Consider the following 55,240-nt stretch of genomic DNA (forward strand, 5'->3'; position numbering starts at 1 on the left):
TGGGCGGTCCCGAGAGCGGGGAGGGTGGGCGCAACGGAGTCGGGGCGGTGCCGGTGGCACCCGACTGCACCTGTGGACCTGCCACACCGGGCCCAACCAGAAATGGACCCTGCCCTGAACCTTGAGGAATTTCACATTTCGGGGCATCGCATCGGCCCCTGCGGTCAGACGTATACGTATGGCAGTGGATTCCGAACGTAACCAGGATGTGCTGATCGGCACCAAGCCCCGGGCCCAGGTCGAGGCGGCGTACCAGCGGCTGGAGCACAAGGCGGCGGCGCCCGGTCTCCGGACGCCGTTCTCGCTGGGCGCCGTGGCCGCCTTCGAGTGGGCGCTCGGGCGGGCCGCCGAAGCCCCGGTGACGGGGGCCGCGGGCACCGGTCGCATACCGTCCAGTCACCTGCTCACGGCGGAGCTGGACGCGGCCGTCGTGCAGCTGGGGGACCCCACCGAGGACGCCGAGCGTGCGGCCCAGGTCCGAGGTGTGCACGACGCGCTGGCCTGGGTGTGCGGGCTCGTCGACGAGCAACCGTGAGTCGACGAGCAGCCGTGAGCCACGGCGGCCGGCCGGGAGGCGTCAGCGGCTACCCGCCCCCGCTCATATCGATGCCGGGGGCGGGAAGCCCATGCCCGGGTAGCCCGGTGAGCGGCCCACGGCACCGAAGTCCAGCGCCCGGGTCAGCTGCCTGAGCGTCTCCTCGGCCACGCGGCGGACGTCGGCGGGAACGTCGCCGCGCTCCTCGATGAGGCTGTCGTAGATCGGCGCGTCGCCTCGCACGGCGGAGTCCATGTCGAAATACCTTTCCGAAGACGTCTGTTGATCCCTCACCGCCGCTGCGGGCAGCGGTGGACGAGTGTACGGGGCATGATCCCACCCGGTGCGCGCAGCCCGCCCTGGGCACCGTCCCCCGATCGCGCCCGCCCGGGCTCCGCCCGGCCGCTGCCACCCAGCGGGAGCCGTCGGCCTGCGCAATCCCCTCCGGCTCCGCCCGGCGCCGCGGGGACTGTGGTGCGCCCTGCCCTCCCCGGCGGTGTCCCGGCCGCCCTACGGTGCGGGGACCCCCTGACCCCCGAGCAGCCCGCCCCTGCCCGCCTCGTTCGACGCCTTCCCCGGCCGGCTCCGGCCGCTGGTGCCGTGCCACCGCTCGGCGTTCACCGCCCTGGAGGACTGGCTCGGGCGGGGCCACCGTCCGCCTGTCGGCCGGACCGCCGGTCCGGCGGAGCTGCCGACCGGCTGCCGGCTCTGACGCCCCAGCGCCGTCTCAGCGCCGCGTGGTCTCCCGCGTCCAGTGCCGTTCCCCGGCGGTGGGCGCGGCGAGCGCGAGCCTGCGGTGGGTGCGGCGGAGCATCAGCCGGGCCATGTACGGGTGCACGTGGCGTACGACGCCGAAGTAGAGCCGGCCGAGCGCGTTGTGGGTCTTGACGACCGTGCTGAGGGTGACGCCCTGGTCGTCGACGAGGAGGGAGGCACGGAAGTCGAGGTGGCGCGCGTCCTCGCCGAGGAGGAGTTCGCCGCCCTCGACCGCCTTGACCGTGAAGGGCAGGACACCGCGCCAGGCGCGCGGGTCGCGGGCCATGCCGGGGGCGAGGGGGAGGCGCCAGGCGTCGGTGAAGTCGGGCCGGTCGAACGCGCTGCGGGCGAGCCGTGCCGAGGCGGGTATCGGGGCGGCGACGGGCCGGGCGTACCCCAGGCGGTGCAGCAGCCGGACCCGGGGCGTCCTGGTGGCCGGGCGGGCGGCGGTGCGGCCGGTGGCTGCGCGTTCGGCGTTGTCGAGGAGCTCCTCGACCACCGTGTCGTGGACGGGACGCACGAGCAGGGCCCAGACCAGCGCCTGGCCCGGGCCCTGCCGCTGCTCCAGGGTGTGGACCATCCGGCAGCGGCCGGGGCCCAGGGGCTCGACGTACAGCCGGTGGTGGCCGTCGTCGGGTGGCGCGAAGTCGAACCGGAGGCTGCGGCCCGGGGTGTACTCGGTGACCCGGTACCGGACCGGTCCGTGACCGCCGTCGGCGCCGACGCCGAGGGGCCGGTCGAACCGGATCGGCGGCCAGGCGGGGACGGGGAAGAGCGGGTCGTCGTCGGCGGCGATCCGGTCGAGCAGGGCGCCCACCCGCTCGGCGGGGGCCTCGATGACGCGGGCGTGGGCGTTCCGTACCGTGCGCATGCCGCACCTCCATACGGGAGCGTATGTTTTTCCGTACGCTACCGTACGGTCATGACGCGCGAACGACCGGCCGGTGCCCGCCGGAGGCTCACCGTCCAGGACTGGGCCGACGCCGCCCTCGCGGCCATGGCGGAGGGCGGCGGCCTGGCGGCCGTTGCGGTCGAGCCCCTGGCCGCCCGGCTGGGCACCACGAAGGGCAGCTTCTACTGGCACTTCACCGGCCGTGACGCGCTGATCGAGGCGGCGCTGGAGCGGTGGGAGGAGACCTCCACGGAGCGGATCATCGAGGCCACGGAGCGCCGGCCCGACCCCGAGACCCGGCTGCGCACGCTGTTCCGGACGGTCATGACGGAAGCGGTGAACGACCCCCTGGAGGTCTCGCTCCTGGCCGACGCGGGCCACCCCCATGTGGCGGCCGCCCTGCGCCGGGTGACGGAGCGCCGGATCGGATACGTCGCCCGCCTCTTCGAGGACCTGGGCTTCCCCCCACCGACGGCGGCCCGGCGCGGGCTGCTGGCGTACACGTCCTACCTGGGCCACACCCAGCTGGCCCACGCGGTCCCGGAAACCCTCCCCTCTGATCCGACGTACCTCGACTCCGTCCTGGAGACGCTGCTGCGCCGTCCCTGACGTCAGCCGGCTGCGGGAAGCGTGACCTCCCAGGTGTCCACGGCGTAGTGCAGCCGCATGCCGTGGGCCTCGTAGAGCCGCAGGGCGCCGCTCTCGTTGAGGGTGTCGACCCCGAGCCCGAGCGTGTCGCGACCGAGGGCGGCGTAGACGCCGAAGGCGTGGCGCAGCAGGTGGCCGCCCAGCCCCCGGCCGCGCGCGGCCCTGACGACGCCGAGGTTGCGGACCCAGCCCATGCCGGAGCGGTCGTTGCGGGAGAGCAGCACGGCGGCGTCGCCAATGCCTTCGACGGAGGCGATCCAGACGAGCGACCAGTCCAGGTGGGCGGCGTCGAGATCGTCGAGCCACTGCTCGTAGGTGCGCGGCTGGTGGTCGAAGTGGTCGGCGAAGGTCTCCTCGACCAGTGCGTGGGCGCGCCGCCGGTCGGTCTCGTCGATGCAGGCGCGCAGGGTCACCCCGGACGGCGGTTCCGGGAGCGGGTCCTGGTGTGGCGTCAGGTCGCGGACCATGACCTGGTAGCGGCGTACGGTGCGCCAGCCGCGCCGGGTGAGGATGGCGGTGTCGGTGGTCGGCCGCTGGTTGAGGTGGAGGTGGACCACGGCCTGCGCGGCGCCGTTTCCGCGCGCCTTGGCGCGGGACCGTTCCTCGGCCGCCGCCAGCAGGCGTTCGCCGGCCGCCTGGTGGTCGGGCAGAACGTAGTGGTCGATGTCGACGCGTTCTGCGCCCGAGTCGTCCCACAGGAGGGCGTACGCGACGAGCCGGCCGCCTTCGAAGGCCAGCCACGAGTCCTGTTCGAGGTCCACCTCCGGGTGGACGAGGTCGGCCTCGACGGTGTGCGGATCGGTTTCGGGGGCGCCGATCTCGATCGTGTCGATGGCGTTGAGCAGCTCGCAGATCTGCGGCGCGTCCTCGGTCCGGGCGGCCCGGACGGTCACTATGGGTCCCGTCTGCATCGGGCCACTGTCCGGGGCCGCCCGTCTGCCACGCAAGCGGATTTCGCCCGGCCCGTCTGCTGCGCAGGCGGATTTCGCCCGGCCCGTCTCCCCGCGCACCAAATGGCTACCGGCCAGTAGATGGAACGCTTCATTCCGTCCATCATTGGGCGCGAGCATGCCAAAGCCTTCACCGATCCCTACCCCCACAGGAGTTGAAGCCCCATGCATGCAGCTCGATGGAGAATACGGGTGGCGCTCACCATGGCCACGCTCGCCGTCACCACGGCCACCACCACTGCGGCCACTGCCGCCTCACCGGCCACTCCCGCCTCCGCCCCCGTCGCCCGTGCCGCGGCCGGCGCCACCGGCGCCCAGCTCGCCGGCGTCGACTACGCCACCTGGCAGCGCGACGTGGCCGCCGCCCTCGCCCAGGCCCGCCCCTACATCGAGCAGCGCACCGCGTCCTCCTCCGGCCGGAAGCTCGCGCTGGTCCTCGACATCGACAACACCTCCCTGGAGACGGACTTCCACTACGTCTGGGAGTACCCGACGCCCGCCGTCCGGCCCGTTCTCGACCTGGTCCGGTACGCGGACTCCCGTGGCGTGGACGTCTTCTTCGTCACCGCTCGGCCGGGCATCCTCCACGCCCCCACCACCTACAACCTCAAGGCGGCCGGCTACCCCGTCGACGGCCTGTACGTACGCGACCTGCCCGACCTGTTCGACGAGGTGAGCGCGTACAAGACGGCCAAGCGCGGCGAGATCGAGGCGAAGGGATACACGATCATCGCCAACATCGGCAACCGGCCCACGGACCTCGTCGGCGGTCACGCCGAGAGGACGTTCAAGCTGCCCGACTACGACGGCAAGCTGTCGTAGCGACGCCCCACCCGGGGACGCGGGCGGAGGCGTCCATTCGGGGTCTCCCCCGCGCCCACCCGTACCCCGCACGCCCCTGCCGGGTATGCGAGGTGCATGTCCGAGAAGTCTCCCGGGGCCGAGGGCGGGGCCCGCGCATGGTGGTTCGGGCGGCTGCACGGCGCCTTCCACCGCTCGGCCGCCGGGCGCGGCTGGCGGACCGGTACCGACCTGGAGCTGATGCACCGCTCGATGGGGTTCGCCGCCCTCGGGCTGCTCACGCTCGTACCGCTGCTGATCGTGATCGCGGCCGCCGACCCGGCGGGCGGGACCGGGTTCGCCCAGTGGCTCTCGGACGGCCTCGGGGTCGCGGAGGGCTCGACGGACGAAGTGGAGCGGCTGTTCGCGCCTCCGGGTGCGGCGCTGGAGTCGACCACCGGGTTCGGTATCGCCGCACTCGCCGTGTTCGGTATGACGTTCGGCGGTGTGGTGCAGACGGGCTACGAGAAGGTGTGGGAGCTGCCCGCGGCCCGCTGGCACACGATGTGGCGCCACGCCGTCTGGCTCGCCCTGCTCGTCGGCTACCTCCTGCTGTCGGCCGACGTGTTGTCCCGCCCCGCCACCGGCGGTGACCTCGCCTGGCGGGTGACGCTCGCCTTCGCCAGCGCGGTGCTGTTCTTCTGGTGGTCGCAGCGGCTGCTGCTCGGCGGGCGGCTGCCCTGGCGCGCCCTGCTGCCCGGGGCCGTGTGCACCGTGATCGGGCTGGCCGGGCTGCGGGTCTTCTCCCGGCTGGTCTTCTCCACGCTGATCGCCTCCAACGCGGTGGCGTACGGACCGGTGGGCACGTTCCTGGTCGTCCAGTCCTGGCTCGTCGGCGTCGGCTTCGTGGTCTTCGGCGGCGCGCTGGTCGGCCGGCTGCTGTACGAGGAGCGCTGGCACCTGGCCCGTGGGGTGCGGCGCTCGCGCGCCCGCCTGCGGCTGCCGCGGCGGCGCGGCTGAGCCACGGCCGGGAGAGAAGGGCCATCCCCCACAAAGAGTGCAAGGATGGACACCGGGCAGAGGCAGAAGAGAGAGCAGGGACACCTGCGGCACATCCGCACCACTGGTGACACCGGGACGGTTTTGCACATGAACAGGAAGCCGACAGCCACCACGGCGTCAGGGGTGACGTCCAGCAGCTCCGTGTTCGGTGCACCCTGCTGGGTCAGCCTGATGACCCGCGATCTGCGCGCCGCCCAGGACTTCTACGGCGCGGTCCTGGGCTGGGAATTCCGTCCGGCGCGGCTCGGCAAGGAGTTCAGCGTCGCCCTCGAGGACGGCAACCCCGTCGCCGGGATAGGAGCACTGGCCTCCGCCCTCCAGGTGGCCGTCGCCTGGACCCCGTACTTCGCCGTCCAGGACGCCGACCAGACCACGTCCCGCATCAGGGAGCGCAGCGGCACGGTGGCCGTCGGGCCGGTCGGGTTCGTCGTCGGACGGGGAGCGCTCGCCGCCGACCGGGACGGCGCGGTCTTCGGCATCTGGGAGGGCCAGCTGCTCTCGGGATGGGAGACCTGGCGCGCCGAGGCGCCCGCGTGGCTGCGGCTGCAGACCCGGGACGCCTTCGAGGCCGCGATCTTCTACGGTGAGGTCTTCGACTGGGCGTGTGGCCGGCCCGGCTGCTGCGACGTCGAGTACGAGGGGGACGAGGTCGTGCTGCGCAGCGCCGGCCACGTGGTCGCCCGGCTCAGCTCCGGCGCGCTGGAGGCCGCGCCCGACCCCACCGTCCGGCCCCGCTGGGAGGTCCACTTCCCGGTACGCGACGTGGACGCCCGCGTGGCGGCCGCACAGCGGCACGGCGGCACCGTGGTCCACCACGAGCCGGGTGCCCACGCGACTCTGCGTGACCCGGACGGGGGTTTGTTCACGCTCACCGCGCGCACTACTGCTTAATGACCTTTTCCGATCTGGTGTACGCCGGCCTGGGCGTCGGTGCGCTCGCGGCCGCCGTCCTGCCACGGGTGGTCTTCAGCCGCCCGTTCTCGATGCCCATGGTGTTCCTGGCCGCCGGTGCCGCCGTCCAGCTGCTGCCGCTGCCGGTTCCCGTGGTCGACCCGGTGGGTGACCGGATCTGGGTGGAGCACATCACCGAGGTCTGCGTGATCGTGTCGCTGATGGGCGCGGGACTGGCCATCAACCGGCCGCCCGGACTTCGCGCGTGGGCGGGCAGCTGGCGGTTGCTGGGCGTCACGATGCCGCTGACGATCGTGGTGACCTCCGTGCTCGCGTGGGCGCTGCTGGACTGGCCGCCCGCCGTGGCGCTGCTGCTGGGTGCGGTGCTGGCGCCCACCGATCCGGTGCTGGCGGCGGAGGTGCGGGTGGGCGAGCCGACCGACGCGGAGGAGGACGAGGACGAGGTGCGCTTCACGCTCACCAGTGAGGCGGGCCTCAACGACGGGCTCGCCTTCCCGTTCGTCCTGGCGGCCGTCGCGCTGGCGGCCTCGGCGGGGAGCGGCTGGTCGGCCGGGTGGATCGGCGGCTGGGCGCTCTCCGACCTCCTCGGCAAGGTGGCGATCGGGGTGGCCGCGGGGATGGCGGTGGGCCGGCTGCTCGGGTGGATGTTCTTCCGCGCCAAGGCGTCGGCGCTGCGCCTGTCGGAACACATGGAGGGTTTCGTCGCCCTGGGGGCCACGTTCCTGTCGTACGGGGTGGCGGAGCTGCTGCACGGCTACGGCTTCCTGGCGGTCTTCGTCGCCGCCTGCACGCTGCGTGCCGCCGAGCGCAGTCACGGCTACCACAAGGTGCTGCACGAGTTCACCGAGCAGATAGAGCGGCTGCTCACCGCGTTCCTGCTGTTCCTGCTCGGCGGGTACGTCGCCGGGGGCGGGCTCGCGGCCCTGACCTGGCAGGCGGCGGCCGTCGCGATGCTGCTGGTGCTGGTGGTCCGTCCGGTCACGGGCTGGCTGGCGCAGTCCGGCTCGGCGGCCGGGCCGCGCGAGCGGATCGTGACGGCGGTGTTCGGGCTGCGGGGCATCGGATCGCTCTACTACCTCGCGTACGCGCTGGGACAGGACGACTTCGGCGGGCCGGCCCAGCAGCTGTGGGCGGTGGTGGCCTTCACCGTGCTGGCCTCGGTCGTCCTGCACGGGGTGACCGCGACCCCGGTGATCAGCCGTCTCGACCGGCTGCGCGGGACGACGGCGCCGGGCGATCCGCCGCCCTGAGGCCGCGCTACGCCGGGAAGCGTTCGAGGAGGGCGCGCCGCTGCGCCTCCTCCCGCTCCAGGACGTCGGCCAGGATCTCGGTGTCGCGGCTGCCGCTGATCGCGTCCCGCACCAGTGCGGCCAGCGCGTCGGGCGGCAGCGCCTCGGCCTGGGTGGTGGACGTACCGGGGAAGGAGCGCCGGTCGCTGGCCTTCACCGGGGCCGTGGGCAGGCGGAACCGGGCGATCTGGTGCTCGGTGACGGCCAGCCGGTCGAAGCGCATCGTCACATCGGGGGCGTCCAGCGCGGCGAACGCCGTGACGTCCTCGGCGAGCGCCGTGAACTGGTGCAGACCGGTGGGGTCCCAGTCGCCGACCACCAGGATCCGTACGGAGGTGTGGCCGCCCGCGGCCGCCCGCTGGGCGGCGGCCCGTTTGCCGGACAGCCCGGTCGCCGACGTGTACACGGGCACGCCCCAGGGATCGGTCACCGTGGCCAGTTGCGGCACCAGGCCGGCCGTGTCGCACCAGACCTCCAGGCGGGCCTCCTGGCCGGCCTGGCGGTCCAGCCGGAAGCCGCGGGCGGCGTCCAGCTGTGCCTGGCGGAACCCGTCGGGGCCGTCGTACGCGACGGGTTCCACGGCGGCGTCCGTGCCGTCGCCGATGGCCAGCCAGGAGATACGGCCGGAGCGGCGGGCCATGCCGAGGAGGTCGACGAGACGCTTGTACGTCCGCTCCTGCCTCACGAGGACCCCGTCGGACACGGCCGCGTACCAGATCTGACGTATGGTCAGCGGTAACTGCGCCGCGTACCGGCCGAGGATGAGCTCGACGGCGGCCAGCAGGTCCTGGGTCGCGGGGCGCGGTTGCCAGTCGGGCTGATAACCACGAGGACGCCTGTCCGGCACCGTTGCCCCCTTCACCGGCCGAGTGGGTGTGCGCGTCGGGACGCCGGGGCGTCCCGACCTCTCCTGTCGGTCTGCCCACTCGGGGCGCCGCCGTCACCTGTGGGCGACGCCCGGTCCCGCGCGTCAGCTCGCCTTGCGGCCCGCGAGGGGGGCGGTGTCCATGCCGGCGCCGTGGCGCATGCCCTCCAGCATCTCCTCGATGGCCTCCAGGGAGGAGCGCAGGGGCCGCCAGCCCAGTTCGTCGTGGGCACGGGTGCAGTCCATGAGGGGCAGGCGCAGCACGGCGTCGAAGAGCTGCGGGGAGGCGGGGATCAGACGCATGCCCCACCCGGCCGCGAGTGCGGCGCGGATGGCCGGACGGGGAAGGCGGACGACCCGGGCGTCGAGGAGACCGGCCAGCTCCCGTGCGTCCAGGACCGGCTCGGCGGCCAGGTTGAAGGCGCCGCTCACGTCCTTGGTGACCGCGAGGCGGTAGGCCTGCGCGGCGTCGTCGGTGTGCAGGGCCTGGAAGCGCAGGCCCGGGATGTCGGGCACGACCGGGATGGTCTTCGGCCCGGCGAGCTGGCCCGGCATGAACCGGCCGGCGAAGATCCGCCGCTGTTCGCTCCCCGACTCCTCCTTGAACAGGAAGGCCGGCCGCATCCGGACGACCCGCACCCCGGGGTTGCGCGCCTCGAAGGCGTCCAGGACCCGTTCGAGGTAGGCCTTCTCCCGGCAGTACGCGGCCTCCGGCCAGCCGTGGGTGGGCCATGACTCGTCGACCGCGCGGTCCTTCGGCCCGGGCGAGTACGCGCCGACCGACGAGGCGTGGACGAGCGCGGGCACGCCGGCGGAGGAGACGTCCCGGTACACCTGGAGGCTGCCGAGGACGTTGGTGCGCCAGGTGGCCACCGGGTCGTGCGTGGGCTGGAACGCCCAGGCCAGGTGGACGACGGCGTCGGCGCCTTCGAAGTGCCTGACCAGGTCGGTCTCCTCCCGGAGGTCCACCTCGGCCCAGTCGGTCTTCGGCGGTGACCAGCCGGGCAGCCGGCGGGCCAGGCCCAGTACGGACGAGATCTGCGGGTCATCGGCGAGGGCCGCCACCACACTGGTGCCGACATTTCCGGTGGCTCCAGTGACGACGACCCGCTTGCCGGCGTTCATATTCACGGCTCCGCCCTCCGACGGCGACGACTCTGTCCGGGTCCCGGCCCGGGGCCCGGCCACGGGCGGTCCGGGTACCCCCTGCGCGGCGGTCCACGTCAGCCTCGTACCGGGCATGAGGACGGGGGCGGAAGGGCACCATCGGACGCGGGGGACGGCACGCGAGAAGGGAAACCGGGCGGATGCATGTGAACCTCACGGGCAGGACGGCGCTGGTCACCGGCTCGACGCAGGGCATCGGCGCGGCGATCGCCACCGCCCTGGCGCGCTCGGGGGCGACGGTGGCGGTCAACGGGCGCACCTCGGAGGGTGTCACGGCGGCCGTGAAGCGGCTGCGGGCGGAGGTCCCCGACGCCGAGGTGGTCCCGGTGGCCGCGGACATCGCCACCGAGGAGGGCGCCGAGCTGGCCGTGGAGCTCTTGCCGGAGGTGGACATCCTCGTCAACAACCTGGGCATCTTCGAGCCGCGGCCGGCGCTGGACATCACGGACGAGGAGTGGCGGCGGTACTTCGAGGTGAACGTGCTCGCGGCGGTGCGGCTGACCCGCGCGTATCTGCCGGGTATGGCGGGGCGCGGCTGGGGACGCGTGCAGTACATCGCCAGCGACTCGGCCGTGGTGATCCCGGCCGAGATGATCCACTACGGCATGTCGAAGACGGCGCTGCTGGCGGTGAGCCGGGGTTTCGCCAAGGAGGCCGCCGGGACGGGCGTCACCGTCAACGCGGTCATCGCGGGCCCCACTCGTACGGGTGGTGTCGAGGACTTCGTGTACGAGCTGGTGGACCAGGATCTGGCCTGGGAGGAGGCGCAGCGCGTGTTCATGCGCAAGCACCGTCCGCAGTCCCTGTTGCAGCGGCTGATCGAGCCGGAGGAGATCGCGCACATGGTGGTCTACCTCAGTTCCCCCCAGGCGTCGGCGACGACCGGCGGGGCGGTGCGGGTCGACGGCGGCTACGTGGACTCGATCCTGCCGTGACCCACCGGTGTCCCCGCACGGGCCCGCGCCGGGGGTACGGTGGCCCTCCGGCCCGGACGGCCGGTTCCCACCGGGCCTTTGGCATATGCCACAAGCGCCACCGTATCGAGTGTTGCCAAACCACTTACAGGCAGTCTCCGCCTGTGCAACAGTCGTAACCGGTCCTTAGTTTCAGACCCTGGCCGCGCCGCGCCCGTATCGGAGTACGACATGCCGTCCCATCTGTTCGCGGACCGTCCCGCCCCACAGCCGCCGGAGCGCGGCACGCTGGACGCCCTGATCTCGCAGACCCGTCGGCTGCGCGGAGACGTCGACGCCGTGCGCCGGGACGCCGTGGCGGACGAGGACGACCCCCAGGGCCGCTGGCAGCGCGCGTTGTGCGACCTCGCCGTCCACCAACTCGACGATCTGGGCGCACAGTTGGGCCAGCTCAAGGAAGGCGTCCCGGACGGCCTCGCGGAGTCGGCCGAGCCGGACGGGGGCCCGGGCACCGACGACGCGCCGGCGGACCCGCCGCCCACCGGGTCACTGCTCAGCCGGGTCGGCAGCGCGGAGTGGAATCTCCTCACCGACGAGGTGAGCTGGTCCGACGAGTTGTACGTCATCTTCGGCCGCTCCCCCGAAGCCGGCCCGATGACCCTGGACGAGCTGCCCTCCATGGTGTTCGCCGAGGACCAGGCCCTGCTGACGGCGATGGTGACGGGCTGTCTGATCGACGGCAAGCCCATCGACGGCGAGTTCCGGATCGTCCGTGCCGACGGCCGGGTGCGCACGCTGCACATGATGGGCGAGCCCGTCCTCGACGTCGACGGATGCACCGCGTCGATGTGGGCCGTTTTACGGGACGTCAGCGAGCTGCGCCGCAGCGAGCGGGCCGTGCGCGAATCACGGGACTCGCTGCAGCGCCGCCAGCACATCGAACAGACCGAGCACCGCGTGGCCGTGGAGTTGCAGGAGGCGGTCCTGCCGCCCTGGCGCGGCTCCTCCGGCCTCCCGCACGGCGGCCCCGCCGGGCTGGACCTGGCCGGGCAGTACCTGCCGTCCGGGTCCAGCGCGACGATCGGCGGTGACTGGTACGACGCGCTCGAACTGCCCGACGGGGACGCCCTGCTGACCGCGGGCGACCTCACCGGGCACGGGGTGTCCGCGACGTCCACGATGACGATGCTGCTGGGCGCCCTGCGCGGTATGGCGGTCGCCGGAATCCGCCCCGGCGCCCTGATGGGTTACCTCAACCAGGTGCTGGACTCCTCCTCGCAGCCCGCCCTGGGCAGCGCGGTGTGCTGCCGCTACGACCCGCGGACCCGGACGCTCACCTGGGCACAGGCGGGCCACCCCGCCCCGCTGCTGTTCCGCGGCGGGACGGGGCACGCGCTGACCCGCCCGGAGGGCGCCCTGCTGGGGGCGACGTCCGGGGCGACGTACGAGCAGGCCGAAGTCCGACTGCTGCCCGGGGACCTGCTGGTACTGCACACGGACGGGCTGACCCGTGGTCCCGGCCGGGACAGGCTGCTGGAGCTGGCACCGCGGTTCGCCCGGGCGCGCGACGCCCAGGAGTGTGTGCGGTCGGTGGTGGAGGAGTTCGGCCGTTCGCCTCGTGAGGGCGACGCCTGTGTGATGGTCGCCAGGGTCGGCGGCCGCTCGTGAGGTCCGGCCCGGGCGTCATGGTGCGTACGGTCGTGATGCTCGGGCCTGCCGCGACGCAGGGCGTCGGCGTCGGCATGGGGTGATGGTTCCGGCCGGCGTCCGTGGCTGAGCGCCCGCCGGGCGGGATGGGCAGGATGGATGGGTCGTGGCCGGGCCGGAGTGTCCGGCCGCTCCGTTCGTCCGGGTAGGTCTGGTCCGGATGCGTCTCGTTCGCGCAGTCAGTGTTCGGGGGGTTCAGCGGCCGGGCCGGTTCAGCGGCCGGTCGTGCCGTCAGGAGCGGCGCCGTCAGGCCTGGCCGCGCCGGGGCCTCTTCGCCGCGCTCTTCGGCATGGCCAGCTGGATCTCCTCACGGAGGTCCTCGATCTTCGAGTAGCCCGCGTAGTGCCCGGTGAGCCGGTACATCTCCCGCAGCCGGTCCCAGGTGCGGTGGGAGGACGTCTCCCCCATCGACATCAGCGCGAGCCTGGCGTACCGGTCGGCCTGCTCGGGGTCGTCCGCGATGAAGCACGCCGACGCCATGGAGAGGTAGTCGAAGATCTTCGACCGCTGTGTGGCCTCGGTTCGCAGGGCGAGCGCCTTCTGGGCGAAGTACTGGGCCTGCCGGGCGGCCGCCGGTTCGTGCTCCGCGAGAGTGCGGTAGGCGAGGGCCTGCATGCCGTACAGGTCCTCTTTCCTGAAGGTCTGCATCCAACTCGGCAGGGGCACGTCGGACTTGTCCGAGACGAACAGCTCCTCCGCCTCGCCCAGGGTGCGGCGCATCGCCTGGCCGCGGCCCATGGACGCCTGCGCCCAGGCCTCGATGGTGTGCAGCATGGCCTGCGTACGCGGCAGGATCTCCTCGCCCGAGCCCGACCGTGCGAGCTTCATCAGGTCGAGGGCCTCGTCGGGACGGCCCAGGTGGACCATCTGGCGGGCGGCGCGGGAGAGGGCCTCACCCGCGCGGGGCCGGTCGCCGCCCTCGCGGGCCGCGTGGGCGGCGATGACGAAGTACTTCTGGGCGGTGGGTTCCAGGCCCACGTCGTGGGACATCCAGCCGGCGAGGACCGCCAGGTTTGCGGCGACACCCCAGAGCCGGCGCTGGAGGTGGTCGGGGTGACGGTAGGCGAGCATGCCGCCCACTTCGTTGAGCTGGCCGACGACGGCCTTCCGCTGGAGCCCGCCGCCACGGGCGGCGTCCCAGGCGCGGAACACTTCGACCGAGCGTTCCAGCGCCTCGATCTCCTGCGACCCGATGGGGGCGGCCTCGTAGCGGTCGAACCCGGCGGGATCGGCGTGCAGGGGATCGTCGAGGCGGGGGGCTTCGGCGGCGAGAGCGGGGTCGGTGTGGAGCCAGTCGTGCATGGCGCTGGTGAGTGCGGAGCCTGCGGCGAGCGCGGCGCCCGCGCCCACCAAGCCGCGTCGGTTGAGCATGAGGTCCATTCCCGTGAATTCGGTGAGGACCGCAGCCGTACGCTCGGGCGCCCAGGGCAGCCCGTCAGGGTTGTCGGTGTTCCTGACGTCCCGCCGTTTCCCGGCGCGCCCGTGTCGTACGAACCCGAGGTCCTCGATGGTCACGACACGGCCGAGTCGCTCGGTGAACAGAGCTGCCAGCACCCGGGGTACGGGATCGCGCGGGGTCTCCCCCATGTCGATCCAGCGCCGGACCCGCGAGGTGTCGGTCGCCAGCTGGGGGTGGCCCATGGCCGCCGCCTGCCGGTTCACGAGTCTTGCGAGTTCCCCTTTGGACCAGCCGGCGAGGCCGAACAGGTCTGCTAGGCGGGTGTTGGGTTCTCCGGTCACGTCAAGCCCCCAGGTTCTCGGCTGAGTTGACACTAACCCGCTGTCATAGGGCTGGCGACTATTCGCCAGGGTTCGCCAGGGTCCGCCAGATGGTGTGCCACCCGCGCCCGGGTGTCAGGTAGGAAAGCGCCACCCCGCCCCGGCAACCGGCCCTCATTCCCCAGGGTGTCGGCCGGTTGCCGGGACGGGGCAGCGTACGTAAATCGCCGGCACACGAAGGGATCTGTCTCGCCCATGTACACAGCATCGTCCTCCGTGTCCGCCCCGCCCCGGCCGCAGCGCACCGTCCCGGCCGGCAGCGGACCGTATCTGGATCCCACCCAGGCGGGTCGGGCCCGGCGCTGGACGGGGACGGTGGCCGGCCCGCTCAGCGGGAGAATCGACTTGTCCGGCACCCAGGGCGCGCAGCTGCGGAAGGCGATCGCGTCGGTGCACCGGATCTGCCCGGAGTTCAACCCGGTGCAGGTGATGCGGCGCAGCGGCCGCTCGGTCCTTCTCGTCGGGACCACCGGACGCGCCACCGCGGTAGCCAAGTGTTTACTGGACCACTCCCCCGCGTGGGTCGAGCGGTTCCGTCACGAGATCGCCGCCTACCGGGCCTTCGTACGCCACCGGCCGCCGGTGCGCGCGCCGCGGCTGATCGCCGCCGATCCCGACAACTGCACCCTGGTGATCGAGCGGATGCCCGGCCGGGCCGCGGCCCTCACGCGGCACCCCCTGGAGGCACCGCCCCGGGCCGATCTGCGGGCCGCGCTCGGCGCGATCACCCGGCTCAACGGATGGCGGCCGCCGGCCGGGACGTTCGACGCCCCGCTCGACTACGGTTCGCGGATCTCCCGCTACCACGAGCTGGGCCTGTTCACCGACCGGGACCGGGACGACCTGCAGAAACTGCTGCACGGGCTGGCCCACGCGGGCGGCCGCCAGGGCATGGGCCAGTTCTGTCACGGGGACGCGCTGCTCTCCAACATCCTGTTGTCGCCCACCGGTCCGGTGCTGGTCGACTGGGAGCACGCGGGCTGGTACCTGCCGGGGTACGACCTGGCGACACTGTGGGCGGTGCTGGGCGACGCCCCCGCGGCCCGGCGTCACATCAGCCAGCTCGCGCAGCGCGAGGGCCCGGCGGCGCGGGACGCGTTCCTGGTGAACCTGATGCTGGTGCTGACGCGGGAGATCCGTACGTACGAGACGGCCGTGCAGCGCACGATACGCGAAGCCCCACCCGCCGGTTCGGTGCCGCCGGCGCCGGGCGCGGTGTCGACCGGCGAGGAACAGCGGCTGCTGCTGCGGCGGCTGCACGATGACTGCGCACTGGCACGGCGGGCCGTGCGCGCGGCGGTCGGCACGCGCTGACCGGCGGCGAGGGGGAAGCGCGCTGTGTTCCCGGTGCCGACACACCGGGCACACAGCGCGTTGTCGTACGCCCGGACGCCCGGGGCGCCTCCGCTCCCCGAGGCCGAGGACCGTGGGGCACCGGGGTGTCGGGCCTCGAACGGCCTGTCGAGGTGGTCCGGCTGTCCTGGGCAGCCCGACTCGGGCCTCGCGGGCGTGGCGGAGGGCTCGGCTGAACGGGGCACGCACGTTGGGCGGCAGGCCGCGGCCGTGACCGGTGGCGACCAGCGCGGCGGCGACGTCCCGCAGCTTGGTCTGGCCGTGCTGGGGGGTTTCGACCAGGACCTGCCACGCCTGTCCGGCAGGGCCCGGTGGGTGACGGTGTGTCAGGGGTGGCGGATCACCAGGGGCGGGCTGCAGGCCGCGGCGGGCAGTTCCGGTGAGGTGATCAGGACGCGGTACGGCCCTGTCGGCAGCTCGGGTACGACGACGGAGGCGCCCAGGGCGCGGGGGTCGACGTGTGCGGCGAGGAGCGCCGCCGGGGTCCAGCCCTCGTCGGTGCGCCGTTCGAGCAGCACGTCGCACGGGTGCCACAGGGCGCCGGTGTACTGCCAGCTGATCCGGTGCCGTTCCACGCAGGTCCAGCGGGTTCCCGCCGACGGGCTGCTGACGTGGAGCGATTCCGGGGGCGGGCGCAGGGTGCGCGACGGGCAGAACACGTCGGTGGCGTTCAGGAGCCGGGCTTTGGTGCGGGCCATCCACTTCATGGGCGGTGTCTCTTCCTCTTCGGCTGTCCGGTGGCCGGTGCGGTGAGGGGCTGCCGTTGGTGTTGCCGGTGGGGCACCCGGGCACGCACGCCGACCGGCCTGTCCGTTCCGGGACTTTGGGCCTGTTCGGGCCGGGTCGTTCGGCTCCTCGTCGGTTCGGTGGGGGCCACCGGTGTTTATCGGCCGCGGGCGCGGCAACGCGCTGGGATGTCCCGCCGCGTGGCGGAACATGCGGAAAGCTACGGGAGGTCGAGAATGGGAATCATCGCGTGGATCATCATCGGGCTGCTCGCCGGTGCGATAGCCAAGGCGCTGATGCCGGGACGGGACCCGGGCGGCATCCTGGTGACGATGCTGATCGGCATCGTGGGTGGCCTGCTGGGCGGGTGGCTGGGCAAGGTCATCTTCGGTGTGGAGTCGATCGACGGTTTCTTCGACCTGTCGACATGGATCGCCGCGATCATCGGTTCGGTGATCATTCTCGCCCTCTACCGGCTCATCACCGGACGGGGCCACCGGGGACACGGCGTCCACGCCTGACCCCCGGACGGAGTACGTGCCCGTGCGGGATACGTCCCGCACGGGCACGAGGTGTACGAGGAGCACGATGAGAAAGGCCGTCACCATGAACCTTCCCGGCCACAGACACGCGCCGGCCGCCGGGGCGGCCGTCGGCGCCGGGGCCGTGGCGCCCTCATGACGCGGTCGCCCACTGCCGACGTGGCGTCACTCAAGGCGTACATCGAGCGTGAGATCACGACGCTACGGGCGGAGGTGCGCCGCAGGTCGGAGACGGCCGGAGTGGCGGAGCCCTCGGCGGGGCGGGCCTCCGGCGAGGCGGGAGCGCCGTCGCCGGAGAACGCCGGCCACGCCCGGACGGCCCAGTGCCCGTGCGGTCAGGGCTATGGCGCTCAGCACACGTGCGTGGACACGGGCGAGGGGCACGACCCCCGGCGGTGCCTCTGCGCGGCGCTGCCGGCGATTCCGGTGTCGGCCGCGCTGCTCTCCCCCGTGCGGAACGACGCGGGTGCGATCACCGACTTCACCATCCGGGCCGGGAACCACATCCGCTCCGCCGAGTGGCTGCTCTCGCCCGACCAGCAGGCGGGTCAGCTCTTCTTCGCCGAGGCCCGGCCGGGGGCGGCGGGCGGCGGGCTGCTTGCCGCGTTCAAGGAGGTCCTGGCGACGGGCCGTGCCCTCAACGGCATGGTCGTGGACTACACCGAGGAACGGCACGGCAGGCTCCGGCGTGTCCAGCTGGTGCATTACGCGGCGTCGTGCGGCGACGAGCTGCTGACGACCTGGCGTCCGGTGCGCAGTCAGGCTGAGCTCCTGACCATCGACGCGCAGCATCTGGCCTCCATGGGCTGGGGACGCTGGGACCTGCTGTCCGGATCGGTGACGTGGTCGGAGGGGTTGCAGCGGATCTTCCGTACGGACCCGGCGCTGCCGTGGTCCCTGCTGGAGCTGTGCGATGCGCTGGTGCCGGCGGACGTGGGGCCGTTCGGCGAGTTCATCGCGTCGGTGCTGGCCGGTGAGGAGCCCGCCTGGACCCGGATCCGTTTCCTGGTGCTGGGTGAGGTCCGTACGGTCGACCTGCTGGGCCGCCCGGTGGCGGGCACGGACGGCCGGCCCTGGGCGCTCCAGATCGTGGCGCGTGACCTCACTCCGCAGATGCGCAGCCGTCGCCGGCTGGTGGAGAAGCAGGTCGAGACCGAGCAGCTGCGGCAGCAGGCCGCGGCGGAACGGCATGTCGCGTCGGCGCTGCGGGAGGCGCTGCTGCCGACGTACTCGGAGGGGCTGGCCGAGCTGGGGCTGTCCGTGGCGGCGGCCTATCTGCCCGCCGAGCCGGACGCCGCGGTGGGCGGTGACTGGTACAAGTGCCGGCCGCTGGCGGACGGCCGGGCGCTGATCGCCATCGGGGACGCGAGCGGGCACGGCCTGGAGGCGGTCGCCCGGATGGCCCAGCAGCGGCACGCGATGGCGGGGCTGGCCCAGACGGGGGCGTGTGCGGGGGACGTCACCACGTGGCTCAACGAGCTGGTGTGCAGCGACCCCACCTCGGCGACGGCCACCATGTCGGTCGGGCACGTCGGTGCCGACCGGGTCTTCCGGTGGACGTGTGCCGGGCATCCGGCGCCCCTGCTGCTGCGTGAGGGGCGTGCCTACGCGCTGCCGACGGAGCACCGGGGGCCGCTGCTGGGGGTGCTGCCGGGGCACACGTACGAGACGGCGGAGTTCCGGCTGGAGCAGGGCGATGTGCTGCTGCTGTACACCGACGGGGTGGTCGAACGGCGCGGTCAGGACATCACCGAGGGCATCAACGCGCTGACCGGGCTGCTGGCGGCGAGCAGCGGTCTGCCGCCGCGGCGGATCGTCGACCGGCTCACCGAGGAGTACGAGCGGGGCGTTCACGACGACGATGCCTGCCTGCTCGCCGTCCAGGTCGACTGAGCCCGGCCGGAACGTGGCCGGCGGGGCGTCGTCGGTACAGCCGGCGATGTGCCCGCGGTCCGCGTGCCGTCGGCGTGGAACCCCCCACCGGCGTTCATACGACTAATACGGCCAATGGCGTGGTCCGTCGCGGCGAGGGGTAGGGGGTGGCGCGGTACCTCCACGCTCACCGAAAGGCCCCGCACGCATGGCACAGCCCTTCGTTCTGCCGGATTTCTACCTGCCCTGTCCGGCACGCCTCAACCCCCACGTGGAGGCGGCACGTTCCCACACCAAGCAGTGGGCGCGCCGGATGGGGATGCTGGAGGGGTCGGGGGTCTGGGACGAGCACGACCTCGACTCCCACGACTACGCCCTGCTGTGCGGGTACACCCACCCGGACTGTGACTCCGAGGCGCTCTCCCTGGTCACCGACTGGTACGTGTGGGTGTTCTTCTTCGACGACCACTTCCTGGAGGTCTTCAAGCGCACCCAGGACCTCGTCGGCGGCACGGCGTATCTGGAGCGCTTGCCGGCGTTCATGCCGATGGACCTCTCCCGGGAGATGCCCGAGCCGGCCAACCCGGTGGAGGCCGGTCTCGCCGACCTGTGGACGCGGACCGTGCCGAGCATGTCGCCCGCGTGGCGGTCGCGGTTCGCCGAGGCGACCGAGCACCTGCTCAACGAGTCCCTGTGGGAGCTGGCGAACATCAACGAGGGGCGGATCGCCAACCCCGTCGAGTACATCGAGATGCGCCGCAAGGTGGGCGGCGCGCCCTGGTCGGCGGGGCTGGTGGAGTACGCGGTGGGCGCCGAAGTACCGGAGGCGGTGGTGGGCTCCCGGCCGCTGCGGGTCCTGCGGGACGCCTTCGCCGACGCCGTACACCTGCGCAACGACCTCTTCTCGTACCAGCGCGAGGTCGAGGACGAGGGCGAGAACAGCAACGGCGTCCTGGTACTGGAGAAGTTCCTGGAGTGCACGACGCAGGAGGCCGCGGAAGCGGTCAACGACCTGCTGACCTCGCGTCTCCAGCAGTTCGAGAACACCGCGCTGACCGAGGTCCCCCAGCTGTGCCTGGACAAGGGCCTGAGCCCTGCCCAGACCGCCGCGGTCGCCGCGTACGCCAAGGGCCTCCAGGACTGGCAGTCCGGTGGCCACGAGTGGCACATGCGCTCGAGCCGGTACATGAACAAGGGCGCGAAGAGCGGGCCGTCCCTCTTCAGCGGGGTGCTCGGCACCTCGGCGCTCGACATCACGACGCTGTTCGGCCGCCCCGCTGCCGCACGGGCGCGCAGCCTCACCCATGTGCCGAACCAGCACGTCGGCCCCTCGCTGCTGCCGGACTTCGACCTGCCGTACCCGCTGACGCTCAGCCCCCATCTGGACGACGCGCGCGCCAAGTCCCTGGAGTGGGCCCGCCGGATGGGTCTGCTCGACGACATCTGGGACGAGAAGCTGCTGGCCGGCTTCGACCTGGCCCTGTGCTCGGCCGGGCTCGATCCGGACGCCACGGTGGAGGAGCTGGAACTCAGCGCCGAGTGGCTGACGTGGGGGACGTACGGCGACGACTACTACCCCATCGTCTTCGGGCGGCCGCGTGACCTCTACGGCGCCAAGCTGTGCAACGAGCGCCTCATGACGTGCATGCCCGTCGACGCCCCGGAGGCGGGGGCCGCGGGGGCGGTCAGCCCCATGGAGCGGTCGCTGGCCGACCTGTGGGCACGCACCGCCGGGCCAATGGGGCCCGGGGCGCGGGCGTCCCTCCGCAAGGCGCTGGACGACATGCTGGAGAGCTGGCTCTGGGAGCTGCACAACCAGGCGCAGCACCGCGTCCCGGACCCGGTGGACTACGTGGAGATGCGGCGGCTGACCTTCGGCTCGGACCTGACGATGAGCCTGGCACGGCTGCGGCACCAGAACCACCTGCCGCAGGAACTCCTCCGGAGCGGGACGGTGCGGAGCCTGGAGAACTCCGTCTCGGACTACGCCGCCATGGCCAACGACCTCATCTCGTACCAGAAGGAGATCGAGGTCGAGGGTGAGGTGCACAACGGGGTGCTGGTGGTGCAGTCCTTCTTCGGCTGCGACTACCGGACCGGCGTGAAGATCATCGACGATCTGATGCGGGGGCGGCTGCGGCAGTTCGAGCATGTGAAAAAGAATGAACTGCCGGTGCTGAGCGAGCAGTTCGGGCTCGACCGGAACGGCAGGGCCGCTCTCGCCGCGTATGTGCGGGAGCTGGAGGACTGGCTCGCCGGGATCCTCCACTGGCACCGCAGCGTACGTCGCTACCGGGACGAGGACGTCCGCTCGGGCGCCGGTACGCCCCGGCTGCGGGCCGCAGCCCGGCGGGGTGAAGCGACGCCGGGCGCGGTGCCGTCGGGGATGACGCCGGCAGGCGCGGGACGTCCGGGCGCGGGACGTCCGGGCGCGGGGGTTCCCGGTGCGGAGCGTCCCGGCGCGGGCCTGCCTGGCGCCGGGCTGCCCGGCGCGGGCCTGCCGACCGGGCCGACGGGGCTGGGGACCTCGGCGGCCCGGCCTGCGGGAATGTTCACGTCGTAGCCGCTGCCGGGCGGTGCCGATCAGGACGGGCGGATGCCGCGGAGCTGGTCCAGTTCGCGGCGTTCCCGCTTGGTGGGGCGGCCGGTGCCACGGTCGCGCACACCCGCGAGGGCGACGTGCTCGCGCGGCGGCGGGGGCGGGCTGTTGTCCACGTACGCCTCGGCGGCCACGGGCGCGCCGACGCGCTTGGTGAGCACCTGCTTCACCTCGACGATGCGCTCACGGCCGGCGTGGAACAGCCGGATTTCGTCGCCGGGCTTCACGGGCTGGGCGGGCTTGGCACGCTCACCGTTGACGCGTACGTGCCCGGCACGACAGGCGGTGGCGGCCTGCGAGCGCGTCTTGGTGAGACGTACCGCCCAGATCCAACTGTCGACGCGCGCGGTCGGGTTCCCTTCGTGTGCTGCCATGGTCCCGACTTTAGTCCGCACCGGCGGGGTCCCCGCCTCCTCGGCTCAGCCCTGCTGGAAGAGCTCCGCGGGCAGCGGCTTGAGCAGCGCGTACAGGTCGTCGGTGATGGGGCGGTCCCAGCTGGCGATGGTGACGAGCACATTGTCGCTGCGGTCGAACTGCACGCAGGAGATACGGCTCTCGGAGAGCTTGAGACGGCGGACGATGAGCAGGTTGTCCCCCTGCATGACCGGTACGTCCTCGGTCTCGACGACCTCGACCGGCTCGTCGTTCTCCAGCGCCGCGAGGAGCTGCGCGACCTCGAAGGGGATCTGCCCCTCGGCGAGCTCCCGGGCCGGGGACCCCTCGGGGAGGTTGCCGATGATCATGGCGGGTCCGCGGCCGCCGAACAGGTCGTACCGGAGGAAGACGCCCTGGCAGGTGCCGTCGGGGGCGGGGAGGAGACCGGCGCCGAGGTTGCCGGGCCAGTCGCCCGGGTCCATGGCCAGGACGTCGAAGTCCGGGCCCGCGGGTGTGGCGGCGCTGCGGCGGCGGAGGAAGGACATGCCGCCATGGTACGTGCCCGGGGCCCCCGACCGGCGCCCGGGCCCGGGCCCCCGCCCACCGGCACGGCCCCTGTCACCAGGCCCGCGGGGGCACCCGGCATTCACCGCTTCGGGCGACGGCCACCCGGGACGGGCGCCGTCCGTACCGGGCGCGGACGCGGGGCGTCGGGGGCGTACCGGGAGGGTCGTGGGGGTGCCGGTCAGGCGTAGCGTTCCGCCAGGCGGCGCAGTGCGGTGAGGGCTTCGCCCGCCCGGGCGTATTCGACGAAGAGGTGGTCGTGGTGGAAGCCCGCCACCACGTTGCAGCTCAGGCCGGCGTCGGCGAGCTCCCGGGAGACGGCGGCGGTGAGCCCGACGGCGTCGAGCGCGGAGTGGACGCGCAGGGTGATCCAGCCGGCCACGTAGTCGTACGGCAGCGAGGCGGCGTCCGCCTCGTCCTGCGGTACGACCAGGGTCAGGCCTTCCGATTCTGCGACGGTGACGACGGGGTGCAGTCGGGGCGGGACGGCGGGGCCGTCGACGGTCACGAAGACGAAGTGACCGGGGTTGAGTTCGGGCCGCATACCGGCGATCATCCGGTCGAGATCACGCTCTTCACTCATGACCCCCACCTTAGGCCGGACCCGGGCCGTCAGACCTGGTTGCGGTCGTGGTGGCGGTCCTGTGGCGCCTTGTGCGGGCGCCGGCTGGTGGGGGGCCGTCGCCGGCCTGCCGGTCGGGCTGGTGGCCGACGAGCCGGCCGGCGACGGGCCGCTGTTCACCATGCCGCTGTGGGGCACGGTCCTGCCGGGACTGCCGGGGGTCGCGTGCGGTGTCGTGGACGCACGGGCCGGAAGCGGGCGGACCGGGGCGTCACCGTCAGGTGAGGTCGAACTCCCCCTCCCTGGCGTTGAGCACGAAGGCACGCCACTCGGCGGGAGTGAAGATCAACGACGGGCTCTCCGGACGGCCGCCGTTGCGCATCGCGATGAAACCCTCGACGAAGGCGATCTGGACGTCGCCCGCTCCCTGACTGCCCGACTGCCAGTCCGCGTTGGTGAGGTCGAGCTCCGGCTTCTCCCAGCCTGCGAGCTGCTGCTGGGTGGTGATGGTCTCCGCCACGTGCCTGCTCCTCCCGGTTCGTCGTCCGCGCTCAGACTAGTCATCGGGGCCGGTCACGGACAGGGTGCGGCGCGTGACCGGTCAGGTGGTGGTCATGCGGCCCGTGACCTTCATGCGGTCGGTGGTTCGGCTCCCACCAGCCACATGGAGAAGAACTGGGCGCCGCCGCCGTACGCGTGCCCCAGTGCGCGGCGGGCTCCCGGCACCTGGTGCTCCCCGGCCTGCCCGCGCACCTGAAGGGCCGCCTCGGCGAAGCGGATCATGCCGGAGGCGCCGATGGGGTTGGTGGACAGGACGCCGCCCGAGGGGTTCACGGGCAGGTCGCCGTCGAGTTCGGTGACGCCCGCTTCGGTGAGCTTCCAGCCCTCGCCCTCGGCGGCGAAGCCCAGGTTCTCCAGCCACATCGGCTCGTACCAGGAGAAGGGCACGTACATCTCCACGGCGTCGATCTCCCGGCGCGGGTCGGTGATCCGGGCCTGCCGGTAGACGTCGGCCGCGCAGTCCTTGCCGGCCTGTGGCGAGACGAAGTCCTTGCCCGCGAACATCGTCGGTTCGCTGCGCATGGCACCGCCGTGCACCCAGGCGGGCGGCCCGGGAGAACGGGCGGCACCGGCTCGGTCGGTGAGGACCAGGGCGCAGGCGCCGTCGGAGGAGGGGCAGGTCTCCGAGTAGCGGATGGGATCCCACAGCATCGGGGAGGCCTGGACCTTCTCCAGGGTGATGTCGTGCTCGTGGAGGTGCGCGTACGGGTTCTTCAGGGCATTGCGCCGGTCCTTGTACGCGACGAGGGAGCCGATCGTGTCGGGGGCGCCGGTGCGCCGCATGTAGGCCCGTATATGGGGGGCGAAGAAGCCGCCCGCGCCCGCGAGCAGCGGCTGCTGGAAGGGCACGGGCAGGGACAGGCCCCACATGGCGTTGGACTCCGACTGCTTTTCGAAAGCGAGGGTGAGGACGGTGGAGTGGACCCGGGCGGCGACGAGATTGGCGGCGACGAGCGCGGTGGAGCCGCCGACCGAGCCGGCGGTGTGGACGCGCAGCATCGGCTTGGCGACGGCGCCGAGGGCGTCGGCCAGGTACAGCTCCGGCATCATCACGCCCTCGAAGAAGTCGGGCGCCTTGCCGATGACGACGGCGTCGATGTCCGCCCAGGTCAGTTCGGCGTCCAGCAGGGCGCGGTGGGCGGCCTCCCTGACGAGTCCGGCGAGGGAGACGTCACGGCGTGCGGCGACGTGCTTGGTCTGGCCGACGCCCACGACGGCCACGGGCTCCTTATGCGGCACGGGGCTCTCCTTCGAGGACGGCGACCAGGTTCTGCTGGAGGCAGGGGCCGGAGGTGGCGTGCGCGAGGGCGCGGTCGGAGGTGCCCCGGTGGATGCGGGCGGCGGCCTCGCCGAGCCGGATCAGGCCCGCCGCCATCACGGGGTTCGCCGCCAGGGCCCCGCCGGAGGGGTTCACCCGGACGCTGCCGTCGAGCCGCAGTGCCTTCCGCAGCACGACCTCCTGGGAGGTGAAAGGGGCGTGCACTTCGGCGGTGTCGACCGGCCGGTCGAAGGCACCGGCACGCTGTGCGGCGAGGCGGGTCGAGGGCGAGTCGGTGAGGTCGCGCACGCCCGGGTTGTGCGGTTCGATGCGGTGGTCGATGCCACGGATCCAGGCGGGCCGCTCGCACAGCTCGCGCGCCCTGTCCCCGGCGGCGAGGACCACGGCGGCAGCCCCGTCGCCGATGGGCGGGCAGTCGCCGGTGCGCAGCGGGCGGACCAGGTAGTCGCCGTGCGGACGGGGGCCGGCGAGCTGGGCGTGCGGGTTGCTGTCGGCGGCCGAAGCGCGGCTGCGGGCGGCGATGGCGGCGAGTTCCGGCTCGTCGGTCTCACCGGCGTCGATCAGTGCCTGTGCCTGGAGGGCGGCGAGGGAGACGGAGTCGGGCCAGAGGGGGGCGAGGTAGTAGGGGTCGAGCTGGCGGGTGAGCACGTCCCTGACCTCGCCGGGCGACGACTTGCCGTACGCGTAGACGAGGGCGGTGTCCGCCTCGCCGGTGAGCAGCTTCACCCACGCTTCGTACAGGGCCCAGGCGCCGTCCATCTCCACGTGCGACTCCGAGATGGGCGGCCAGGCGCCGACGCCGTCCAGGGCCATGGTGAAGGAGAAGGCACGGCCCGCGAGATAGTCGGAGGAGCCGGAGCAGGTGAAGCCGAACTCGCCTGCTTCGAGTCCGGTGTCCGCCAGCACCTGGTGGAGGACCGGCATGAGCATCTCGACCTCGGAGAGCTCGTCCGTGCGCCGCCGGTGGTCGCTCTGGGCGAAGGCGACGATCGCGATGTCCCTGGCGGGGTCCCTGGCCGGTGGTGTCACAGGAGCTCCTTGTAGGTGTCGTAGTCGGCGTCGGGTTCGCCGGTGGGCCGGTAGTGGTCGGGGTGGCGTGCGCCCTCGGTCCAGACCGGCTCGACGCGCAGGCCCATCCGCACCTGGTCGTAGGGGATGCCGCCGATGCGTCCGTGCAGGGCGAGGTCGGCGCCGTCGAGGGCGATGTGCGCGTAGACGTACGGCACCTCGATGTCGAGGTTCTTGGCCTTGATGTTGACGATGCAGTACGTGGTGACGGTGCCGCGCGGACCGACCTCGACCTGCTCGGTGGTGGCGACGCCGCACGTCGGGCAGGCGCCGCGGGGCGGAACGTACACCTTGTGGCAGGAGGGGCAGCGCTCTCCGACTGTCCGGCGGCCGGCCAGGGCGTTGAGGTAGGCGCTCTGGGCGCGGCCGGGCGCGTAGGTGTAGTCGAGCCGGGCGGGTGCGACGATGCCGGTGACGGGGTCGGTGAACCGACCGGTGTGGGGGCGTGGTTGTGGATCGTCCAGACCGTCGTGCGGTTCGAAGCAGGCGATGTCGGTGATGGAGCCTGTCCGGTGCGGTGCCCAGCGGACGCGCACGCGCATTCCGGTGCGTACGGTGTCGGGGCCGCCAGGTGCGTCAAGGGCGTGCAGGAGGGCGGTGTCGGCACCGTCGAGCCGGACCAGGACCCAGGCGAAGGGGCGGTCCAGGGGCTGGCCGCGGCGGGCCGCCGTGTTCCAGGCCCAGGTGGTGACGGTGCCGGTGGTGGCGACCTCGACCAGGTCGTGTATCTCCTCGGCGGTGACCGGGTCGTATTCGACGGGCGGGACGAGGACCTTGCCGTCGGCGGTACGGACGCCGAGGACGGTGCGTTCACGCAGGCCGGTGAGGAAGGCGGACTGGACGGGGCCGAGGGAGCGGGTGAAGGGGAACTCCACGACGAGGGGGGCGCGCAGTGCCTCGGGCGTGGGGACGGCTGTCATGGGCGGGGCTCCGATCTCCGCGCGGGGCGGGCGCGGACGGCTGGGGCGCGGACGGGTGGCTGTGCCCGTGGGGCATGGCTTGCGGCCGGTGGGTCGGAGGGCGGCTTCTGCCGGTGGGTGGGGGCGCGGTCCCTCCGGGCTCACCCCCTGGGCCCGGAGGGACCGGCGGCCTGTACGGGCCCCGCCCATGCCGCCGTCGCTCGGCTGCCGGTCGTCGTGCTCAGGCTCGGCGGTAGACGGGGGCGCGTTTCTCGGCGAAGGCGCGGGCGCCTTCCTTGGCGTCGGCGGTGTCGAAGACGGGCCGGCCGCGCTTCAGTTCGGCGGCGAGGCCCTCCGTCTCGGACAGTTCGGCCGTCTCGTACACGGAGGCCTTGACCGCCTCGACGGCGAGCGGGCCGCACGCGTTGATCTGCTCGGCGATGGCCAGGGCCTTGTCGAGGGCGGTGCCGTCGGGGACGACGTGCCCGACGAGGCCGATGCGGGCCGCCTCCGTCGCGCTGTAGGGGCGGCCGGTGAGCAGCATCTCCAGGGCGTGGGTGCGCGGGATCTGGCGCGGGAGGCGGACCGTGGAGCCGCCGATCGGGAAGAGGCCGCGGCGGACCTCGAAGAGGCCGAAGGTCGCGGATTGGGCGGCGACCCGGATGTCGGTTCCCTGGAGGATCTCCGTGCCGCCCGCCACGCAGGGACCTTCGACGGCGGCGATGACCGGCTTGCGGGGGCGGTGGTGGCGCAGCATGGCCTTCCAGTGCAGGTCGGGGTCGGCCTTCAGCCGCTCCCGGTGGTCCTGGCCCGCCATTCCGTCCCCGGCGAGTGCCTTGAGGTCCATGCCCGCGCAGAAGGCGCCGCCGGCTCCGGTGAGCACGATGGAGCGGATCGCGTCGTCCTCGTCGGCCTCGGTCCAGCCGTCGTACAGCCCGACCAGCATCGGCAGGGACAGCGCGTTCTTCGCCTCGGGCCTGTTCAGGGTGAGTACCAGTGTGGCGCCTTGGCGCCGCACGGTGAGGTGCTGCGTACCGCTCATGGCTGTCCTCCCGTTTCGCGACCTAGAACAGGTTGCAGGAGCAGGGGTGCCAGTTCAATAGCTTTCTGACAGGCAGTCAGATTCTTCTGTGCGGTCCCTTCCCACTTGTGCGTGGCGGCGCTCTAATGACCGGCGGGCCAGTCGGGCCGCGGTGGAGGAGGAGCGGTGGAGTACAACCTTGCCGACCTGTTCGAATCGGTCGCGGACGTGGTCCCGGACCGTGAGGCGCTCGTCCACATCGACCATCCGGGGACGGGCGCGGAGCGTCGCCTGACGTACGCGGAGCTGGACGCCGCCGCGAACCGGATCGCCCACCATCTCCTCGACGCGGGGCTGAGGCCCGGTGAGCACCTGGGGCTGCACCTGTACAACGGCGTCGAGTACGTACAGACGGTGCTCGGCTGCCTCAAGGCGCGGATCGTACCGGTGAACGTCAACTACCGGTACGTGGAGGAGGAACTGGTCTACCTCTACCGGGACGCGGACCTCGCGGCGGTGGTCTTCGACGCCGAGTTCACGGGGCGGGTGGCGGCCGCGCTGCCGAAGACGGAGAGGCTTCGGCACCTGGTGCGGGTGGGGGTGGCGTCCGAGGACGCGCCGGAGCTCGCGTGCACGGAGTTCACGGACGCCGAGGCGGCCGGCTCGCCGGAGCGGGGGTTCGGGCCGCGCTCGGGTGACGACCTGTTCATCATCTACACGGGCGGCACGACCGGTATGCCCAAGGGGGTGATGTGGCGCCAGGAGGACCTGTTCTTCTCCGGGCTCGGCGGTGGCGCGCCGACCGGTGAGCCGGTCAAGTCCCCCGAGGAGCTGGCCGAGCGGGTCGCCGCGGGCGGCGAGGGCATCACCTTCTTCCCCACTCCCCCGCTGATGCACGGCACGTCGACGCTCACCGCGTTCATCGGCTTCAACTTCGGACAGCGGGTGGTCCTCCACCGCAAGTTCGTGCCGCACGAGGTGCTGCGGACGATGGAGAAGGAGAAGGTCACCAGTGTGTCGCTGGTCGGCGACGCGATGCTGCGGCCGTTGATCGACGCGTTGAGCGGCCCGCTGAAGGGCGTCGACCTGTCGTCGCTGTTCAGCGTGTCGTCGTCGGGCGCGATCATGTCGGAGACCGTGCGCCGGCAGTTCCTGGCACTGGTTCCGCATGTGATGCTGCTGAACAACTTCGGCTCGTCCGAGTCCGGCTTCAACGGCACGGCGACGGACGACTCGGGGCCGGAGAAGGGGTTCCGGCTGCGGGTCAACGGCCGGACGCAGGTGGTCGACCCGGCGACGTACGAACCGGTGGCACCGGGCGAGGTCGGGCGCCTCGCCCAGCGCGGCCATGTACCGCTCGGCTACTACAACGACCCCGTCAAGACCGCCGAGACCTTCTTCCGGCGCGGCGGTGAGCGGTGGGTGCTGCTCGGTGACATGGCGACGGTCGACGACGACGGGATCGTGACCGTCCTCGGGCGGGGTTCGCAGTGCATCAACACGGGTGGCGAGAAGGTCTTCCCGGAAGAGGTCGAGCAGGCGCTCAAGTCACATCCGGACGTGTACGACGCACTGGTCGCCGGCGTCCCCGACCCCCGGTGGGGCCACCGTGTGGCGGCCGTGGTGCAGCTGCGCGCGGGCGCGGAGCGGCTTTCGCTGGACGACGTCCAGGGCCACTGCCGCACCCGGCTGGCCGGGTACAAGGTTCCCCGCCAGCTGGTGATCACCGACCGCATCCAGCGCTCCCCCAGCGGCAAGGCCGACTACCGGTGGGCCCGGACCGTGGCGGCGGCGCACACCGGGGCACAGCCCTGACCTGGCCGTTTCCCCGAACAGCCACCGGGGAGTAATACTCTCTCCATGACTTCGCGTATGACAGGGCGCGGCACCGCCGGCCGGCCGGACCAGCAGCCGGTGCGGATCCGGCGGGCCACCCCCCGGGACGCGAAGCGGCTGACTTCTCTGGTGCGGAATTCGCGCGCCTACGAAGGCCCCTACGCCCCGATGGTGGCGGGCTACCGGGTGGGGCCGGACTACATCGACGCCCATGAGGTCCATCTCGCCGTCGGGGAGGACGAGCGGGTGCTGGGTTTCTACGCCCTGGTCCTGTCCCCGCCGGAGCTGGACCTGATGTTCGTCGCCGACGCCGCCCAGGGGCTCGGCGTCGGCCGCCGGCTCGTGGCGCACATGACGGAGCGGGCGCGGGCGGCCGGGGCGGCCTTTGTACGGGTGGTCTCACACCCGCCCGCCGAGGGCTTCTACCGCAGTGTGGGCGCGCGGCGGGTCGGCACGGTGAACGCCAACCCGCCCGCGGTGATGTGGGACCGGCCGGAGCTGGTCTTCACGGTCACCCCGTAGCCCGCACTGGAGGGCGCGCAGGGCGTCACGGAGCCGTTCGAGGGTGTATCCGGTTGGCCGGTCGCTCAGGCCCTGGCCCCGCTGGTCCAGGGCGTACCCGCGGCGCCGGGGGCGGTGAGCCGGCTCGGCGACCTCGGTCCAGTCTCGGCCGGAGCTTCCGCGTCCGTGGACCAGGACGACGGGCGTCGCGCCTCCCCGCCCGGGCGGTACGCGATACGCACCCCGCCGTCGGCGGTCAGGGTCCGTACCGCGGGTCGAGGAACGCGGCGACCGTGCGGCAGAAGGCACCCGGGTCGTCCACCCACGGGTAGTGGCCCGCGCCCGGCTGCACGGCCACCTCGCCGCACGGGATCAGCGAGGCCAGCTCGGCGGCACGGGCGGGCGTGGGGCCGCCGTCGTACTCGCCCACGTACACCAGCACGGGCGCCGTGAGGCCGGCGAGCGCGGCACGGACCGCCTCCGGGTCGGGGAGAGCGCCGTCCGCGAAGTACGCGGCCGACGCCGCCCGGTTGATCTGCTCGTCGGCGGACGCGGCGTGCGCCTTGGCGTTCGCGTCCCAGCGCCCGTACACGAACGGCGTGATCAGGTCGACGACCTCGCCCATGTCCCACCCGGCCCACACCTCCTCGAAGGCGGCGCGCCCCGCCGCGTACCACGGTTCCCCCGCCCGCAGGGCGGCCGCGCCGCGCCAGTCCTGCTCGCTCGCCCCGATGCCGACGGCACGCGTGCCGCCCGTCACCACGGTGAGCGTGGCGATCCGCTCGGGGTGCGTGGCCGCGTACAGCAGCGCGAGGGTGCCGGCGGCGGAGTGGCCCAGGAGGTCGACGCGCTCCAGGCCGAGGTGCGCGCGCAGTGCCTCGACGTCCGCCACCTGCCGGTCGCAGCGGTACGTGGCGGAGTCGGCCGGCTCGGCGGAGCCACCGGTGCCGCGCGGGTCCAGCAGGACCAGGCGGCGGTGGGCGGCGAGGCCGCCGAGGTCGCCGAGGTAGGCGGAGGCGCGCATCGGACCGCCCGCCAGGCAGAGGAGCGGTTCACCCTCCCCCCGTAGGTGATGGGCGAGTCGGGTCCCGTCGTAGCTGCGGAAGGTGGGCATGGCGGAGATCCTCACAGCCTCCCGTCCGGCCCCGCAACGACAAGAAGTGGCCTCGCACCTCTTGCGATCGGGCCGCCGGCTTGGATTACTGATCCGGACGGATCGACCGAATGATCGGTCGTCCAGTCCGGCAGACATGCGCGAGGACGGGAGTGCGGCGGATGACGGAATTGCTCGACGCCGGTGGGGGTCCCCCCGCCGAAGGCAGGGGGAGGATGGGCCGCGCGGAGCTCGAAGCGCTTCAGCTGCAGCGGCTGCGGGCCACCTTGCACCACGCGTACGAGAACGTGGGGTTCTACCGGCAGGCCTTCGACAAGGCGGGCCTGCGCCCGGAGGACTGCCATACGCTCGCCGACCTGGCCCGCTTCCCGTTCACCGCCAAGGCCGACCTGCGCGACAATTACCCCTTCGGGATGTTCGCGGTCGACCGGTCGCGGGTACGGCGGGTCCACGCGTCCAGCGGAACGACCGGACGGCCCACCGTCGTGGGGTACACCGACGGCGACCTGGACATCTGGGCGGACGTGGTGGCGCGGTCGATCCGCGCGGCGGGGGGCCGTCCGGGCCATACGGTCCATGTGGCGTACGGATACGGGCTGTTCACGGGTGGCCTCGGGGCCCACTACGGAGCCGAGCGGCTCGGGTGCACGGTCGTTCCGGCCTCCGGCGGGATGACGGCACGTCAGGTGCAGCTGATCCAGGACTTCCGGCCCGAGATCATCATGGTGACGCCGTCGTACATGCTGACGCTGCTGGACGAGTTCGAGCGGCAGGGCGTCGACCCGCGCTCCACCTCCCTGAAGGTGGGCATCTTCGGTGCCGAGCCGTGGACGGAGGAGATGCGGCGGGAGATCGAGGAGCGGTTCGCGATCGACGCGGTCGACATATACGGCCTGTCGGAGGTGATCGGCCCGGGCGTGGCGCAGGAGTGCGTGGAGACGAAGGACGGACTGCACATCTGGGAGGACCACTTCTACCCGGAGGTCGTCGACCCCTTCACGGGCGAGGTGCTGCCCGACGGCGAGCGGGGCGAGCTGGTGTTCACCTCGCTCACCAAGGAGGCCATGCCGGTGATCCGGTACCGGACCCGCGACCTGACGCGGCTGCTGCCCGGCACGGCCCGGCCGGCGTTCCGGCGGATGGAGAAGGTCACCGGCCGCAGCGACGACATGGTGATCCTGCGGGGCGTGAACCTCTTCCCCACCCAGATCGAGGAGATCGTGCTGCGTACGCCGGGACTCGCCCCGCACTTCCAGCTCAGGCTCACCCGGGAAGGGCGCCTGGACGCGCTCACCGTGCGCGCCGAGGCACGGGCGGACGCCGGCCGCGAGGTGCGGGCGGAGGCGGCGCGGGCGGTGGCGGCGGCCGTGAAGGACGGGATCGGAGTGTCCGTCGGGGTGGAGGTGGTCGACCCGGGGACGCTGGAGCGGTCGGTGGGGAAGATCAAGCGGATCGTGGATGCGCGCGGCTCCGGGTGAGGGCCCGGAACCGACGGCACGAGGTCCCCGGCCGGCCCCCACTGCGCACCGGCACCGTAGGGCGGCACCGGGGCAACGGGAACGTCACCCGCCGTGCATGATGGGCGCATGAAGAACGACGGGGGACGGCACGAACAGCCGACGAGCTACGCGTTGCAGCCACCGGTCCCGGCGGCGCGGGAGCCGGAAGAACGCCCGGAAGGGCCGCAAGGGGCCGACAGGCCGGACGCAGGGGCGGGCCGGCTGATCGGCGGACGCTACCGGCTGCTGGAGCGCCTGGGGTCCGGCGGGATGGGAACGGTCTGGCGGGCCCGCGACGAGGTGGTCGACCGCGATGTGGCGATCAAGGAGCCCAGGGTTCCGGAGCACTTCACCGCCGCGGAGCGCCACACCGCCTACCTGCGCATGCAGCGGGAGGCCCGCGCCGCCGCGCGCATCGATCACCCCTCGGTGGTCGCCATCCATGACGTGGTGACCGAGGGCGACAGCCCGTGGATCGTGATGGAGCTGGTGCGCGGGAAGTCGCTCGCCGAGCTGCTGGACGAGGGGACCGTGTCCCCGCAGGAGGCCGCCCGGATCGGGCTCGCGGTCCTCGGTGCGCTGACCGCGGCGCACGAGGCCGGGGTGCTGCACCGTGACGTGAAGCCCGGCAACGTGATGGTGGGCCGCCACGACCGCGTCGTGCTCACCGACTTCGGCATCGCGCAGATGGAGGGCGAGCAGAAGCTCACCGAGACCGGCGCCTTCGTCGGCTCGCCCGAGTACATCGCGCCGGAGCGGGTGCTGGGGCGCCGTCCGAGACCGGAGTCCGACCTGTGGTCGCTCGGGGTGATGCTCTATCAGGCCGTCGAGGGCGTGTCGCCGTTCCGCCGGCAGACCACGCCTTCGACCCTCCAGGCCATCCTCCTCGCCGAGCTGCCCCCGCCGCAGCACTCCGCGGAACTGACCGCGGTCGTCACCGGCCTGCTGCGCAAGGAGCCGGAGAGCCGGCTCACCGCCCAGGCGGCGCTGCCGATGCTGCGTGCCGCGACGACCCCTCTCCCCCGGCCGTCCACCTCGGCCTCCGCGGTCGCGCCGCCCGGGCAGGACGGTCCGGCGGCAGCGCGGCCCGGCTCCCTGAAGCGCCGGCTCCTGAGGCCGCTGCCCCTCGCCGCGGGCGCCGCCCTGGTGGTGGCCCTGCTCGTCGCCCTGGTGCTCCCGTTCGGAGGCGACGACGTGCCGGACGGGTGGAAACGCTACGAGGAGTACCGCATGCGCGTCACCGTCGCCGCCCCGGCCGACTGGACCATCACCACGGCGGACGACCTCGAAAGTTCGGACGGCGCGTACACCGGCACCCGCTACACCTCCCCCAAGGGCGACATGACGCTGCTCGTGGACAAGAAGGAGAAGACCACCGAGACCGCCATGGCGACGGCGCAGCGCTGGAAGCAGGAGTACGAGACGGCCACCCCGCCGACCGGTGGCTCCGCCGCCGTCGCCTCCGTGCAGCCCGCCACCGAGCAGGGACGTGACGCCGCCGTCCTCACCCTGACGTACAGCAAGGAAGGGGAAGGCACACCGCGCCGCCTGTCCAAGACGCTCATCGTGCTCAACTCCCGGCAGGAACGTCTCACCCTGGGCGTCGACGTGCCGGCGGGGAAGTCGGCCGAGGCCACCGCCGAGGACCTGTTGAACAAGGCCCGCTCCGAGTACCGGATCGGCGACCTGTAGCCGTTCGGTGGGGCTGCTGACCGGCGACCTGTCTGTGGCCGTTCTCAGTGGGGGCTGCGGAAGGTGCGCCGGCAGGAGTCCGGGGGCACACCCACGGCCCGGTCGAAGTGCCGCCGGAGGTTCCTGCGCTCGCTGTCGCCGCGGTTGTCGTTCGAGCTGGGCGGAGCCGAGTCCGGCACTCCCGTATGAGAGCCGGCACGGGAACGCTGCTCAGGCGGCCCGGCAGGGGGGTGACGTGGCAGGGCTCAGCATTCCGCCTCCTGGAGCGGCACCTGTACCCAGGGGGCCGGGCCGGTGCCGTCCGTCCAGGCGTCGAGGCCCCGCCGGTCGACGCAGAGGATGCCGCACTGGGCGGCGTACTGGGCGGCAGGTTCGGTGAACTCGCTCGTGGTCACGACGACGGCGACATGGGCCTCGTGCACGGCGAAGCACGTTCCGCCGAAGCGCTGCACGTCCTGGGAACCCACCTTGTGGTCCGGTCCGTACGCCTTGCACTGGACGACGACGCGCCGCCCGTCGGGCGCGGTGGCCACCACGTCCGCGCCCAGGTCCCCCGCGCCGCCGACCACCTCGACGTCCAGGCAGCCGTCCCGTGCGCAGAGGTCCGCGACGGCCTGTTCGAAGGCGTCCGCGTCCATGGCCGCCCAGTCCACGTACACGGGCGGCTCCGCCGGCGGGGCGGCCGGGGCACGGCGACGGCGGGCGGCGCGTACCAGCGCCAGGGCCACCGCGAGGGTGCCCGCCACGGCCAGCGCGGCCGCGGGCACGTCGGCGGAGTCACCGACGGCCGCCCGCGCCATCGCCCCCGTACCGCACAGGACGATGGCGACCAGACCGAAGCCGAGCGTGGTCTCGCGCAGGCTGAAGCCCGCACGGCGGGCGACCGGGCGGCTGGGGCGGTCGGTGCGTGGCCTGCGGGCGGGTATCCCCATCTGCGGGCTCCCTCCTCGTCTCTCGTACGCGGACGATCTTGTTCTGCCCGTATGCCCCGTCCGCGCGTCTCCGCACACCCGTCCGAAGGGCGCCGCCCGGCGGCCGATGCGTGAGGGGCCGGATCCAGGGCAAACGACCCGCATTCCGTAAGAGAGGCAGGTCAGTCATGCGCAGTGTGGGTGTCGAGGAGGAGCTCCTCCTGGTGGACAGCCGGACCGGGGACCCGAGGGCCTTGTCGACGGCCGTACTGGCGGCCGCGGCACGGGACCCCGAGGGCGACGAGGAGGTCTTCGAGAGCGAGCTGCAACGGCAGCAGCTGGAGTTCGCCACGCGCCCGCAGACCGTCATGGGCGACCTGGGAGAGGAAATCCGGCGGTGCCGGGCGGAGGCGGCGCGGCACGCCGAGAAGCTGGACGCGACGGTCGCCGCACTGGCGACCTCACCGCTCCCGGTGTCCCCCACCATCGGCACCGGTGAGCGCCACCAGTGGCTGAAGGAGCATTTCGGCCTGACCGCGCAGGAGCAGCTGACGTGCGGCTGTCACGTGCACGTGTCGGTGGAGTCGGACGAGGAGGGCGTGGCCGTCCTGGACCGTATCCGGCCGTGGCTGCCGGTGTTGCTGGCCATGAGCACCAACTCACCGTTCTGGCAGGGCGAGGAGAGCGGATACGCCAGCTACCGCAACCGGGTGTGGGGGCGCTGGCCGTCGGCCGGCCCGGTGGAGATCTTCGGTTCCGCCGACCGGTACCACGAGCAGGTCGCCGACATGGTGGCGAGCGGGGTGCTGCGGGACGAGGGGATGGTCTATTTCGACGCCCGGCTGTCCCACTCGTACCCGACCGTGGAGATCCGGGTGGCGGACGTCTGTCTCGACGCGTCCACCACGGTCCTGCTGGCCACGCTGGTGCGCGGCCTGGTGGAGACGGCGGCGCGGCAGTGGCGCGACGGTGAGCCGCCGGCGCGGCACGGTGTGGCTCTGCTGCGGCTGGCCGCCTGGCGGGCGGCCCGGTCGGGTCTGGAGGACCAGCTCATTCACCCGGTGACGATGCGGCCGGCACCGGCCGAGGCGGTGGTGCGGGCGCTGTTCGACCACGTCAGGGACGCGCTGGAGGACAGCGGTGACGTGGTACCCGCGCAGGAGGCGCTCGCCGGTCTGCTGAAGACCGGCAACGGCTCGCGGATCCAGCGGGAGCTGCTGCGGCGGACCGGGAGCCTGCGCGAGGTGGTAGCCGAGTGCGCGCGGATCACCCGGGGGTGACGCGGGCCCCGGTCGGTGTCCGGGCACCATCAGGGCGATGACGACGCCGACGACCGCCTTCGGCAGGCCGGCCGACTCCACACCGTCCTCGATGGTCGGTGAGACGAGCTTGGCGTTCCCGACGACGGCCACGAGGGCGAGCACCAGGAGGCCGAGGCTCCACCAGGCCTCCCGGAGGCCCGGCGGCGGGGCGTGTTCGTCGTCGCCTCCGGTCGCGTCGCCGTCGCGGGCGACGGGGAGGAAGTAGTCGCGGTGGCGGACGGTCTGTACGGCGACGACGAAGACCCCGTACAGGCAGAGCGAGGCGACGGCGGCGAAGGCCAGCTGCGCTCCCGTGAACTCGGGGGCCGGCCGACTGGTGGTGAAGCTGGGCAGCACCAGCGTCATGGCCGCGAGCGTGATGACGGTGGCGAGTGCGCCGCCGGAGCCCTCGGCGTTGAAGACCGCGACGCGTCTGCGGAGGGCGGCGACGAGGAGGGACAGGCCGACGATGCCGTTGCAGGTGATCATGACGGCGGCGAAGACGGTGTCCCGGGCGTAGGTGGACGCCTTGTCGCCGCCACCGGCCATGAGCATCACGATGAGCCCGACCTCGATGACGGTCACGGCGACCGCGAGGACGAGTGACCCGAACGGCTCACCTACGCGGTGGGCGACGACCTCGGCGTGGTGCACGGCCGAGGACCGAGCCGATCAGGCAAAGCCCGGCGACGGCCACGACCGGCCCCGGCAGGTCGCGCCCCCAGCCGAGGCCCAGCACGAGCACGGCGACCACCGGCACCCACGTGGTCCACCGGTGGGGGAGCCGCGCACCGCCGGGCCGCGCGCCCCGGCCGCCCGTGCCGGTGCCGGTGCCCGCGCCTGTGCCGGTGCCGGTGCCGGTGCCGGTGCTCATGCCGCCACGCTGCCAGAGCGGACGCCGCCCCGCCCGGCAGGGACGCGCCGAACCGGGTACGGCATCAGGTACGCACCGGGAACGGGTGGCGTGCACGGCACGGACGGCACGGCGCAGGGGGCGTGCACGGGTGACGGCACAGGCGGTACGGACGGCGTCCACGGGAGTACGGATGCACGGGGTGGACGGCACGGCGCGGGCGGCGCAGGCGGGGATCGGGCGGCAGGGGCGTCTCGGGCGGTCAGACGGGGCGTCGGTGGCCTTCCCAGTACGGGTCGCGGAGGCGGCGTTTGTACAGCTTGCCGTTGGGGTCGCGGGGCATCGCGGTGACGAAGTCGAGGCTCTTGGGGCGCTTGTAGCCTGCAAGGCGTTCGGCGCAGTGCGCGAGGATCCCGGCGGCCAGAGCGTCGTCGGCGGTGTGGCCGTCGGCGGGCTCGACGACCGCCTTGACCTCCTCGCCCCACTCGGGGTGCGGGATGCCGAAGGCGGCGGCGTCGGCGACGGCGGGGTGGGTGAGCAGGACGGCCTCGATCTCGGCGGGATAGATGTTGACGCCGCCCGAGATGATCATGTCGATCTTGCGGTCACGGAGGAAGAGGTAACCGTCCTCGTCGAGGTGGCCCAGGTCTCCGACGGTGAAGTAGTCACCGATGCGGTTCTTGCGGGTCTTGTCCTCGTCCTTGTGGTAGCTGAAGCCACCGGTCGTCATCTTCATGTACACGGTGCCCAGTTCGCCGGCCGGGAGGCGGTTGCCCTCGTCGTCGAAGACGGCGAGTTCGCTGATGGGCCACGCCTTTCCGACCGTACCGGGCTTCTTCAGCCAGTCCTCGGCTGTGGCGAACGCACCGCCGCCCTCACTGGCCGCGTAGTACTCCTCGACGCAGGTGCCCCACCAGTCGATCATCGCCCGCTTGACGTGGTCGGGGCAGGGGGCCGCCCCGTGGATGGCGTGGCGCATCGACGTCACGTCGTAACCGGCCCTGACCTCTTCGGGGAGGGCGAGGAGGCGGTGGAACTGGGTGGGGACCATATGGGTGTGGGTGCACCGGTGGGTGTCGATGAGGCGCAGCATCTCCTCGGGCGTCCACTTGTCCATGACCACGAGGGGATGGCCGATGTGCAGGGCGGCGCCCGCGAACTGGAGCACGGCGGTGTGGTACAGCGGCGAGCAGACCAGGTGGACGTTCCCGTCGAACGGTTTGATGCCGAAGATGCCGAGGAAGCCGCCGAGGTACGCCTCCTCCGGGGGCCTGCCGGGCAGGGGGCGGCGGATGCCGCGTGGGCGGCCGGTGGTGCCGGAGGTGTAGTTCATCACCCAGCCGAGGGTGCGGCCGTCGGGCGGTGAGCCGGGCTGCCCGGAGAGGAGTTCGGCGTACGGCCGGAACGTCTCGACGGCGCCGCCCACGGCGTACCGGTGGCTCGGCGGGAGATTCGCCTCGTCGGCCGCGGACCGGGCGGCCTCGGCGAACCGTTGGTGCGCGATGAGCACCTTGGCACCGGAGTCGGAGACGATCCAGGCGATCTCGGGCCCGACGAGGTGATGGTTGACGGGCACCAGGTACAAGCCCGCCTGGGATGCGGCGAGGTAGGCGGTGAGGAACTCCGCTCCGTTGGGCAGGACGACGGCGAAGGCGTCTCCGGTCTCCAGGCCCGCCGCCCGTAGCCCGCGGACCAGCCGGTTGGCGGCGGCGTGCAGCCGGCCGGCGGTCCACTCCTCCCCGTCGGGTGCGGTCAGGACGGTACGGGCCGGGTCGGCGGCGGCCTGGGCCCAGAAGCCGTTGGGCGGTGTCATGTCACCGGCTCCTCTGTGCGATGCGGTTGAGGCGGGCGACGGCCCGCTCGAAGCCCCGGGTGAGGTCGTCGAAGACTTCCTGTACGCCGCGCTCGGAGGTCATCCGGCCGACGATCTGTCCGACGGGTGTGCCGAGCAGCGGCTCGACCTCGTACTTCTGGATACGGGAGACGGCTTCGGCGACCAGCAGGCCCTGGAGCGGCATGGGCAGGGGCCCGGGGCCGTCGGGGTCGTCCCATGCGTCGGTCCACTCGGTGCGCAGCTGGCGGGCGGGTTTGCCGGTCAGGGCCCGGGAGCGGACGGTGTCGCCGGAGCCGGCGGCCAGCAGCTTGGCGGTGAGGGCGCGCGAGTGGAGGTCGGCCTCGGTGGTGGTGAGCCAGATGGAGCCGAGCCACACGCCCTGGGCACCGAGGGCGAGCCCCGCGGCGATCTGCTCGCCGCTGCCGATGCCCCCGGCGGCGAGGACGGGCAGCGGGTCCACGGCGTCGACGACCTCGGGGGTGAGGACCATGGACGCGATCTCGCCGGTGTGGCCGCCCGCCTCGTATCCCTGGGCGACGACGACGTCGATGCCCGCGTCGGCGTGGCGCCGGGCGTGCTTGGCGCTGCCGGCGAGGGCGGCGACGAGGACGCCCTGCTGGTGGGCGCGGTCGACGACGTCCGGGGGCGGGGAGCCGAGCGCGTTGGCGAGGAGGGCGATGGGGTAGTCGAAGGCGACGTCGAGCTGGCTGCGGGCGACCTGTTCCATCCAGCCGGTGATGCGCCAGCCGGAGGCCTCGCCGTCGGGGAGCTCAGGTACGCCGTGCTCGGCGAGGGTTTTGGCGACGAACCGCCGGTGTCCGTCGGGGATCATCGCCTCGACGTCGGCCTCGGTCACCCCCTCCACCTTTTTGGCCGGCATGACGACGTCGAGGCCGTACGGCAGGCCGTCGGTGTGGTCCTGCATCCAGTCGAGGTCGCGGGCCAGGTCGTCGGGGGCGGTGTAGCGGACGGCGCCCAGGACGCCGAATCCGCCCGCTCTGGTGATGGCGGCCGCCACGGCGGGGAAGGGCGTGAAGCCGAAGATGGCGTGCTCGACACCCAGTCTCTTGCTCAGCTCCGTCTCCATGGGCGGCAGGATGCCGCAGCGGAGCGGACGAGGGAAGAGATTTTCTGATGAAGCGTCAGATTCTTTCCGGGTGGCCGGTTCTTGACGCCACCGGGGCGGTGGTAAGAAAGTTTCACGTGGTGCGGGCGGTGGCGAAGAATTCTTTCAGACAGCCCCAGGGCGCTTCAGGGGTCTTGCGGAAGTCATGGCGAATCCGTTTCGGGCGCCGTTGCAGGAAGCACTTCGGGAGTGTCTCGGCAACTGTCTCAGGGAGCGTCCGGGAGGGGAGCAAGGTGGCCATGACGGAGGGGATGAACCGTCGCCGGTTCGGCGGCGGGGTGCTGGCCCTGGGAGGTGCGTTGGTGATCGGTTCGATTCCGGGGTCAGGGGCCGCGGCGGCGGACGCCGTCCGTCCGGCGGGAGGCGGCCGGCCGACGCTGCGGCTGGGCTCCGCCGAGCGGGCCGGGTTACTGCCCGAGCACCTGGACCGGCTGGTCGCCGACGCCGAGCGGTTCCTGGAGCCCTCCCCCAAGCATCCGTGGTACGCGGGGGCGGTGCTGTTGGCGGGGCGCGGCGCGACGGTGGCACTGCACCGGGCGATCGGGCACGCGGTGCGCTATGCGGCCTACGACGAGAAGACCGACACGGGTGTGGAGTTGCCGCCGGAGCGGCGGATCGCGATGGCCGACGACACGGTCTTCGACCTGGCGTCGGTATCGAAGCTCTTCACGTCGATCCTGGCCGTGCAGCAGATCGAGCGCGGGGCGCTGGAGCTGGACGAGAAGGTCACGGCGTATCTCCCGGAGTTCGGGGGCGGCGGCAAGCAGGACATCACGGTGCGGCAGTTGCTCACGCACACCTCGGGCTTCCGCGCCTGGATCCCGCTGTACAAGGAGCCGACGCGGGAGGGGAAGCTGCGGCTGCTGTGGCAGGAGGCCCCGGCGAACCCGCCGGGCACCCGTTATCTCTACTCCGACCTCAACCTGATCTCGCTTCAGCTGATCCTGGAGGAGATCACCGGTCACTCCTTGGACGCCCTGCTCCGCAACGAGATCACCGCTCCGCTCGGGATGCACCGCACGCGTTTCAACCCGCCCGGGTCCTGGAGACCGAAGATCGCCGCCACCGAGGACGCCCGTGCACCCTGGTCCGGTCTCGACCGCGGCCTGGTGTGGGGCGAGGTGCACGACGAGAACGCGTACAGCCTCGGCGGTGTCGCCGGACACGCCGGGGTCTTCTCCTGCGCCTGGGACCTGGCGATCCTCGCCCGGACGCTGCTGAACGGCGGCGTCTACGGGCACGCCCGCATCCTGGAGCCGAAGTCGGTGGAACTGATGTTCACCGACTTCAACACCGCCTTCCCCGGGGACGAGCACGGCCTCGGCTTCGAGCTCTACCAGCACTGGTACATGGGCGCCATGGCCACCCCGTACACCGCGGGTCACACCGGTTTCACCGGTACCAGCCTGGTCGTCGACCCGACCACCGATTCCTTCCTGGTGGTCCTGGGCAACTCGGTCCATCCCGTACGCAGTTGGCGCTCCGGCTCCGCGCCACGCGTGGCCACCGCGAACAACCTGGCCCGCGCCGTTCCGGTACGCCCGGCGCGTGGCCGCACCGCCTGGTACGCGGGCATGGCGTCGAGTACGGCGCCGACGCTCACCCTGCCGGACCTGACACCCGTATCGCCGCGCCCGCGACTGCGCTGCTCGGTGTGGTGGGACATCGAGCCCGGCTCGGACGCCCTGTTCCTGGAGGCGTCCGGTGACGCGGGTGCCACGTGGCGGCCGGTGCCGTTCATGACGGTACGTCACGGACAGGAGCCCCGACCCCACCCGGCCGGGTCGGTCAGCGGCTGGTCGGGCCGGGTCTGGCACCGGCTGGAGGCGGACCTGTCCGGGTGGCGGGGCACGCCGGTCCGGCTGCGCTGGCGGTACGCGACGGACCGGCTGTACGTCGGCCGCGGGGTGTACGTGGACGCCATCCGGGTGCAGGACGGTTCCCGGACCCTGTTCGACGAGACACGGCCCGCGGACGGGGCCCGTATCGAGGCGCACGGGTGGGCCGCGTCGGCGGACTGACGGGCCGGGGCCCCGCAGATGCGGGTTTCGCACGGACGGGCGAAACTGAGGGGCGGGGGGTCACTCGGCGAGGAGGACGACCCTATGTCCGTGATGGACAAGCTCAAGCAGATGCTCAAGGGCCACGAGAGCCAGGCCGACAAGGGAGTCGACCGGGGCGGTGACGCCGTCGACCAGCGGACCCAGGGCAAGCACAGCAGGCAGGTCGACACCGGGCAGGACAGGCTGAAGGACCAGTTCGGCAGCGATCCCCGTCAGGACCCGCCGACCCGGACCTGACCCACCTCGGCCCGTCCCCGCGGCGGGCGGGCAGCAGCGGCTCGGCGACTCCCCCGGGGTCGCTCGAGTCGCTGTGCCGCGGCCTGAGGTGACTTGAGGGGCTTGAGGGGGCCTGCGGGGACTTGAGGGGCTGCATTTCGGGGGGCCGGGGCGACCGGGGCTCCACCATGAAGCGCCGGAGCGGCCTTCGCGGTGCTCTGCCGATTCCGGGTGATCACCCGGACGGCGCAGTATGCCGCCGGCCGTCCCGGGCAAGCGCGATCCATCGGGCCGGTCCACTCCACCGTGCCCGGTGTGTGGGAAGTGCCGCGCTGCCTCCGAAGGCGGCTCCGACAGGCAGCGCGGCGCCTGCTGCGGGCGGTCGCTCACGGGCGCTCCGTCGCCGCCCGCCTCCTGGCGTCGCCGCCGGGTGGTGCGAGGGGCGGCCATCACCCGCCCGCGCGACTCGGCGTGCGGTGGAGCCGTAGCTGACGAACAGTCGTGTCGAGTCCCCAACTCGAAGGAGAAACTCATGCTTCGGCGCATCTCGCTCGTTCTGGCCGGTCTGCTCGCGGTCGGCTTCATGGCCGCGGCCCCTGCCGCCGCCCACTCGGACGTGGAAGGCTGCTGGGGGTCGGGCGGCAAAGTGAAGGCCGGCGACGTCAAGGTCAAGCACTTCGAGGCCACCTGCTGGGACGTCGGCTGACCACGAGCGACACACGGATGGGCGCCCTGGTGGCGCCCATCCGTGTGTCCGGGTCAGGAAACCGGGCGTCAGCGGCCCAGCACCGCCATGGCCGCGTTGTGGCCGGGGATGCCGCTGACACCGCCGCCCCGCACCGCGCCCGCTCCGCAGAGCAGCACATTGGCGTGGGCGGTCTCCACGCCCCACCGGCCGGTGGTGTCGGTGGCGTACGGCCAGGCGAGGTCGCGGTGGAAGATGTGGCCGCCCGGGAGCCGTAGGTCCCGCTCCAGGTCGAGCGGGGTCTTCGCCTCGATGCACGGGCGGCCTTCGGCGTCGGTGGCGAGGCAGTCCGCCAGCGGTTCGGCCAGGTGGGCGTCGAGTTCGGCGAGGGTGGCCTTGAGGAGGGCGGCGCGGGCGGTGTCGTTGTCGGCGGTGAAGAGCCGCGCCGGGGTGTGCAGGCCGAAGAGCGTCAGCGTCTGGTGGCCCCGCGCGGCGAGATCGGGGCCGAGGATCGACGGATCGCTCAGCGAGTGGCAGTAGATCTCGGAGGGCGGGGCGCTCGGTAGCCGGCCGGCCGCCGCCTCCCGGTACGCGGTCGCCAACTGCCCGTACCCTTCCGACACATGGAAGGTCCCCGCGAACGCGTCACGCGGGTCGACGGAGCGGTCGCGCAGCCGGGGCAGCCGCTTCAGCAGCATGTTGACCTTCAGCTGGGCGCCCTCGGCGGGCGGCGGGGCGGGTTCGCCGAGCAGGGTGGCCAGCGCGTGCGGCGAGGCGCCGACCAGGACGTGCCGGGCGGCGACGGTGCCCTCCCCGTCCTGCGTGCGGAAAGTGACCTCGGCGGTGCGGCCGTCGGTCTCGATCCGGAGCGCCTCGTGACCGGTGCGGATGCAGGCGCCCGCCGAGTGCGCCGCGTCCGCGAGGGCGCCGGTGAGGGCGCCCATTCCGCCGACGGGCACGTTCCACTCCCCCGTCCCGCCGCCGATCACGTGGTAGAGGAAGCAGCGGTTCTGGACGAGGGACGGGTCGTGGGCGTCGGCGAACGTACCGATCAGCGCGTCGGTGAGCACCACGCCGCGTACGAGGTCGTCGGCGAAGTGCTCCTCGATCGCGGCGCCGACGGGCTCCTCGAAGAGCATCCGCCATGCCTCGTCGTCATCGATCCGGGCGCGGAGGGCGTCGCGGGCGGGCAGCGGCTCGGTGAGGGTGGGGAAGACGCGTTCGGCGACGTGCCCGGTCGTGGCGTAGAACCGCTGCCAGGCAGCGTACTCGGCGTCCGAGCCGGTGAGCGCGGCGAACGACTCCCGGGTCCGCTCCCCGCCGACCAGCAGGCCGGCGGCCCGTCCGCCGCGCTCGACCGGGGTGTACGAGGAGATGGTGCGGCGGGCGACGGCGAACCGCAGGCCCAGGTCGCTCACGATCTTCGGCGGCAGCAGGGACACCAGGTAGGAGTAGCGCGAGAGCCGGGCGTCCACCCCGGTGAAGGGCCGGGTGGAGACGGCGGCCCCACCGGTGTCGGGCAGGCGTTCCAGGACGAGGACGGAGCGGCCGGCGCGGGCCAGATAGGCGGCGGCGACCAGTCCGTTGTGGCCTCCGCCGACGATGACGGCGTCGTACGAGCGCTGTACGGTCATGGCCCTTCGTAACACGCGCTCCTCCGGCTCCTCTAGGGGCCGCTCCGTCGGCGGCGCAGCTCGGCGACCCGCCGGAACAGTTCGACGGCCTCCGTCTGCCGGCCCAGCTGCTGGAGGCAGTGCGCCTCGTCGTTGCGGCTGGTCAGGGCGTCCGGGTGGGTGGCGCCGAGTACCCGCTCCCGGGTCTGGGCGACCCGCTGGTAGACGGGGAGCGCCTCGGCCCAGCGGCCGAGCCAGCCGAGTCCCACGGCGACCTCCCGGCAGCTGACCAGGGTGTCGGGGTGGTCGGGGCCCAGCACCCTTTCGCGGATCGTGCACACGCCCCGGGCCTCGGCGAGCGCCTCGGCCCAGCGGCCGAGCCGGCCGAGGTTGACGCCCAGGCCGTGCCGGGCGCGCAGCGTCTCCGGGTGGTCGGGGCCGTCCGCCCGGGCGCGGGCGTCGACGAGGTCGCGGTACAGCTCCAGCGCCTCGTGGCTGCGGCCCAGTGTGCCGAGGCTGATCCCCACCTCGTAGCGGGCGGTGAGCGTGTCGGGGTGGCCCGGGCCGAGGGCGTGGGCGCGTGCCGCGGCGACCTCCCGGTAGGCGCGCAGCGCCTCGGTCCAGCGCCCGAGCCGGCCGAGTGTGCAGGCCACCTCGTACAGGGTGACCAGGGTGTCGGGGTGCTCGGGCCCCAGCAGGCGGGCGCGGGCGGCGGCCAGGTCGTACGCCATGCGGTACGACTCCTCCAGGCGCCCCAGCCTGCCGAGGGTGAACGCCAGGTTGTGGCGGCAGCGCAGCGTTTCGGGGTGGTCGGGGCCGATCGTGCGGGTGCGGGCGTCGAGGACCGAGGTGTACACCTGGTGGGCCTCGAAGTGGCGCCCGAGCCGGCCCAGGACGTACGCCGTTTCCTGACGGGCCGTGAGGGTGTCGGGGTGGTCGGGGCCGAGGACCCGGGCCCGGCCTTCGGCGACGCGGCCGAACTCGCGCAGGGCGTCGGCGTCACGGCCGGTCCTGACGAGCGTGAGGCCGACCTCGTACCGGCTGGTGAGCGTGTCGGGATGATCGGGGCCCAGGGCGTGTTCGCGTGCGGCGGCGACCGCGCGGTGCACCTCCCCCGCCTCTTCCCAGCGGCCGATCCGGCCGAGGCTGAGGCCCGCGCTGTGCCGGCCGGCCAGATGGGCGAGCGCCTGGGGCGCGGGCGTGGGGCGCCGGGGGCGGGGCGGTGCCGGCACGGGGAGGGCGGTGCCGTGCGGGCCGGTCGGGGTGGTCCACTCGCCGGTGAGGCCGACCGCCGGGTCGGGGGGCGGGGTGGCGCGCAGCACGGCGGTGCCGACCGCCTTGTGTCCGGTGGTCATACCGCGGGTCCAGGACGGCAGGCGGTGGGCGCGGGGGTAGGAGGGTGCGAGGGGGAAGGGGGCGTGGAGCACGGCGGCCGGGGCCGGGCGTCCGGCGGCGATGCGGCGGCGGAGGTCGGCGGCGTCGGCGGGGCGGCCGTCGGGGGACTTGGCGAGCAGGTCGAGGACGGCCCGCTCGAAGAACTCGGGGAGTTCCGCCCGGTGGTTGCGCAGCGGCTCGGGCGGGGTGTCGCGGTGGCTCACGAGTACGGCCCAGGCGTCGCCCGGGTCGAAGGGCGTTACCCCGGTGGCGATCTCGTACAGGACACAGCCCAGGGAGTACAGGTCGCTGCGGTGGTCGACGTGGCCGCCGCTGATCTGCTCGGGCGACATGTAGTGCGGGGTGCCCATGGCGATTCCGGTGCCGGTGAGGCGGGCGGTGAAGCCGATGTCGGCGCCGAGGCGGGCGATGCCGAAGTCGCAGATCTTCACCGTGCCGTCGGCCAGCCGCATGATGTTGGCGGGCTTGAGGTCCCGGTGCACGATGCCCTGCCGGTGGGTGTAGGCAAGGGCGTCGGCGACCTGTTCCGCGATGTCGACGACCTCGTCGACGGGCAGCGGGTGCTGCCTGTTGTCCTCCAGGAGCTGGCTGAGGTTGCGGCCTTCGAGGAGTTCCATGACCAGGTGGAGCAGACCGTCGGACTCACCGAAGTCGTGGACGACGGTGACGCCGCGGTGCTGGAGCGCGGCCGCGACGCGCGCCTCGCGTCGGAACCGCTCGCGCAGCACGGTGACGAAGTTCGGGTCCTGTTGCGGTCCCAGTGGCTTGAGGCACTTGACCGCCACGCGGCGGCCGAGCGATTCGTCGGTGGCGCGCCACACCTCGCCCATGCCGCCGCGTCCGATCAACTCCTCGAGCCGGTACCGGCCCTGGAGCAGCCTGGTGTCCCCCATCGCGTGCCATCGCCCCCGTCGAGTCCCCGTCGATCCGCCCGTCGCCCCCGCCACGCCCTCCCCGGCCCGTCCAGTATGGCGGCCTGTCTGCGGAGTTCGTACGGGGCAGGGCGGCTTTCGGGTTCCAGTCCGGACACGGCTTCGAGGATGTGCTGGGGCGGCAGTTGCCGGCGGATACGGGAGGGGACGCAGCGCAGCAGGTTGCCGGTCGCGGTCAGCCGGTACGTGACCGTGTCGGGCCACACGCGGGCTGCCGTACAGGGTGTGGGCTCATGACTCCGTGTACGGCGGCGGGGTGCAGCGCCTGGAGGTACAGCGCCCGGACGCCGGCGACCCCGTCATGGGGTCGCTGCGGAGCTGCCAGGTCACGGAGCCGGACCCGAAGAGACCCGCGCCGCTGTCGCCGGTGGCTGTTCCCATCGTCCGGCGTCACCTCCGCACCCGGGGCATTCCCAGGCCGATCCAGGAGATGATCTCGCGCTGGATCTCGTTGTTGCCGCCGCCGAAGGTGAAGATGACGGCGGATCGGTAGCCGCGCTCCAGCTCGCCGTGGAGGACCGCGCCTGCCGAGCCCTCCTTCAGGGGGGCGGCCGAGCCGACGACCTCCATCAGCCACGCGTAGGCGTCCCGCCGGGCCTCGGAGCCGTACACCTTGACCGCGGAGGCGTCCTGGGGGGTGAGGGTGCCGTGCTGGAGTGCGCTGACCATCCGCCAGTTGAGGAGCTTCATCGCGTCCAGCCTGGTGTGGGTCTGTGCGAGACGCTTCCTGACCCAGCCGAGGTCGATGACGCGGCGGCCGTCGGCCAGCTTGGTGCCGGCGGCCCAGCGCTGCACGTCGTGCAGGGCGCGGATGGCCATGGTGCCGTGGGCGGCGAGGGTGACGCGCTCGTGGTTGAGCTGGTTGGTGATCAGCCGCCAGCCCTTGTTCTCCTCACCGATGCGGTGGGAGGCGGGGACGCGGACGTTCTCGTAGTAGCTCGCGGTGGTGTCGTGCCCGGCGAGGGTGTTGATGAGGGTGCACGAGTAGCCGGGGTCCGTGGTCGGGACGAGCAGCATCGTGATGCCCTTGTGGGGCGGGGCGTCCGGGTCGGTGCGGACGGCGAGCCACACCCAGTCGGCGGTGTCGCCGTTGGTGGTCCAGATCTTCTGCCCGTTGACGACGTATTCGTCGCCCTCCCGGACGGCTTTCGTCTTCAGCGCGGCGAGGTCGGTGCCCGCGTCGGGCTCGCTGTAGCCGATGGCGAAGTCGATCTCGCCGGAGAGGATGCGGGGCAGGAAGTACGCCTTCTGCTCCTCGGTGCCGAACCGCATGATCGTCGGGCCGACGGTGTTGAGCGCCATGAGCGGGAGCGGAACACCGGCCTGGGCGGCCTCGTCGAAGAAGATGAACTGTTCCATGGGCGTGAGCCCGCGCCCGCCGTACTCCTTCGGCCAGCCGACTCCGAGCCAGCGGTCGGCGCCCAGACGGCGGACGGTGGCGCGGTAGAACCGTTTGCGGGCGGTCGGGTCGGCGTCGCCCGGGTGGGCGCCTTCCGGTACGAGTCCGGCGAAGTAGGCGCGCAGTTCGGCGCGCAGCCGGTGCTGCTCGGGTGTGTATTCGAGGTGCACGGCCCCTCCAGGCGTCGCGGCCAGTCCCTTCGGCGCCGCACAGAGTAGAACGTGTTCCAGTCATCCGGAAGGGCCGTGCCGGGGTTCTCCGGGGTTCTCGCTGGTTCTACGGGCTTCCCGGTGGCGGGGCGGGTGCCCGGCGGGGTCGGAGGTGACCGGCGGCGGTGGGCGACGCGGCGCACCGGGTACGCGCACGCCACCGCCCCGCGGGAATCGCGGGGCGGTGGCGGTGTGGGCGTCGCGGCCGGGGACGGCCGACGATCAGTCGGTGGAGAGGGCTTCCAGCAGGTCGCCGACCTGGGGGTCGGGGAGCGCACGGGCGACGTCGGCCTGGGCGATCATGCCGACCAGGCGGTGGTTGTCGATCACCGGCAGCCGTCGCACCTTGTGCTCGGACATCTTGCGCAACACCATCTGCACGTCGTCGTCCGCGTCCACGTACACCACTTCGCCCTGCGCCAGGTCGCCGGCCGTCGTCTTCGCCGGGTCCTTGCCCGCGCCGAGCGCCTTCACCACGATGTCGCGATCGGTCAGCATGCCCTTGAGCTTGTCGTCGGAGCCGCAGATCGGCATCGCGCCGACCCCGAGCTGCTTCATCATCTCGGCGGCCTGGAGGACGGTGTCACCCTCACCGACGCAGTCGACGCCCTTGGTCATCAGCTGACGTGCGGTTGTCATGCCTCGACTCCTTTCAGAGTGCGATCACCACTGCCATCGCGACGAACAGCGCCGCCACGAGGACGACGACCAGCAGGATCAGCACCATCGGTGCCTTCGCCCAACCGGTCGGCGGGTTGTGCGTCTCCCTCGGTCCGGCGCCGGACATGCTCGACTCCGCGGGCGGCGTTTCGCCCGGCGGAACGCCGCCACCGGCGTCGAGGCCCGGGGTGCGCTCCGGACCAGGATCCGGGTCGGGGTTCGGGTTGGGGTGGGTCATGCCGTACGAGTGCGCAGGCCGCGGCCTTTCAATCCTCCCCGCGGGTCCGGCGCCGGTGGCTGGTGTCGCACCACGGGTAGCGGCGGCTGCGCCGACAGGTGCACACGGCGACCATGAAGCGGTCCGAGTACGCCGTCGTACCGTCCGGCAGCCGGATCTCGACGGGGCCCTCCATCAGGAGCGGCCCCTCCCGGTCGATCACCACCCGTTCGGCGTCACGTCCACTCTCGCCGCGCACGGGTTCAGGTTCGCTGCGCACGGATCACCACCAGGTCTTCCTTGCGTTCGTCCGGCGCTATCAGCCCCTGCTCCTCCAGCCACTCCGCGTGCTGCGCCATGACCGGCCCGAACGGGATCCTGGCCCGCAGCTCGACCCGCGCGGACAGGCCCCCTTCCGCCAGCTTGTCCAGCGTGGCGTCCACCCCGGACAGCGCCGACTGCACCAGCAGCAGGACCCCCGAGTCCCGCAGCAGGTCAGGCGCCCGCGCACAGAGCCGGTCGATGACCTGGCGCCCGTCCACGCCCGCGTTCCACGTGCGCTCCTCCCCGCGTCGCACGGGGCGCGGGGACAGGACGTAGGGCGGGTTGGACAGGATCAGATCGAAACGCCGGCCCTCGACCGGTGTGGTCAGATCGCCGTGGCGGACGACGACCGGCAGCCCGAGGCGCCAGGCGTTGTAGCGCGCGGCGAGCACGGCGCGCCAGGAGATGTCGACTGCGGTCACGCGTGCGCCCGGGCATTCGGCGGCCATCAGGGCCAGCGCGCCGGTTCCCGTACCGACGTCGAGCACCTCGACGCCGGGCTGGGCGTGCAGTGTGCGCAGTTCGCTGCGCGCCGCCTGGGCGAGCAGTTCCGTGTCCTCCTGGGGCGCGTACACGCCGCGTGGTCTGAGTAGACGCATGCACAGCGGGTACCTCGGACTTCCCCGGCGAAACGCTGGTGACGGCTGTGTAAGGAGTGAGCGATGAGCTTTGAGTCCGGTTCCGGTTCTCTGTGGATGGAGTACGCGCCCGGGCCGGCCCGTCCGGCCGTGGACGGCCCCGTCGAGACGGAGGTGGCCGTGGTCGGCGGCGGCATCGCCGGGCTCTGCACGGCGTGGGAGGTGGCCCGCGCCGGGCACCCGGTGGTGCTGCTGGAGGCGGACCGCATCGCGTCGGGCGTGACCGGTCACACCACGGCGAAGCTGTCGGCGCTGCACGGCATGGTGTACGCGGACATCGCCAGGATTCACGGCGCCCGGGCCGCCCGGCTGTACGCCCATTCGCAGCAGATCGCGATCGACCATGTGGCCGAGGTGAGCGAGGAACTGGGCATCGACTGCGACTTCGAGCGGCTGCCCGCCTACACGTACACCGAGGACCCGGACCAGGCGGACCAGCTGCGCGAGGAGGCGGAGGCGGCCCGGGCGGCGGGGCTGCCCGCCTCGTACGAGACCGACGTACCGCTGCCGTTCCCGGTGGTCGGCGCGGTGAAGGTGGAGAACCAGGCGCAGTTCCATCCGCGCAAGTACCTGTTGGGGCTCGCGGCCGACCTGGAGGTACTGGGCGGGCGGATCTTCGAGCGGACGCGGGTGACACGGCTCCAGGAGGGCTCGCCGTGCGAGCTGACGACGAGCACCGGGCACACCATCAAGGCGCGTGAGGTCGTCGTCGCCACCCATTACCCCGTCTTCGACCGGGCGCTGCTGTTCACCCGGCTGGAGCCGAAGCGGGAGCTGGTGGTGGCCGGGCCCGTACCGGCCGGGCAGGACCCCGGCGGAATGTTCCTGACCTGGGAGAACAACACACGCTCGGTACGGACGGCGCCGTACGGCGAGGACGGGCGGCGGATGCTGATCGTCACGGGCGAGAAGTTCATGCCCGGCACGGTCGACGAGGGCGAGGTCGGCGAGCACTACCGGAAACTCACCTCCTGGGCTCAGGAGCGGTTCGAGGGCGTGGAGCTCACCCATCGCTGGGCCACGCAGGACAACGTGACGACGGACCGGGTGCCGTACGTGGGCCGGCTGCACCCGGGGTCCCGGCACGTGTACGTGGCGACCGGGTTCGCCGGATGGGGCATGAGCAACGGCGTGATGGCGGGTGACCTGATCGCCTCCCGCATTCGCGGCCGCGAGCCCGCCTGGACGAGCCTGTACGACCCGGTACGGCTCCACCCGGTGCGTGAGGCGCCGGCGATGCTGCGGCTCCAGGCGCAGGTGGGCAAGCACTTCATCGGCGACCGGCTGCCGGGCGCCCACGCCGACTCGACGGCCGAGATCCCGCGGGGCGGCGGTGCGGTCGTACGGGTCGGAGGGCGGCGGCTCGCGGTGCACCGGGACGCGGCGGGGGCGCTGCACGCGGTGTCGGCGCGCTGCACCCACCTGGGGTGCATCGTCCACTTCAACGACGAGGAGTGCGCGTGGGAGTGTCCGTGCCACGGTTCGCGGTTCGACGTGGACGGCAAGGTGGTGCAGGGGCCGGCGCTGCGGCCCCTGGAGCAGATGGACGTGGAGGAGAAGGAATGACGGTGGCCGATTCCGCGCGCCCCGCTCCCCTTCCGGAGGAGCGGGGGCCCCTTTCGGCGGCTGTCCTGCGTGTACTGCGGGGCGGGACGGCACCGGAGGTGACCGTGGCCGGGGCGGACCCGCTCGGCGAGGACCTCCAGCTCGCGCTGTACCTGTCGTACGAGCCCCACTACCGGGCTCTGGAGGGCGTGGCCGACGAGCGGGAGTGGGACCCGGCCCTGCTCGGGCTGCGCCGGCCCATGGAGGAGGCGTTCCTGGGGGCCCTGCGGGAGGCGGTGCCCGGCGACGACGACGTGACGGGAGCGCTGGACCCGCTGCTGGTCGAGCCGGTCGACGGGCACGGGGTGTCGCACCGGCTGATGGAGGACGGCACCTGGGAGCTGATGCGGGAGTACCTGGCGCACCGCTCGCTGTACCAGCTCAAGGAGTCCGATCCGCAGGCGTGGCTGATCCCCCGCCTGGAGGGGCAGGCGAAGGCGTCACTGGTGGCGGTGGCCTACGACGAGTTCGGAGCGGGGCGCGGCGAGCGGGTGCACGCGCGGCTGTTCGCGGAGCTCATGGACGGGGCCGGGCTGGACGCCTCGTACGGCCGCTACCTGGATCTCGCCCCGGCGACGACGCTCGCCACGGTGAACGTGATGTCGCTGTTCGGGCTGCACCGGTCGCTGCGCGGCGCGGCGGCGGGGAACTTCGCGGTCCTGGAGATCACCTCGCCGCCGGGCGCCCGGCGGATGGCGAAGGCGCTGGAACGGCTGGGAGCCGAGGAGCGGTGCATCCGGTTCTTCACCGAGCACATCGAGGCGGACGCGGTCCATGAACAGGTGATGCGCCGGGACGTCCTGGGCGACCTGCTGGCGCGTGAGCCGGAGCTGGCCGCGGACGTGGCGTTCGGCATCCGCGCGACGGTCTGGCTGGACGAACGCTGGGAGGACCGGGTCCTCACCGCCTGGCAGCACGGCCGCTCATCGCTGCGCGGCCCGCTGACGCCGGTACCGGCCCCGGCCGTGGCCGCGCCGACGACGGCGTAACGGGCGGACGGCCGCCGGGCCCCCCGCCCCGGCGGCATGACGGGCGGACGGCGTCGCTTCCGCGCCGGCCCGGGGGCGGCCGGCCTGTGGCGGCCGGTCAGGGCCGGGTCGCGAGCGAACGGCACGAAAGGGCGTCGGAGAAGGAGAGGCGCCGTGCCGTGCCGCAGCAGGGCTTCGGGCCACGCGACGACGTACTGGTCGCGTGGCCCGTGGGGTCGCCGGGTCAGGGGAGTAGTTCGTCGAGGGCGGCCTTGCCCTTCTCGGCCAGCCTGCGCTCGGCCCAGGCCAGACTCTTGGGGTTGACGTCACGTCCTGAAGCGAGGACCAGGTCTTCCGCGTTGAATTCACCTTCGGCGCCGCTGTGAAGAAGCCTGTCGGGCGTGACGCCCTCTCGCTGGGAGGTCGAATCGGGCTCAGCGTTCATGCCGCCTCCTTGCTCGTCCTGCAGTCATTGTCGTCGCCGGGTACCCGGATCGCATCCCCTACACCAATCGGGTGGGGCTCGGTGTGGATGCGGTGCCGGAACGATGTCGGCGGCGGCAACCGTGGGCGGCGCACAGGGCGCGCAGCGCCTGGTCGGCACTCCGGCACCACGTCACCTGCGCACCCCGGCCGTCGCGCGGTCAGCCTTTCCCGTCGGTGCGCGCCGCCAGGCCTCGGACCAGGCACTCGGTCAGGCGGGCCGCGATGCGGCCGCCGGGGTCGAGGCGGGGGTTGAAGATCGTGACGTCGAGCACCCGGGCCCGTTCGTCGGCCAGAGCCGTCTGAGGATCCCGGTGTCGTCGTCGCGCCCCGGGGTCGTACGGGGGCGGGTCGACGCGGCCTGCCCGGACGGCGCCGAGGCGGTCGGCGAGGCCGGCGTCGCGGAGGGCGGTGGGCAGGTCCTGAACGCCCGAGGGCCGGAGGCCCAGCACCGAAGGCGCCTCGACGATGGCCGGCTCTCGCCCGTCCGTATCCGTCATGGAAAGGACGTTACCCGTCGAGGGCCCCTGCCGGCGCGGGTGGCACCGGCCCGGCAGGGGCCGCGTCGTCACCTGCGCGGCATCACCGGTAGGTGATGTCCGACGCCGTGTAGCGGCAGTACGTGCCGTCGGGGCCGCTTCCCGTCTGGACCGGCTCGGCGCCGGTGTTGTTTCCGGTGTAGCGCACGCACGGCTTGATCTTCTTGCTGCTGTCGCCGTGGATGCGGATGTTGCGGAGGGTGGCGGTGTCGCCGTAGTTGGTGTTGATGCCGGCGATGCTGCCGCCGGGCGCGGTCACGTCGACGTTGTCGACGACGATGGTCCGCTTGTACTGGGTGGAGCAGTTGCCGCAGGAGCGGACGAGCTTGCCGAAGTCGGCCACCTGGAAGCCGGTGATGGTGAGCCTGCCCGCGCCGTTGAACTGGAAGACCTTGTCGGAGGCCTTCTTCGCGCCGCCGCCGGTGACCGTGTAGACGGCGCTCGACGACTTCGACTTGAAGGTGGCGGCGTCCTCGCCGACGTCCTCCCACCAGACGTTCTGAAGGGTGCAGCTGCCCAGGCAATGGACGCCGTCCGCGGCCGGGGAGCCGAGGACGACGTTCTTGAGGACGGCGCCGTCCGCCAGGGTGAACAGCGGGGCCTGGCCCTCGTCCTGTCCGCCGTCGCCGAGGTCGCCCGTGCCGTAGTGGCGCTTCATGCCACCGTCGTACGGGGTGTTGGCGGGGACCGAGATGGTCGCCGGGACGGGCTTGCTGCCGTTGGGGGTCGGCCAGGCGGCCGCGGCACCGGCAGTGGGGAGGGTGGCGCCGGCGGTGATGGCGGCCCCGGTCAGGGCGACCGCGCCGGTGAGGCCGGCGAGGGCGCGACGGCCGGCACGACGGGTGGTGCGCCGTGCGGAGCGTTCGGCCCGGGCGGGCCGTGCGGCGGCTCGTTGACTCATGTCCCGATTCCTTCGTGTGGGGGTGAGACCTTGCGCGTGCTGGTCGTCA

51 protein-coding genes and 4 pseudogenes are annotated in these 55,240 nt (G+C 72.7%); 23 read left to right on the forward strand and 32 right to left on the reverse strand.

The features are described 5' to 3' along the window. Window positions 1-184 precede the first annotated feature (184 nt). Window positions 185-535, forward strand: coding sequence for a hypothetical protein (locus tag ABT360_RS12305; RefSeq protein WP_351814208.1), 351 nt, complete (start codon window positions 185-187; stop codon window positions 533-535). Between the two features lie 63 nt (window positions 536-598). On the opposite strand, the gene ABT360_RS12310 is transcribed toward ABT360_RS12305, so the two are convergent. Next, complete coding sequence (locus ABT360_RS12310; RefSeq protein ID WP_084903276.1) at window positions 599-790, reverse strand: hypothetical protein; 192 nt, start codon at window positions 788-790, stop codon at window positions 599-601. 310 nt (window positions 791-1,100) lie between these two features. On the opposite strand from ABT360_RS12310, the pseudogene ABT360_RS12315 reads away from it, so the two are divergent. Further along, a pseudogene (locus tag ABT360_RS12315) lies at window positions 1,101-1,247 on the forward strand (tannase/feruloyl esterase family alpha/beta hydrolase); the annotation flags it as partial. A 15-nt stretch (window positions 1,248-1,262) separates the two neighbouring features. Here the strand turns inward: ABT360_RS12315 and ABT360_RS12320 are convergent. Next, window positions 1,263-2,162: a DUF2867 domain-containing protein gene (locus tag ABT360_RS12320; protein ID WP_351814210.1), complete on the reverse strand. Its 900-nt coding sequence runs from the start codon at window positions 2,160-2,162 to the stop codon at window positions 1,263-1,265. A 51-nt stretch (window positions 2,163-2,213) separates the two neighbouring features. Between ABT360_RS12320 and ABT360_RS12325 the strand changes: the two genes are divergently transcribed. After that, a complete protein-coding gene (locus tag ABT360_RS12325; RefSeq protein WP_351814212.1) occupies window positions 2,214-2,792 on the forward strand; it encodes a TetR/AcrR family transcriptional regulator in 579 nt (192 codons plus the stop codon). 2 nt (window positions 2,793-2,794) lie between these two features. Here the strand turns inward: ABT360_RS12325 and ABT360_RS12330 are convergent, their stop codons facing one another. Beyond that, window positions 2,795-3,742: a GNAT family N-acetyltransferase gene (locus ABT360_RS12330; protein ID WP_351814214.1), complete on the reverse strand. Its 948-nt coding sequence runs from the start codon at window positions 3,740-3,742 to the stop codon at window positions 2,795-2,797. Window positions 3,743-3,946: 204 nt separating this feature from the next. On the opposite strand from ABT360_RS12330, the gene ABT360_RS12335 reads away from it, so the two are divergent. The 4 genes from ABT360_RS12335 to ABT360_RS12350 all read left to right on the forward strand — a co-directional run bounded on the left by ABT360_RS12335 (window position 3,947) and on the right by ABT360_RS12350 (window position 7,785). Next, on the forward strand, window positions 3,947-4,603 hold the full coding sequence (locus tag ABT360_RS12335) for an HAD family acid phosphatase (RefSeq protein ID WP_351814216.1): 657 nt from the start codon (window positions 3,947-3,949) through the stop codon (window positions 4,601-4,603). A gap of 96 nt (window positions 4,604-4,699) precedes the next feature. Then, entirely contained in the window at window positions 4,700-5,581 is an 882-nt protein-coding gene (locus ABT360_RS12340; protein ID WP_351814218.1) for a YhjD/YihY/BrkB family envelope integrity protein, read from the forward strand. 129 nt (window positions 5,582-5,710) lie between these two features. Next, window positions 5,711-6,514 carry a VOC family protein gene (locus tag ABT360_RS12345; RefSeq protein WP_351814220.1) on the forward strand — a complete coding sequence of 268 codons (804 nt, stop codon included), beginning with the start codon at window positions 5,711-5,713 and terminating at the stop codon, window positions 6,512-6,514. Next, entirely contained in the window at window positions 6,514-7,785 is a 1,272-nt protein-coding gene (locus ABT360_RS12350; RefSeq protein WP_351814222.1) for a cation:proton antiporter, read from the forward strand. The genes ABT360_RS12345 and ABT360_RS12350 overlap by 1 nt, the downstream gene beginning before the upstream one ends. A 7-nt stretch (window positions 7,786-7,792) precedes the next feature. Here the strand turns inward: ABT360_RS12350 and ABT360_RS12355 are convergent, their stop codons facing one another. Together ABT360_RS12355 and ABT360_RS12360 are read right to left on the reverse strand one after the other, a co-directional pair. Then, complete coding sequence (locus ABT360_RS12355) at window positions 7,793-8,671, reverse strand: hypothetical protein (RefSeq protein ID WP_351814224.1); 879 nt, start codon at window positions 8,669-8,671, stop codon at window positions 7,793-7,795. Between the two features lie 123 nt (window positions 8,672-8,794). Continuing rightward, window positions 8,795-9,814 (reverse strand): SDR family oxidoreductase, encoded by a 1,020-nt coding sequence (locus ABT360_RS12360; protein WP_444852227.1) that lies wholly within the window; start codon window positions 9,812-9,814, stop codon window positions 8,795-8,797. 182 nt (window positions 9,815-9,996) lie between these two features. Here ABT360_RS12360 and ABT360_RS12365 point away from each other — a divergent pair, with 182 nt between their 5' ends. Next, entirely contained in the window at window positions 9,997-10,791 is a 795-nt protein-coding gene (locus ABT360_RS12365) for an SDR family NAD(P)-dependent oxidoreductase (protein WP_351814228.1), read from the forward strand. A 210-nt stretch (window positions 10,792-11,001) separates the two neighbouring features. Then, complete coding sequence (locus ABT360_RS12370; protein ID WP_351814230.1) at window positions 11,002-12,438, forward strand: PP2C family protein-serine/threonine phosphatase; 1,437 nt, start codon at window positions 11,002-11,004, stop codon at window positions 12,436-12,438. Between the two features lie 285 nt (window positions 12,439-12,723). Here the strand turns inward: ABT360_RS12370 and ABT360_RS12375 are convergent, their stop codons facing one another. Further along, on the reverse strand, window positions 12,724-14,217 hold the full coding sequence (locus ABT360_RS12375) for a DNA-binding protein NsdB (RefSeq protein ID WP_351814232.1): 1,494 nt from the start codon (window positions 14,215-14,217) through the stop codon (window positions 12,724-12,726). Between the two features lie 234 nt (window positions 14,218-14,451). Here ABT360_RS12375 and ABT360_RS12380 point away from each other — a divergent pair, with 234 nt between their 5' ends. Further along, on the forward strand, window positions 14,452-15,570 hold the full coding sequence (locus ABT360_RS12380) for an aminoglycoside phosphotransferase family protein (RefSeq protein ID WP_351814234.1): 1,119 nt from the start codon (window positions 14,452-14,454) through the stop codon (window positions 15,568-15,570). A 365-nt stretch (window positions 15,571-15,935) separates the two neighbouring features. Here the strand turns inward: ABT360_RS12380 and ABT360_RS12385 are convergent, their stop codons facing one another. Beyond that, window positions 15,936-16,316: a hypothetical protein gene (locus ABT360_RS12385; RefSeq protein ID WP_351814236.1), complete on the reverse strand. Its 381-nt coding sequence runs from the start codon at window positions 16,314-16,316 to the stop codon at window positions 15,936-15,938. Window positions 16,317-16,571: 255 nt separating this feature from the next. Here ABT360_RS12385 and ABT360_RS12390 point away from each other — a divergent pair, with 255 nt between their 5' ends. The 3 genes from ABT360_RS12390 to ABT360_RS12400 all read left to right on the forward strand — a co-directional run bounded on the left by ABT360_RS12390 (window position 16,572) and on the right by ABT360_RS12400 (window position 21,312). Further along, on the forward strand, window positions 16,572-16,856 hold the full coding sequence (locus ABT360_RS12390) for a GlsB/YeaQ/YmgE family stress response membrane protein (protein ID WP_064070628.1): 285 nt from the start codon (window positions 16,572-16,574) through the stop codon (window positions 16,854-16,856). Window positions 16,857-17,036: 180 nt separating this feature from the next. Beyond that, entirely contained in the window at window positions 17,037-18,770 is a 1,734-nt protein-coding gene (locus ABT360_RS12395) for a PP2C family protein-serine/threonine phosphatase (RefSeq protein WP_351814237.1), read from the forward strand. Window positions 18,771-18,957: 187 nt separating this feature from the next. Then, on the forward strand, window positions 18,958-21,312 hold the full coding sequence (locus tag ABT360_RS12400) for a terpene synthase family protein (protein WP_351814239.1): 2,355 nt from the start codon (window positions 18,958-18,960) through the stop codon (window positions 21,310-21,312). A 20-nt stretch (window positions 21,313-21,332) separates the two neighbouring features. Here ABT360_RS12400 and ABT360_RS12405 read toward each other — a convergent pair whose 3' ends face one another. The 8 genes from ABT360_RS12405 to ABT360_RS12440 all read right to left on the reverse strand — a co-directional run bounded on the left by ABT360_RS12405 (window position 21,333) and on the right by ABT360_RS12440 (window position 27,698). Then, window positions 21,333-21,722 carry an RNA-binding S4 domain-containing protein gene (locus tag ABT360_RS12405; RefSeq protein WP_351814241.1) on the reverse strand — a complete coding sequence of 130 codons (390 nt, stop codon included), beginning with the start codon at window positions 21,720-21,722 and terminating at the stop codon, window positions 21,333-21,335. 45 nt (window positions 21,723-21,767) lie between these two features. Next, window positions 21,768-22,268: a hypothetical protein gene (locus ABT360_RS12410; RefSeq protein WP_064070633.1), complete on the reverse strand. Its 501-nt coding sequence runs from the start codon at window positions 22,266-22,268 to the stop codon at window positions 21,768-21,770. A gap of 200 nt (window positions 22,269-22,468) precedes the next feature. After that, window positions 22,469-22,870 (reverse strand): ACT domain-containing protein, encoded by a 402-nt coding sequence (locus tag ABT360_RS12415; protein ID WP_351814244.1) that lies wholly within the window; start codon window positions 22,868-22,870, stop codon window positions 22,469-22,471. A 256-nt stretch (window positions 22,871-23,126) separates the two neighbouring features. Beyond that, window positions 23,127-23,369, reverse strand: coding sequence for a DUF397 domain-containing protein (locus ABT360_RS12420; protein WP_351814245.1), 243 nt, complete (start codon window positions 23,367-23,369; stop codon window positions 23,127-23,129). Window positions 23,370-23,479: 110 nt separating this feature from the next. Beyond that, a complete protein-coding gene (locus ABT360_RS12425) occupies window positions 23,480-24,649 on the reverse strand; it encodes a thiolase domain-containing protein (protein WP_351814247.1) in 1,170 nt (389 codons plus the stop codon). After that, on the reverse strand, window positions 24,639-25,718 hold the full coding sequence (locus ABT360_RS12430) for a thiolase domain-containing protein (protein ID WP_351814249.1): 1,080 nt from the start codon (window positions 25,716-25,718) through the stop codon (window positions 24,639-24,641). The genes ABT360_RS12425 and ABT360_RS12430 overlap by 11 nt, the downstream gene beginning before the upstream one ends. Then, window positions 25,715-26,677 carry a Zn-ribbon domain-containing OB-fold protein gene (locus ABT360_RS12435; protein ID WP_351814250.1) on the reverse strand — a complete coding sequence of 321 codons (963 nt, stop codon included), beginning with the start codon at window positions 26,675-26,677 and terminating at the stop codon, window positions 25,715-25,717. The genes ABT360_RS12430 and ABT360_RS12435 overlap by 4 nt, the downstream gene beginning before the upstream one ends. Window positions 26,678-26,897: 220 nt before the next feature. Continuing rightward, on the reverse strand, window positions 26,898-27,698 hold the full coding sequence (locus tag ABT360_RS12440) for a crotonase/enoyl-CoA hydratase family protein (RefSeq protein ID WP_351814252.1): 801 nt from the start codon (window positions 27,696-27,698) through the stop codon (window positions 26,898-26,900). 165 nt (window positions 27,699-27,863) lie between these two features. Between ABT360_RS12440 and ABT360_RS12445 the strand changes: the two genes are divergently transcribed. Together ABT360_RS12445 and ABT360_RS12450 are read left to right on the forward strand one after the other, a co-directional pair. Next, window positions 27,864-29,492 carry an acyl-CoA synthetase gene (locus tag ABT360_RS12445; protein WP_351814254.1) on the forward strand — a complete coding sequence of 543 codons (1,629 nt, stop codon included), beginning with the start codon at window positions 27,864-27,866 and terminating at the stop codon, window positions 29,490-29,492. Between the two features lie 45 nt (window positions 29,493-29,537). Further along, on the forward strand, window positions 29,538-30,035 hold the full coding sequence (locus ABT360_RS12450) for a GNAT family N-acetyltransferase (protein ID WP_351814256.1): 498 nt from the start codon (window positions 29,538-29,540) through the stop codon (window positions 30,033-30,035). A 51-nt stretch (window positions 30,036-30,086) separates the two neighbouring features. On the opposite strand, the pseudogene ABT360_RS12455 reads toward ABT360_RS12450, so the two are convergent. Then, a pseudogene (locus ABT360_RS12455) lies at window positions 30,087-30,323 on the reverse strand (alpha/beta fold hydrolase); the annotation flags it as partial. Continuing rightward, the gene (locus ABT360_RS12460; RefSeq protein ID WP_351814258.1) at window positions 30,271-31,128 is read right to left on the reverse strand and encodes an alpha/beta fold hydrolase; all 858 of its coding nucleotides are present in this window, start codon (window positions 31,126-31,128) and stop codon (window positions 30,271-30,273) included. The gene ABT360_RS12460 and the pseudogene ABT360_RS12455, both read right to left, overlap by 53 nt. Before the next feature lie 161 nt (window positions 31,129-31,289). Between ABT360_RS12460 and paaK the strand changes: the two genes are divergently transcribed. Both paaK and ABT360_RS12470 read left to right on the forward strand, forming a co-directional pair. Beyond that, window positions 31,290-32,606, forward strand: a complete 1,317-nt coding sequence (gene paaK, locus ABT360_RS12465; RefSeq protein WP_351814260.1) for a phenylacetate--CoA ligase PaaK — start codon at window positions 31,290-31,292, stop codon at window positions 32,604-32,606. 108 nt (window positions 32,607-32,714) lie between these two features. Next, a complete protein-coding gene (locus ABT360_RS12470; protein ID WP_351814262.1) occupies window positions 32,715-34,319 on the forward strand; it encodes a serine/threonine-protein kinase in 1,605 nt (534 codons plus the stop codon). A 245-nt stretch (window positions 34,320-34,564) separates the two neighbouring features. Here the strand turns inward: ABT360_RS12470 and ABT360_RS12475 are convergent, their stop codons facing one another. Continuing rightward, entirely contained in the window at window positions 34,565-35,251 is a 687-nt protein-coding gene (locus tag ABT360_RS12475) for a restriction endonuclease (RefSeq protein ID WP_351814264.1), read from the reverse strand. A gap of 167 nt (window positions 35,252-35,418) precedes the next feature. On the opposite strand from ABT360_RS12475, the gene ABT360_RS12480 reads away from it, so the two are divergent. Next, window positions 35,419-36,510: a glutamate--cysteine ligase 2 gene (locus ABT360_RS12480; protein WP_351814266.1), complete on the forward strand. Its 1,092-nt coding sequence runs from the start codon at window positions 35,419-35,421 to the stop codon at window positions 36,508-36,510. Between the two features lie 24 nt (window positions 36,511-36,534). On the opposite strand, the pseudogene ABT360_RS12485 reads toward ABT360_RS12480, so the two are convergent. The 3 genes and pseudogenes from ABT360_RS12485 to ABT360_RS12495 form a co-directional block, all read right to left on the reverse strand. Next, window positions 36,535-37,285, reverse strand: a pseudogene (locus tag ABT360_RS12485) (calcium:proton antiporter); the annotation flags it as partial. A 361-nt stretch (window positions 37,286-37,646) separates the two neighbouring features. Beyond that, a complete protein-coding gene (locus ABT360_RS12490; RefSeq protein ID WP_351814268.1) occupies window positions 37,647-39,197 on the reverse strand; it encodes an acyl-CoA synthetase in 1,551 nt (516 codons plus the stop codon). Window position 39,198: 1 nt separating this feature from the next. Continuing rightward, the gene (locus ABT360_RS12495) at window positions 39,199-40,305 is read right to left on the reverse strand and encodes an NAD(P)H-dependent flavin oxidoreductase (protein WP_351814270.1); all 1,107 of its coding nucleotides are present in this window, start codon (window positions 40,303-40,305) and stop codon (window positions 39,199-39,201) included. A gap of 278 nt (window positions 40,306-40,583) precedes the next feature. Here ABT360_RS12495 and ABT360_RS12500 point away from each other — a divergent pair, with 278 nt between their 5' ends. From ABT360_RS12500 to ABT360_RS12510, 3 genes are all read left to right on the forward strand, one after another. Further along, on the forward strand, window positions 40,584-42,365 hold the full coding sequence (locus ABT360_RS12500; protein ID WP_351814272.1) for a serine hydrolase: 1,782 nt from the start codon (window positions 40,584-40,586) through the stop codon (window positions 42,363-42,365). An 84-nt stretch (window positions 42,366-42,449) separates the two neighbouring features. Beyond that, entirely contained in the window at window positions 42,450-42,644 is a 195-nt protein-coding gene (locus ABT360_RS12505; protein ID WP_351814273.1) for an antitoxin, read from the forward strand. A 511-nt stretch (window positions 42,645-43,155) separates the two neighbouring features. Continuing rightward, window positions 43,156-43,329: a hypothetical protein gene (locus tag ABT360_RS12510; protein WP_351814275.1), complete on the forward strand. Its 174-nt coding sequence runs from the start codon at window positions 43,156-43,158 to the stop codon at window positions 43,327-43,329. Window positions 43,330-43,397: 68 nt separating this feature from the next. Here the strand turns inward: ABT360_RS12510 and ABT360_RS12515 are convergent, their stop codons facing one another. The 8 genes and pseudogenes from ABT360_RS12515 to ABT360_RS12550 all read right to left on the reverse strand — a co-directional run bounded on the left by ABT360_RS12515 (window position 43,398) and on the right by ABT360_RS12550 (window position 50,656). After that, a complete protein-coding gene (locus tag ABT360_RS12515; RefSeq protein ID WP_351814277.1) occupies window positions 43,398-44,942 on the reverse strand; it encodes a phytoene desaturase family protein in 1,545 nt (514 codons plus the stop codon). Window positions 44,943-44,974: 32 nt separating this feature from the next. Continuing rightward, complete coding sequence (locus ABT360_RS12520) at window positions 44,975-47,209, reverse strand: serine/threonine-protein kinase (protein ID WP_351814279.1); 2,235 nt, start codon at window positions 47,207-47,209, stop codon at window positions 44,975-44,977. 238 nt (window positions 47,210-47,447) lie between these two features. Further along, window positions 47,448-47,629, reverse strand: a pseudogene (locus tag ABT360_RS35390) (oxygenase MpaB family protein); the annotation flags it as partial. A gap of 9 nt (window positions 47,630-47,638) precedes the next feature. Next, on the reverse strand, window positions 47,639-48,817 hold the full coding sequence (locus ABT360_RS12530) for an acyl-CoA dehydrogenase family protein (protein WP_351814281.1): 1,179 nt from the start codon (window positions 48,815-48,817) through the stop codon (window positions 47,639-47,641). A 261-nt stretch (window positions 48,818-49,078) separates the two neighbouring features. Then, window positions 49,079-49,495 (reverse strand): CBS domain-containing protein, encoded by a 417-nt coding sequence (locus tag ABT360_RS12535; RefSeq protein ID WP_351814283.1) that lies wholly within the window; start codon window positions 49,493-49,495, stop codon window positions 49,079-49,081. A 13-nt stretch (window positions 49,496-49,508) separates the two neighbouring features. Continuing rightward, the gene (locus ABT360_RS12540; RefSeq protein WP_351814285.1) at window positions 49,509-49,754 is read right to left on the reverse strand and encodes a DUF6480 family protein; all 246 of its coding nucleotides are present in this window, start codon (window positions 49,752-49,754) and stop codon (window positions 49,509-49,511) included. 28 nt (window positions 49,755-49,782) lie between these two features. Then, on the reverse strand, window positions 49,783-49,992 hold the full coding sequence (locus ABT360_RS12545) for a CDGSH iron-sulfur domain-containing protein (protein WP_444852228.1): 210 nt from the start codon (window positions 49,990-49,992) through the stop codon (window positions 49,783-49,785). A gap of 4 nt (window positions 49,993-49,996) precedes the next feature. Further along, on the reverse strand, window positions 49,997-50,656 hold the full coding sequence (locus ABT360_RS12550) for a HemK2/MTQ2 family protein methyltransferase (protein ID WP_351814289.1): 660 nt from the start codon (window positions 50,654-50,656) through the stop codon (window positions 49,997-49,999). A 63-nt stretch (window positions 50,657-50,719) separates the two neighbouring features. Here ABT360_RS12550 and ABT360_RS12555 point away from each other — a divergent pair, with 63 nt between their 5' ends. Next, window positions 50,720-52,261 (forward strand): FAD-dependent oxidoreductase, encoded by a 1,542-nt coding sequence (locus ABT360_RS12555; RefSeq protein ID WP_351814291.1) that lies wholly within the window; start codon window positions 50,720-50,722, stop codon window positions 52,259-52,261. After that, window positions 52,258-53,289 carry an iron-containing redox enzyme family protein gene (locus ABT360_RS12560; protein ID WP_351814293.1) on the forward strand — a complete coding sequence of 344 codons (1,032 nt, stop codon included), beginning with the start codon at window positions 52,258-52,260 and terminating at the stop codon, window positions 53,287-53,289. The genes ABT360_RS12555 and ABT360_RS12560 overlap by 4 nt, the downstream gene beginning before the upstream one ends. Window positions 53,290-53,512: 223 nt before the next feature. Here ABT360_RS12560 and ABT360_RS12565 read toward each other — a convergent pair whose 3' ends face one another. The 3 genes from ABT360_RS12565 to ABT360_RS12575 all read right to left on the reverse strand — a co-directional run bounded on the left by ABT360_RS12565 (window position 53,513) and on the right by ABT360_RS12575 (window position 55,191). Then, window positions 53,513-53,713, reverse strand: a complete 201-nt coding sequence (locus ABT360_RS12565; protein ID WP_351814295.1) for a hypothetical protein — start codon at window positions 53,711-53,713, stop codon at window positions 53,513-53,515. A 199-nt stretch (window positions 53,714-53,912) separates the two neighbouring features. Continuing rightward, complete coding sequence (locus tag ABT360_RS12570; RefSeq protein WP_351814297.1) at window positions 53,913-54,251, reverse strand: hypothetical protein; 339 nt, start codon at window positions 54,249-54,251, stop codon at window positions 53,913-53,915. An 82-nt stretch (window positions 54,252-54,333) separates the two neighbouring features. Beyond that, a complete protein-coding gene (locus ABT360_RS12575; RefSeq protein ID WP_351814299.1) occupies window positions 54,334-55,191 on the reverse strand; it encodes a pectate lyase in 858 nt (285 codons plus the stop codon). Between the last annotated feature and the right edge of the window lie 49 nt (window positions 55,192-55,240).

The organism is Streptomyces sp. NPDC000229 (assembly GCF_040300825.1).
Taxonomy (GTDB): Bacteria; Actinomycetota; Actinomycetes; order Streptomycetales; family Streptomycetaceae; genus Streptomyces.

Bases quoted from the DNA above. Each gene is read 5' to 3' on its own strand.
- ABT360_RS12310 (WP_084903276.1), bottom strand. From the start codon at position 790: ATGGACTCCGCCGTGCGAGGCGACGCGCCGATCTACGACAGCCTCATC.
- ABT360_RS12320 (WP_351814210.1), bottom strand. From the start codon at position 2,162: ATGCGCACGGTACGGAACGCCCACGCCCGCGTCATCGAGGCCCCCGCC.
- ABT360_RS12325 (WP_351814212.1), top strand. From the start codon at position 2,214: ATGACGCGCGAACGACCGGCCGGTGCCCGCCGGAGGCTCACCGTCCAG.
- ABT360_RS12330 (WP_351814214.1), bottom strand. From the start codon at position 3,742: ATGCAGACGGGACCCATAGTGACCGTCCGGGCCGCCCGGACCGAGGAC.
- ABT360_RS12335 (WP_351814216.1), top strand. From the start codon at position 3,947: ATGCATGCAGCTCGATGGAGAATACGGGTGGCGCTCACCATGGCCACG.
- ABT360_RS12340 (WP_351814218.1), top strand. From the start codon at position 4,700: ATGTCCGAGAAGTCTCCCGGGGCCGAGGGCGGGGCCCGCGCATGGTGG.
- ABT360_RS12345 (WP_351814220.1), top strand. From the start codon at position 5,711: ATGAACAGGAAGCCGACAGCCACCACGGCGTCAGGGGTGACGTCCAGC.
- ABT360_RS12350 (WP_351814222.1), top strand. From the start codon at position 6,514: ATGACCTTTTCCGATCTGGTGTACGCCGGCCTGGGCGTCGGTGCGCTC.
- ABT360_RS12360 (WP_444852227.1), bottom strand. From the start codon at position 9,814: ATGAACGCCGGCAAGCGGGTCGTCGTCACTGGAGCCACCGGAAATGTC.
- ABT360_RS12365 (WP_351814228.1), top strand. From the start codon at position 9,997: ATGCATGTGAACCTCACGGGCAGGACGGCGCTGGTCACCGGCTCGACG.
- ABT360_RS12370 (WP_351814230.1), top strand. From the start codon at position 11,002: ATGCCGTCCCATCTGTTCGCGGACCGTCCCGCCCCACAGCCGCCGGAG.
- ABT360_RS12380 (WP_351814234.1), top strand. From the start codon at position 14,452: ATGTACACAGCATCGTCCTCCGTGTCCGCCCCGCCCCGGCCGCAGCGC.
- ABT360_RS12385 (WP_351814236.1), bottom strand. From the start codon at position 16,316: ATGAAGTGGATGGCCCGCACCAAAGCCCGGCTCCTGAACGCCACCGAC.
- ABT360_RS12390 (WP_064070628.1), top strand. From the start codon at position 16,572: ATGGGAATCATCGCGTGGATCATCATCGGGCTGCTCGCCGGTGCGATA.
- ABT360_RS12400 (WP_351814239.1), top strand. From the start codon at position 18,958: ATGGCACAGCCCTTCGTTCTGCCGGATTTCTACCTGCCCTGTCCGGCA.
- ABT360_RS12405 (WP_351814241.1), bottom strand. From the start codon at position 21,722: ATGGCAGCACACGAAGGGAACCCGACCGCGCGCGTCGACAGTTGGATC.
- ABT360_RS12410 (WP_064070633.1), bottom strand. From the start codon at position 22,268: ATGTCCTTCCTCCGCCGCCGCAGCGCCGCCACACCCGCGGGCCCGGAC.
- ABT360_RS12415 (WP_351814244.1), bottom strand. From the start codon at position 22,870: ATGAGTGAAGAGCGTGATCTCGACCGGATGATCGCCGGTATGCGGCCC.
- ABT360_RS12435 (WP_351814250.1), bottom strand. From the start codon at position 26,677: ATGACAGCCGTCCCCACGCCCGAGGCACTGCGCGCCCCCCTCGTCGTG.
- ABT360_RS12440 (WP_351814252.1), bottom strand. From the start codon at position 27,698: ATGAGCGGTACGCAGCACCTCACCGTGCGGCGCCAAGGCGCCACACTG.
- ABT360_RS12450 (WP_351814256.1), top strand. From the start codon at position 29,538: ATGACTTCGCGTATGACAGGGCGCGGCACCGCCGGCCGGCCGGACCAG.
- ABT360_RS12460 (WP_351814258.1), bottom strand. From the start codon at position 31,128: ATGCCCACCTTCCGCAGCTACGACGGGACCCGACTCGCCCATCACCTA.
- paaK (WP_351814260.1), top strand. From the start codon at position 31,290: ATGACGGAATTGCTCGACGCCGGTGGGGGTCCCCCCGCCGAAGGCAGG.
- ABT360_RS12470 (WP_351814262.1), top strand. From the start codon at position 32,715: ATGAAGAACGACGGGGGACGGCACGAACAGCCGACGAGCTACGCGTTG.
- ABT360_RS12475 (WP_351814264.1), bottom strand. From the start codon at position 35,251: ATGGGGATACCCGCCCGCAGGCCACGCACCGACCGCCCCAGCCGCCCG.
- ABT360_RS12480 (WP_351814266.1), top strand. From the start codon at position 35,419: ATGCGCAGTGTGGGTGTCGAGGAGGAGCTCCTCCTGGTGGACAGCCGG.
- ABT360_RS12490 (WP_351814268.1), bottom strand. From the start codon at position 39,197: ATGACACCGCCCAACGGCTTCTGGGCCCAGGCCGCCGCCGACCCGGCC.
- ABT360_RS12495 (WP_351814270.1), bottom strand. From the start codon at position 40,305: ATGGAGACGGAGCTGAGCAAGAGACTGGGTGTCGAGCACGCCATCTTC.
- ABT360_RS12500 (WP_351814272.1), top strand. From the start codon at position 40,584: ATGACGGAGGGGATGAACCGTCGCCGGTTCGGCGGCGGGGTGCTGGCC.
- ABT360_RS12505 (WP_351814273.1), top strand. From the start codon at position 42,450: ATGTCCGTGATGGACAAGCTCAAGCAGATGCTCAAGGGCCACGAGAGC.
- ABT360_RS12510 (WP_351814275.1), top strand. From the start codon at position 43,156: ATGCTTCGGCGCATCTCGCTCGTTCTGGCCGGTCTGCTCGCGGTCGGC.
- ABT360_RS12515 (WP_351814277.1), bottom strand. From the start codon at position 44,942: ATGACCGTACAGCGCTCGTACGACGCCGTCATCGTCGGCGGAGGCCAC.
- ABT360_RS12520 (WP_351814279.1), bottom strand. From the start codon at position 47,209: ATGGGGGACACCAGGCTGCTCCAGGGCCGGTACCGGCTCGAGGAGTTG.
- ABT360_RS12535 (WP_351814283.1), bottom strand. From the start codon at position 49,495: ATGACAACCGCACGTCAGCTGATGACCAAGGGCGTCGACTGCGTCGGT.
- ABT360_RS12540 (WP_351814285.1), bottom strand. From the start codon at position 49,754: ATGACCCACCCCAACCCGAACCCCGACCCGGATCCTGGTCCGGAGCGC.
- ABT360_RS12550 (WP_351814289.1), bottom strand. From the start codon at position 50,656: ATGCGTCTACTCAGACCACGCGGCGTGTACGCGCCCCAGGAGGACACG.
- ABT360_RS12555 (WP_351814291.1), top strand. From the start codon at position 50,720: ATGAGCTTTGAGTCCGGTTCCGGTTCTCTGTGGATGGAGTACGCGCCC.
- ABT360_RS12560 (WP_351814293.1), top strand. From the start codon at position 52,258: ATGACGGTGGCCGATTCCGCGCGCCCCGCTCCCCTTCCGGAGGAGCGG.
- ABT360_RS12565 (WP_351814295.1), bottom strand. From the start codon at position 53,713: ATGAACGCTGAGCCCGATTCGACCTCCCAGCGAGAGGGCGTCACGCCC.
- ABT360_RS12570 (WP_351814297.1), bottom strand. From the start codon at position 54,251: ATGACGGATACGGACGGGCGAGAGCCGGCCATCGTCGAGGCGCCTTCG.
- ABT360_RS12575 (WP_351814299.1), bottom strand. From the start codon at position 55,191: ATGAGTCAACGAGCCGCCGCACGGCCCGCCCGGGCCGAACGCTCCGCA.